Origin of the sequence: Novosphingobium sp. (assembly GCF_036820275.1) — a bacterium.
Taxonomy (GTDB): Bacteria; Pseudomonadota; Alphaproteobacteria; order Sphingomonadales; family Sphingomonadaceae; genus Novosphingobium.
Map to the genome: position 1 here is coordinate 1 of NZ_DAISLT010000051.1, position 41,376 is coordinate 41,376.

The following is a 41,376-nucleotide window of genomic DNA, read 5'->3' on the forward strand; positions in this document are numbered from 1 at the left end:
CATCTCGCGATGTCGGTGCGCGACTTGCTGGCGCCGTCGATCGTTGCCGATCCCCACACCGGCCGCTCGATACCGCACCCGATCCGCACCTCGTCCGCTGCGGTGGTGGGGCCGACGCGCGAATCCCTGCCGCTCCAGGCGATCATGCGCCGCCTTGCGGCAGCTACCGGAACGCGGGTGGAACAGGGCGAGCCGCTCAACGTGCTGCACTATGCGCCGGGGCAGGAATATCGCGAACACATGGACACTTTGCCCCACGTCACCAACCAGCGCGCGGTGACGGCGATAATCTATCTCAACACCGGATACGTCGGCGGCGAGACTCGCTTTCCAGCGCAGAACCTGTCGGTGGCGGGCGGCGGCGGCGACATGGTGGCCTTCGACAATACCCTGCCCGACGGTTCACCCGACCCACGCAGCCGCCATGCCGGTGCCCCCGTTCGCCAAGGCGCCAAGTGGGCCGCAACGCGGTGGATTCGCGCAAAGCCGTTCGATGTCTGGAATCAAGGCTAGGACAACAAAAAAGGGCCTCGGCGAAACCGAGGCCCTTTCCTGTTCGTGGCGGTGAAGATCACTCCACCGCAATCGCCAGCGCACCGTCGCCGTCGTCGATGTGCAGGTGCGAGCCATCGGGCACTTCGCCCGCCAGCAGCTTCTCGGCGAGCGGGTCCTGCAAGTAGCGCTGGACCGCGCGCTTCAGCGGACGCGCGCCGTAGACCGGATCGTAACCCACCCGGCCGAGCCAGCGCTTGGCCGCGTCGGTGAGGTCGAGCACGATCTTGCGGTCCTTGAGCAGCTTCTGCACGCGCGCCACCTGGATATCGACGATCGGGCCCATGTGCTCCTGGCCGAGGCGGTGGAACAGCACGATCTCGTCGAGGCGATTGAGGAACTCGGGCCGGAAATGCCCGCGCACCACTTCCATCACCTGCGGCTCAACGGTGTCCACGTCCTGCCCTTCGTCGAGCTGGGTCAGGTACTGACTGCCGAGGTTGCTGGTCAGGATGATGAGGGTGTTGGTGAAGTCCACCACCCTGCCCTGCCCGTCGGTCAGGCGGCCGTCGTCGAGTACTTGCAGCAGCACGTTGAACACGTCGGGATGCGCCTTCTCCACCTCGTCGAACAGCACGACCTGATAGGGCCGCCGCCGCACGGCTTCGGTCAGCACACCACCCTCGTCATAGCCGACATAGCCCGGAGGCGCGCCGATCAGGCGGGAGACCGCATGCTTTTCCATGAACTCCGACATGTCGATGCGGACCATCGCGTTGTCGTCGTCGAACAGGAAGCCGGCGAGCGCCTTGGTCAGTTCGGTCTTGCCGACGCCCGTGGGGCCGAGGAACAGGAACGAGCCGAGCGGCCGGTTCGGGTCCTGAAGACCTGCACGGGCACGGCGCACTGCTTTGGACACGGCGGACACCGCATCCTTCTGGCCAATCACACGCGCACCGATCACCTCCTCCATCTTGAGGAGCTTCTCGCGCTCGCCTTCCAGCATCTTGTCGACCGGCACGCCCGTCCAGCGGCTGACCACACCGGCGATATCGTCCTCGGTCACTTCCTCGCGCAGCAGCGCGTTTCCAGCCTGGGCCTGCGCTTCGGAAAGCTTGCGCTCCAGCGAGGGGATCGTGCCGTAAGCCAGTTCGCCCGCCTTGGCGAGGTCGCCAAGGCGCTGGGCCTGGTCGAGTTCGACGCGCGCGGCATCGAGCTGCTCCTTGATCTTGCCTTCGGCGGCGATCTTGTCGCGCTCGTTCTGCCAGCGGGTGGTCAGTTCGCTCGACTGCTGCTCCAGATTGGCGAGTTCCTCGCGCAGATTGACGAGGCGGTCCTTGGAGGCTTCGTCGGTCTCCTTGGCGAGCGCCATTTCCTCGATCTTGAGCTGGATGATCCGGCGGTCGAGCTTCTCGATCTCCTCGGGCTTGCTCTCCACTTCCATGCGGATGCGGCTGGCGGCCTCGTCCATGAGGTCGATCGCCTTGTCCGGCAGGAAACGGTTGGTGATGTAGCGGTTGGAGAGCGTCGCCGCCGCCACCAGCGCCGCATCGGTGATGCGCACACCGTGGTGCAGCTCATACTTTTCCTTCAGCCCGCGCAGGATCGAGATCGTGTCCTCCACGGTCGGCTCGCCCACGAAGACCGGCTGGAAGCGGCGCTGGAGGGCAGCGTCCTTCTCGACGTACTTCTGGTACTCGTCGAGCGTGGTCGCGCCGATGCAGTGCAGCTCACCGCGTGCGAGCGCAGGCTTCAGCAGGTTGCCCGCGTCCATCGAGCCTTCCGAAGCGCCCGCGCCGATCAGCGTGTGCATCTCGTCGATGAACAGGATGATCTGGCCGTCCGCACCCTTCACTTCGTCGAGCACGGCCTTGAGGCGTTCCTCGAACTCGCCGCGATACTTGGCGCCCGCGATCAAGGACCCCATGTCGAGCGCCATCAACTGGCGGTCCTTGAGGCTGTCGGGGACGTCGCCGTTGGCGATACGCAGCGCAAGGCCTTCGGCGATGGCGGTCTTGCCGACGCCGGGATCGCCGATGAGGACGGGGTTGTTCTTGGTGCGGCGGGCGAGGATCTGCACCGTGCGGCGGATTTCCTCGTCGCGGCCGATGACCGGATCGAGCTTGCCGTCGCGCGCGGCCTGGGTGAGGTCGCGGGCGTACTTCTTCATCGCGTCATAGGCGTTTTCCGCGCCCGCGCTGTCGGCGGTGCGACCGCCGCGCAAGTCGGTAATGGCAGCTTCCAGCGCCTGCGGCGTCAGGTTGGCGGCCTTGAGCGCCTGCCCCGCCGATGTCGTGGTGGCGAGCGCCAGTGCGAGCAGCATGCGCTCCACGGTGACGAAGCTGTCGCCGGACTTGGCGGCAAGCTGCTCGGCCTGGTCGAGCACGCGCACGGCATCGTTGTCGAGACCGGGCGTGCCCTGCGCACCGCTGCCCGAGACGGTCGGGACCTTGCCCAGCGCCTTGTCGACTTCCTGCTGCGCGAAAGCCGGATTGCCGCCCGCGCGCTGGATCAGACCGGACGCCATGCCCTCGCCGTCCTCAAGCAGAGCCTTGAGAATGTGGTCGGGGCTGATGCGCTGGTGGTTCATGCGGATCGCAACGGTCTGCGCCGCCTGAAGGAAACCCTTGGCCCGGTCGGTGAACTTTTCGAGATTCATGGTATGAATTGCCTCCTGATCTCGACCATATAGTGTTGCATATTTACAACACAAGGCATGCCGTGACGTTTTTCGTGTGCCGCCTGTTTCGGACGGAAAAATGGTGAGAAAGCGTGGATTCTCAAGAACCGGGAATCCGTTTGCCCTAGATGGGAGGTAGCGCGCCGAATGCTACCCCTTCGAAAACGTCGCCGTGGCGTTAACGCGCAGGGCAGCAAGCATTTGCTTGGCGCAAGCGATGCGCTTGCCTAGCCTCTCGCCGACAAGACCGGAAAAACAACGGGAAGAGGCATCAGGTGGCGAAATTCACTCCCCAGCAGGCAGCCGACGTGCTCGCGATCAAGCAGGTCGTTTACGAATGGGGGGACGAACTCGACATCCACAACGGCCTTCAGATGCGGCAGACGGACGTTCTGGCCGAGGACGTGTCCTACAATGTCGGCGGGACGTGGCGCGAAGGGCTGGCGGAAGTGGAAGCCTTCTACAACGGCCGCGCCGAAGCCATGCGCGCCGGCGCCGGTCTCATGACCATGCGCCACATCATCACTTCGCTTCGCGTCTCCTTCGACGATGCCGATCATGCGAAAGTGGGCTACCTGCTGGTGTTCTTCGCTGCACTGGGCGACGGTCCTTTCGACAAATATTGCGATCCGTTGGCGGTGGCCGACGTGAAGATGGAATGTCGCCGCGACGGTGACGGCGAATGGCGAATAACGCGGTTCGATTCCGGGCAGATCTTCAAGCGGGGGTGAAAGAAACCCGTCTTCCGGGACGACGCCATTTCCATCTTTTCCTCCCTCACCTTTGCCGCTGGCCCTTGCCGAACAACGTGCTAGACCTTCGGCCATGCGACTTGCTCCTCGTTCCAGCGCCATCGCGCTCGCCGCCGCCCTACTCCTCTCCGCCTGTGCGAGCGCCCCGACGGCGACCGTCGCCTCGGCCCCGCCTGCACCTGCCGGAAAGGACGCTCCGGCCCCCGCCTCCCCGGCCGACCTCGTCGCCAAGGTGGACATTCCCTACGAGAAGTTCGTGCTGGCCAACGGCCTCACCACGATCGTCCATACCGACCGCAAGGCCCCGATCGTCGGCGTAACCGCCTACTACAAGGTCGGCTCGAAGAACGAGCCGCGCGGCAAGACCGGCTTCGCGCACCTCTATGAACACCTTTTCTTCGGCGGCTCGGCCAACGTGCCGGACTTCGACATTCCGCTGGAAGCGGCAGGCTCCACGCCCACCAACGGCTCCACCTGGTACGACCGCACCAACTACGTCGAGACGGTGCCGACCGGCGCACTCGACGTGGCGCTGTTCATGGAGAGCGACCGCATGGGCCACCTGCTGCCCGCGGTGACGCAGGACAAGCTCGACAAGCAGCGGGGCGTCGTCCAGAACGAAAAGCGTCAGGGCGACAACCAGCCCTACGGCCTCTTCGAATATGCCCAGAGCGAAGGCCTGCTGCCGGTCGGCCACCCTTATCGCCACTCGACGATCGGCTCGATGGCCGACCTCGACGCCGCCACCCTCACCGACGTGCGCAAGTGGTTCACCGACCATTACGGCCCCAACAACGTCGTGCTGGTGCTCTCGGGCGACATCGACGCCGCCACCGCCCGCCCCAAGGTGGAAAAGTGGTTCGGCGACATTCCGCGCGGGCCTGACATCAAGCCGGTGGCCGCCGATCCGGTCACGCTCGGCGCGCCTGTCACCCGCGAGATCGCCGATCAGGTGCCGGTGCTGCGCCTCACCCGCAACTGGACCGCGCCGGGCCTCAACGATGCCGATACGCCCGCGCTCCAGATCGGCATGCATATCCTTGGCGGCCTCGCCAGCTCGCGGCTCGACAACGAACTGGTGCGCGGCCAGCAGCTCGCCGTCGCGGTGACCGCCTCGGCGCAAGTGTTCCAGCAGCTCAGCCTGCTGACCATGGCGATGGACGTGAAGCCGGGCGTGGACCGCGCCAAGGCCAATGCCGCTTTCGACAAGGTGCTGGCGGACTACTTGCGCGACGGGCCGACCGAAGACGAAGTGCGCCGCGCCGTCGTCAGCACCCTGTCCGGCGAGATCGGCGGGCTTGAGCGCGTCGGCGGCTTCAGCGGCAAGGGCGCGACGCTCGCCGAAGGTCAGGTCTATTCGGACGATCCGGCCAAGTACAAGCAGGACCTCGCCCACATGGCCGCGCTGACGCCCGCCGAGATCAAGGCGGCGCTGAACAAGTGGTTATCCCGTCCGGTCTATGCGCTCGACGTCGTGCCCGGCGAACGCAAGGAAAGCGGCGACGCCATGGGCGGCTGGGGCGACGAAGCCCAGCAACCTGCACCCCGCCCCGATCCAAAGACCAAAGTCGCCGCCGTCGCCGCCGGACCGAAGCGCGACATGCCGCCGCTCGGCCAGATCGGCGCGCTGACCTTCCCGGCGATCGAACACGCGACGCTCTCGAACGGCATCGAGGTCGCCCTCGCCCGCCGCAGCGCGGTGCCGAAGCTGGTGCTCTCGCTCGACTTCGACGCCGGTTACGCTGCCGACGCGCTGGATACCCCGGGCACCCAGGGCCTGATGCTGGCCATGCTCGACCAGGGCACCTCGAAGCTCGACGCCACGCAGATCGCCGAGGCGCAGGAACGTCTGGGCGCGAGCATCTCGGTCGACGGCTCGCTCGACACCAGCAGCGTGACGCTCTCGGCGCTCTCGGCCAACCTCGCGCCTTCGCTCGACCTCATGACGCAGATCGTCCGCGATCCCGCCTTCGCGCCTTCGGAAGTGGCCCGCGTCAAGGCACAGGCCGAAGCCGAACTGGCGCAGACGCTCTCCACCCCCAGTGCGCTGGCCGCCCGCTCGCTCGGCGCGGAACTCTTCGGCGCGCATCCTTATGCGCAGCCGGGCGACGGCCTCGGCAATGCGGCCTCGCTCGCCGCGCTGACGCCGGACCAGCTCAAGGCCGCGCACGACAAGTGGCTGCGCCCCGACCTCGCGCGCATCACCGTCGTCGGTGACGTGACCATGGACGAGCTGAAGCCCATGCTGGAGCGCGCCTTCGGCCAGTGGCAGGCACCGACCGCACCCAAGCCGATCAAGCCGATCGACGCCGCCGTGCCCAGCGTCGGCGCCAACCGCATCGTCCTGATCGACCGCCCGAACTCGCCGCAATCGGTCATCATGGCCGGGCGCGTCCTGCCGATGACCGGCAAGACTCCCGACACCGAAGCGCTGCAACTGGCCAACGACATCGTGGGCGGCGGCTTCCTCTCGCGCCTCAACAAGGACCTGCGCGAGGAAAAGGGCTGGAGCTACGGCGTGCGCAGCGGCGTGGCGCAGCCGGTCGGCCCGCGTTCGGTGCAGGTCGCGGCGCCGGTCCAGTCGGACAAGACGGGCGCGGCGATCCAGGCGATCATCGCCGACATGAGCGCCTTCCCGGCGAAGAACCCGGTGACGGCGGAGGAACTCCAGCGCGTGACCGAAGGCGCGATCCGCCAACTGCCGAACCAGTTCGAGACGGGCGCCGCCGTGCAGGCCGCGATCCGCAAGAACGAGCGCCTCGGCCGCCCGGAAGACTATTACGTCACGCTCGCCGCCAAGTACCGCACGATCGACGCCAAGGCGATCGGCGCCGCCGCCACGCAGTACCTTCAGCCCAGGGGCCTGACTTTCGTGGTGGTGGGCGACCGCAAGGTGGTGGAAGCGCAGCTCAAGGGCCTGGGCATCCCGGTCGAAGTGCGCGAGGCACCGGCGGCGCCCGAAGGCCAGGAATAATCCCCCGAGAATAAAAGGAGAGAACGATGTCGCTGCTCGGCGGAACCTACGAATGTTCGACCAAGACCCCGATGGGGCACCAGAAGGGCACGCTGACCATCGTGCCCGAAGGTGACACGTTCACCGGCCAGATCACCGGCGATCTCGGCACCATGGAACTGCGCGAGGGCCGGATCGACGGCAACCGGCTGAGCTGGAAGATGAAGATGACCTCGCCGATGGCCATCGACCTCGACTGCAAGGCCGAGGTGGAGGGCACCGACCTCACCGGCACGATCAAGGCCGGGTTCTTCGGCTCGATGACGCTGACGGGCACCAAGACTTCGTGACCTGAGCGTTTGGCGCAAAGAAAAGGCCCCGGAAAGCGTGCTGCTTTCCGGGGCCTTTTCTGTTCAGTCGTGCGACGGGATCAGCCCAGCTTGGCCTTCAGGATCTCGTTCACCACCTGCGGGTTGCCCTTGCCGGCCATGGCCTTCATCGTCTGACCGACGAAGAAGCCGAACAGCGCGACCTTGCCTTCGCGGTACTGGGCGACCTTGTCGGCATTGGCGGCGAGGATCTCGTCCACCTTGGCCTCGATGGCGCCGGTGTCCGATTCCTGCTTCAGGCCTTCGCGCTCGACGATGACACCGGCATTGTCGCCGGTCTCGAACATCGTTTCGAGAACCTGCTTGGCGATCGAGCCCGAGATCGTGCCCTTGCCCACCAGTGCCAGCAGTTCCGCCGCCTGCTCGTGGCTGATCGGCGAGTCTTCCAGCGACTTGCCCTGCTTGTTGAGCGCGCCGAAGAATTCGGAGATCAGCCAGTTGGCCGCCTGCTTGGCGACTTCGGCGGGCGCCTTGCCCTGCGCCGAGGCGGTTTCGGCCAGCAGCGCCTCGAACCACGCGAAGGTATCGACGTCGGCGGTCAGCACGGCGGCGTTATAGGCCGAAAGGCCCAGTTCGCCTTCGTAGCGGGCGCGCTTGGCGTCCGGCAGCTCGGGCAGGCTCGCGCGGCATTCCTCAAGGAAGGCGTCGTCGAGTTCGAGCGGCAGCAGATCCGGATCGGGGAAGTAGCGATAGTCGTGCGCGTCTTCCTTCGAGCGCATTGAGCGCGTGGAGCCGGTGGTGGGATCGAACAGGCGGGTTTCCTGCACGATCTTGCCGCCCGCTTCCAGCACGTCGACCTGACGGCTCGCCTCGTGCTCGATCGCCTGCATGACGAAGCGCACGGAGTTGACGTTCTTGGTCTCGGTACGGGTGCCGAGTTCGTCGCCGGGCTTGCGCACCGAGACGTTGACGTCGGCACGCATCGAGCCCTGGTCCATGTTGCCGTCGCACGAGCCGACATAGCGCAGGATCGTGCGCAGCTTGGACAGGTAGGCACCGGCCTCGGCGGGCGAAGCCATGTCCGGGCGGCTGACGATTTCCATCAGCGCCACGCCCGAACGGTTGAGGTCGACATAGGACATCGTCGGATGCTGGTCGTGCATCAGCTTGCCCGCGTCCTGCTCGACGTGGATGCGCTCGATGCCGATCACCTTGTCGGCCGGGATGCCCGCCTTCTCGTCCGCCTCGATGGTCAGCGAACCCTCGCCCACGATCGGGTGGTAGAGCTGGCTGATCTGGTAGCCCTGCGGAAGATCGGCGTAGAAGTAGTTCTTGCGGTCGAAGCGCGACCACTTGTTGATCTGCGCCTCGATCGCCATGCCGGTGCGCACGGCCTGACGGATGCATTCGCGGTTCGGAACCGGCAGCATGCCCGGCATCGCCGCGTCGATCAGCGAGACCTGGCTGTTCGGCTCCGCGCCGAATGCCGTTGCCGAGCCGGAGAACAGCTTGGAGTTCGAGGTGACCTGCGCGTGGACTTCGAGGCCGATCACGACCTCCCAGTCACCGGTGGCGCCCTGGATGCGATAGGTTGATTCAGTCATCGTGTTTCGGTCCACTTCTGGGGCGACGCAGCAGCCGGTGCCGCTGCCTCGCCCCGTCATCTGTTTCCCGCTCCGGCACTTCACGCCGGGCAGCGGGTCGGTCGTCTTTTCTCTTCGGAGCCCGGTCGGTCAGCATCTCTGCGACGCTGTCGACCAGTTCGAAGAGGAACGACCAGCTTACCACCACTTCTCCGGCTTGGCCGCGAACTGCGCGCGCTGTTCAAGCGCGAGACCGGCGTTCAGCACGCCCTGTTCGTCGAAAGCCTTGCCGATGACCTGAAGACCCAGCGGCAGCCCCTCACGGTTGAGGCCGGCCGGGACCGACATCGCCGGAAGACCCGCGAGCGAGGCCGGGACCGCGAAGACGTCGTTGAGGTACATCTTCAGCGGATCGTCGACGTTCTCGCCAAGCCCGAAGGCGGCCGAGGGCGCGGTCGGCGCGAGGATCACGTCGCACTGCTCGAAGGCCTTGGCGAAGTCCTGCGCGATCAGCGCACGGACCTTCTGGGCCTGCGTGTAGTAGGCGTCGTAGAAACCGGCCGAGAGCACATAAGTGCCGATCAGGATGCGGCGCTTCACCTCGGGGCCGAAACCGGCGGCGCGGGTGGCGGCGTACATGTCCTGAAGGTTCGCGCCGTCCGGCAGGTCGCGCAGGCCGTAACGCACGCCGTCATAGCGCGCGAGGTTCGACGAGGCTTCGGCAGGCGCGATGATGTAGTAGGTCGGCAGCGCGTACTTGGTGTGCGGCAGCGAGATCTCGACGATCTCCGCGCCCGCATCCTTCAGCCAGGCGATACCGTCATCCCACGACTTCGACACGTCTTCGTCCAGGCCTTCGACGCGGTATTCCTTCGGAATGCCGACCTTCTTGCCCTTCATGTCGCCGGAAAGAGCGGCTTCCCAGTTCGGCACCGGCAGGTCGAGGCTGGTCGAATCCTTGGCGTCGAAACCGGCCATGGCTTCGAGCATGATCGCGCAGTCCTGCACCGAGCGGGCCATCGGACCGGCCTGGTCGAGCGAGCTGGCGAAGGCAACGAGGCCGTAGCGGGAGACGCCGCCGTAGGTGGGCTTGACCCCCACCGAGCCGGTGAAGGCGGCGGGCTGGCGGATCGAGCCGCCGGTGTCGGTGCCGGTCGCCGCCGGGCAGAGACGCGCGGCGAGTGCCGACGACGAACCACCCGAGGAACCGCCGGGCGCGAGCGCGGCATTGCCGCCGTCGTTGCGCTTCCACGGCGAGATCACGTTGCCAAAGTAGCTGGTCTCGTTCGACGAGCCCATGGCGAACTGGTCGAGGTTGAGCTTGCCCAGCATGCCCGCACCGGCGTCCCACAGCTTCTGCGAGACGGTCGATTCGTACTGCGGCTTGAAGCCTTCCAGCATGTGGCTGGCGGCGGTGGTCTGCACGTCGAAAGTCGCGAACAGGTCCTTCATGCCGATCGGCACGCCGCCCATCTTGCCCAGAGCCTCGCCCTTGGCACGCTTGGCATCGGTGGCCTGCGCGGCTTCGATCGCCTTTTCAGGCGTCGCGATGATGAAGGCGTTCAGCGCTTCCTGTGCGGCAGCGACGTTCGCGTTGAACGCCTGCGCCACTTCGACGGCGGAGAAATCGCCGTTCGCAACGCCGTCGCGGATCTGCGCGACGCCGAGTTCAGTCAATGAGTTTGAAGTATCGGGCATTATTCGATCACCTTGGGCACGCCGAAGAAGCCATGTTCGGCGGCGGGAGCATTGGCCAGAACGGCATCGCGCTTGTCGCCGCCGGTCAGCGGATCGGCATCGATCACGTCGTCACGCAGGCGCAGCGTATTGGGGATGACGGCGGTCATCGGCTCGACTTGCGAAGTATCGACTTCGCCAAGCTGCTCGACCCAGGCGAGAATGCCGTTGAGTTCGGGGACCATCGCCTCGATTTCAGCCTCGCTCACCTTGATGCGGGCGAGGCTGGCGATCTTCGCAACGGTTGCGGTATCGACCGACATGGCTTTCCTTCAGATTGACCGGCAGGGCGCACGCCGCGCCGGAATGTCAGGACCGGGCAGCTAGCACCCGTCCGAAATTGCTTCAAGCAGGGACGCCGCCATAGGGGAGCGTCCGGCAAGCGCCTTACTGGCCCGATTGGGCCGGTTGCGCCTGTTGTTGCGCCCCTTGCTGCTCCGCGACCATCGCATCGAGTTCGGCCTGGGTCTTGAAGTCCAGCAGGGTCACTTCGAAAACGAGATCCGAATTCGGCGGAATCGGCCCGCCGCCTTCGGCGCCGTAAGCCAGCTCCGAGGGGATTTCGAGGCGATAGGTGCCGCCCCGCTGCATCTGCACGAGGCCGTCCGCAAAACCGGGGACCACGCTACCGACCGCCATCGGCATCTGCTCGTTCTGGTCGAACACGGTGCCGTCCTTGAGCATGCCCTTGTAGTTCACCAGCACGTAGTCCTCGCGGGTGGGCTTGGCGCCCTGCCCTGCGGTCAGTGTGGTGACGGCCACCTTGCGGGCCGGTGCCGGAGCAATGCCGCCGGTGGTGGCGGCCGGTGCGGCAGCCCCATTGGCAGGCTTGTCCTGCGCCGCCAGCGGAGCGGCGACGGGCAGGACGAAAGCGAGTGCGAGGAGCGAGGAACGGAGGGTGACGATCATCCGAAGCGCCGCGATCAGTTCGTCGCGCCGCCCGGAGCGGCACCACCGGGGGCCACGCCACCAGGAACCGCTCCGCCCGGAATACCGCCCGGAACGCCACCGGGCGCGCCGCCCTGCATCTGCTGGAGCTGCTGCATCAGGCGCTGCTGCTGCTCGATCTCGGCGCGGCTCTTGAAGTCGAGCAGCTCGATCTGGAAGTTCAGGTCGGTGTTCGCAGGGATCTGGCCGACGGCCTTGTCGCCGTAAGCGAGCTTGGCCGGGATCTCGACTTCGTACTTGCCGCCGCGCTGCATCTTCACGAGCGCCTTGGTGAAGCCGGGGATCACCTCGTTGAGGGCCATCGGCACCTGCTGGGCCTGGTCGAAGACCTTACCGTCGGGCAGCGTGCCCTTGTAGTTGATGAGCACCACGTCCGCGATCGTCGGCGATTCGCCGGTGCCGGCGGTCAGCGTCTTGACGTGGACCTGCGGCGGGAGAGCGGCATAAGCGACACCGCCGGCGGCCAGGGCGACTGCGGCAACGCCGAGCCAGATCTTGCCCAGCGAGCCCTTGGCAATCGGCTGCAACGGAACGCGAGTGATCTCAGTCATGGTCTAGGGCCTCGTTCGGGTTCGCCCGGCGTCGGCAACTGCACGGCAGATGCACAAAGGGCGCGGATGGAATTTCCGCGCCCTCATGGCTCAAGCCGGAGCGGCATTCAAGCCGCAAGCCGAGCAATTTAAGATGTGCCAATCGCAATCGCGGGAAGGCGATCCGATTGAATGCGGCGCGGATTCGCTTCTCATGAAGCGAAAGCCCGTGCCGCAACCCCGCACTTCATGAGCGCGGGGCCGACCCCAATCTTACTTGGAGCCGTCACGCTCCATGCGCTTGCGCTCCAGCTTGCGGGCGCGGCGCACAGCGGCAGCCTTTTCGCGAGCGCGCTTTTCCGAGGGCTTCTCGAAGTGGCGACGCAGCTTCATTTCGCGGTACACGCCTTCACGCTGCAGCTTCTTCTTGAGAGCCCGAAGAGCCTGATCGACGTTGTTGTCGCGAACGAGAATCTGCATAAACCGACACACCTCACAAATCGAAGGTACGAATTCCGCATTCCGACGCGGAAGGCACCTTGAAAGAAAAAACGTAATGGTACCGAATCCCCGTGGGGTTCGGCTCGAAGTTGGGGGCCGCTAGCACTGCCAGCACCGGAAGGCAAGCAATCTTGGCCATCAATTGGCCGAAAAGCGCCCTCCACCGGGCGTGGAATGCCCCGGTGGAGGACCTTATACACCGATCCGGCGCGTCAGGCCAGTTGATCGACGATCAGACCGGCTGCCGAAACGGTCGCCGAAGTCGCAGCCGAAGCCGTATAGGTAGCGCCTTCGGCCTGCTGGGCCTTCAGGTTATCCAGGAAAGCCTGCATCGCGGCCAACGCCGCATCGGCATCGTCGGACTCTTCCGTTTCATCGGTCTCATCGGTCGAATCGGTTTCGTCCGTATCGTCCGTTTCCTCGGTTTCATCCGTCTCGTCGGTTTTCCCGACCGGGGCGCCGCCCGGAGGCGGACCGCCTGCACCCTTCGGGCCGCCCGGACCGCCCATGCCGCCACCGGGACCGCCAGGTCCACCGGCACCGTCCGCTTCTCCGCCGCCCTGCGACGGGCCCTGCGCGAAGAGCGCCTGCAAGGTGCTCGCCTGGTCCTCGGTCAAAGTGCCGTTTTCGACCTGGTCGGAGATCAGCGAATCGATCCGATCCTTCATCTGCGAAGGATCGAGACGACTCCCCGAAGAGTCCGTTTCCAGCGCGTCATCGATCGAATCGAGTGCCGATTCGAGCACGGAGGCGTCGCTGTCGCTAATCGACCCGTTGCCGATCGCGGTCGAGAGCTTGTCGTCCATGTCCTGACGCGGGTTGATGAGAGCGCTCAGCGCGCTCGTCGACGATGATATCTGCATCATTATGTCTCCTTGCGGAGTGGGGTCGCACCCAAGGACCTTTATAGAAGCCTCCGCAGCGATCCGGTCGGATGGAACGATTGGAAATCCGAGCATTCGCGGCTAAGGCGGCGCAATGCCCCAACCTTCCTTTCTAGCTGCCTCGCTCTTCGTGGCGTTCGGCGGCGGCCTCGGCTCCTGGCTTCGGTATCTTACCGGAGTGGCCTGGACCGCCGCGATCGGCCCGACCCGCGCCGGTGCGTTTCCCTACGGCACGCTGACCGTCAACATTGTCGGCAGCCTGCTCATGGGGCTGCTCGCCGGCTGGCTGCTACGTCAGGGCGCAGCGGGTGAGAGCACCCGCCTGCTCCTCGGCGTCGGCGTGCTCGGCGGCTACACAACCTTTTCCTCGTTCAGCCTCGATACCATTGCCCTCGCCTCGCGCGGGCAATTCGGTCTCGCGGCTATTTATGTCGCGATCTCTCTGATCGCGGGCTTCGCCGCGCTGTTTGCCGGCCTTTCCATCACGAAGGGAGTCGCCGCATGAGCCGCGACAATTCAGATACCGTTCGCCAGTTCACCGTCGGCCGCGACGATGCCGACATCCGCCTCGACCGCTGGTTCAAGCGCCACCTCCCCGAAGTGGGCTTCGCGATGGTCTCGCGCTGGGCTCGTACCGGCCAGATCCGCGTCGACGGCAAGCGTGCCGACGTGGACACCCGCCTCGCCGCCGGACAGATCCTGCGCGTGCCGCCGGGCGGGGAAGCAAAACCCGGCCTTGGCGGTTCGCGCCCGCGCCGCGAGCTGACCGAAGCCGAGATCGAACTCGCCGATTCGATGGTCCTGACGCAGGACCGTTCCGCGATCGTGCTCAACAAGCCCCCGGGCCTCGCCACCCAGGGCGGTTCGGGCATGAAGGAGCACGTCGACGGCCTGCTCGACGCCTATGCCGAAAAGGGCCCGCGCCCGCGCCTCGTGCACCGGCTCGACAAGGACACTTCGGGCGTCCTGCTGATCGCCCGTACGCCGGGCAGCGCCGCGTTCTTCTCCAAGCGCTTTTCCGGGCGCACCGCCAAGAAGATCTACTGGGCACTGGTGGTCGGCGTGCCGAGCATCAATGACGGCATGATCGAACTGCCGCTCGCCAAGCAACCGGGCACCGGCGGCGAGAAGATGCATGTCGACGAGGAAGGCGGCCAGTCGGCCCGCACCCGCTACCGCGTGCTCGACCGCGCCGGAAACCGCGCCGCCTGGGTCGAACTGCACCCGCTGACCGGCCGCACCCACCAGCTGCGCGTCCACATGGCGGCGATCGGCCACCCGATCGTCGGCGACGGCAAGTACGGCGGACAGGAAGCCTTCCTTTCCGGCACGATCAGCCGCAAGATGCACCTCCACGCCCGCCGCCTGATCATCGAGCATCCGGACGGCACCCCGCTGGACGTGACCGCTCCCCTGCCCGAGCACTTCGCCAATTCGATGGCCTCGCTCGGCTTCGAGGAATCGGACGGCGCCGAACTGCCCGAATCCGCACCGGAGTTCACCAAGGACGACGAGAAGCGCGCCGCCAAGGCCCACGCCAAGCAGTACCGCAAGGAACGTCGCGGTGAACGCCGCTCGCGCCGCGACGGCGCTTCGGAGCGTCCCGGCTCGCGTGGGAAGCCTTCGGGCAAGGGTTCCGGCAAGCCCGGTGCCAAGCCGGTTCGTGCGGGCGCCAAGCCCGGCGTGAAGGCAGGGCCGCGCAAGCCCGGCGGCGCACGTCCCGGCCCCGGCAAGCCCGCGGGTAGCCGTCCCCCGGCACCGCGAGGGAAGCGGTGAAGCTCGCCGTCTTCGATTGCGACGGCACCCTCGTAGACGGACAGGCACCGATCTGCGAGGCGATGGAAGCCAGCTTCGCGGCCTTCGGGCTGGTCGCGCCGTCGCGCGGGCTGATCCGGCGCGCCGTGGGGCTTTCGCTGCCCCAGGCGATCCGGCAGCTCCTGCCCGAAAGCGACGAAGCCCAGCAGGACGCCATGGCCGAGGCTTACAAGGTCGCGTTCCGCCAGGCCCGCGCAGAAGGCCGCGTCTCGCAGCCGCTGTTTCCCGGCATCGAGGACTGCCTGCGCACCCTTCACGCGCGCGGCTGGACGCTTGGCGTCGCCACCGGGATGTCCGATCGCGGACTCGCCCTCTGCCTCGAGGCGAACGGCATTGCCGACCTCTTCGTCACGCTCCAGACCGCCGACCGTCACCCCTCCAAGCCGCATCCGGCCATGCTGGAGGAGGCCCTGATCGAGGCCGGCGCCATGCCCGAGGAAGCGGTCATGATCGGCGACACCGTCTATGACATGAAGATGGCCAAGGCCGCCGGAACCCGCGCCGTCGGCGTCGACTGGGGCTACCACCACCCGCGCGAGCTGATCGAGGCAGGCGCGGAAAAGGTTGCCGAAGCCCCGAACGAACTCATGGAGTACCTGCTGACGTGAGCGAACAGGATTCTGCCCAAGACCCGGCCAAGACCCGCTTCGCGATCATCCAGCTCGTACGCATCTTCGGCGTCGCCTGCGTGATCGCGGGCATGGCGATCGGCGCGAACAAGTTCGACCTGCCGCTCTGGGTCGGCTACCTGCTGATCATCAACGGCCTGATCGATGTCTTCGTCGTGCCCAAGGTCCTCGCCCGCAAGTGGCGGACCCCGAAATGAAGCGCTTCTACAAGGAGGCCACGTTCGGCGCGACCGAAGGCGGTTGGCGCGTCCTGCTGGACGGCCGCCCGATCAAGACCGCCGGCGGCCGCCCGCAAGTCGTTCCCACGTCGGTGCTCGCCGAAGCGCTGGCCGCCGAATGGGCCGCGCAAGGCGAGCAGATCGACGCCCAGTCGTTCCATTTGCGCGACCTTGCCGACTTCGCGATCGATGCCGTTGCCGCAGACCGCGCGCAGACCGTCCGCGATGTCCTGCCCTACGCCGAGACGGACACGCTCTGCTATCGCGGCGACCCCGAGGACGCGCTCTACCAACGCCAGCTCGCCGTCTGGGAACCGCTGCTGGCCGAAGCCGAGACACGCTACGACGTCCACTTCACGCGCATCTCCGGCATCCTCCACAAGCCGCAGCCCGCCGAGACCCTGGCCCGCCTCGAAACCGCACTCGCCGCCGAGAACGACTTCGCGCTGGCCGCGCTCAAGATACTCTCCAGCCTCGCCGCCTCGCTGACGATCGCCCTCGCCGCGATCCGGCCGGGTGCCGACGCGGAGGCGCTGTGGAACGCCGCCAACCTCGAAGAGGACTGGCAGGTCGAACTCTGGGGCGAAGACTGGGAAGCCGCGGAACGACGCGCAGCGCGGTTCGAGGCGTTCACGCTGGCGATCCGGCTGGCGGAACTCGCTCGCGGTTAAGAACGAAGGGGAAAAGCAGGGGCCATCGCCCCTGCACCCCATTACTGTCTAGGTTACGCGGACCAACCCCGTTCGGCGCCCATGGCTGCGTCGGGAGACTTAATTGGCTGCGCCGCAGGGAGCGCACTACGGATAGGCGGCGCGCGGCGCTGACATTCCGAGGGTCTGGGGGATCATCCCCCAGGACTTCCCCTCTTCCAGCTCAATCCCCGCCCTTCACCCAGGCCGCGACGTCCTTGGCGACCTTGTTCGCCGCCTCGTTCACCGCCGGACCGACTGCTGCCGCTTCCGGCTTCACGCCCGGCACGACCGCTTCGAACCGCTTGGTGACGATCGGCCCGCCACGTTCGGTGCGGACCGCATCGAAGCGCACCACGACCGAGGACGTGGGGACATCATAACCCATGTCGAGCAGTCGCCCGCCGACCAGCGTCTTGCCGGTCACTTCGAATTCCACGCCCTCGACCACGAGCTGTCCGGTATCCGCCCGCAGCGTTTCGGCGAGCAGCGAGCGGAACTGGCGGCTCGGCTTCTCGATCCAGAACGCATCCTTGAGGTAGGACATCGTCGCGGCATCGATCCGCACCGGCATGCGCAGCGCATCGAGGCTGCGGTCCGCTTCGGGATCGAGCACGACGATCGCCTGCGCAATCTCACCGCTGCGCTGCGAGCCGACCGGCGCGCGGTCCTCGGGCGAGAGGCGGAACAGCACTTCGGGCGGCTTGGGCGCGAGGCTGATGCAGCCCGAGAGCGCGAGGGCCGCCACGGCCGCGAGCGCGCCGCCGAGAATCGGGGTCTTGTGCCGAAGCTTCATCGCGGTTCCCATCGTCGTTCTCGTCATCATGGCCAGTTCAATCATGGCTTATAGGTGGGCAGCTTCTGCCCCTTGATGAGCGCACCGGCGCCCTGTTCGTCGATCTTCTCGGTCACGCTGCGCAGCGCCTTGCTGGTCGCGCGCAGATCGCGGATCGCGGCTTCGGCGGCCGGCAGGGTCTGGTTCGAGACCTTGTCGAAGGCGGGCTGCGCATGCTGGAGCGTCTGGTCGAGCGTTTCCATCGACTTCTGCGCGGCGCCGAGCGTCTCGCGCAGCTGCGCGGCCAGCGAATTGCCCTGATCGCCCAGCAGGCTGTCGGCCTTGCCGGCCACGCCCTCGAAGGCGACCAGCGTCTTGGTGGCCTGGTTCAGCGTGCCCTGGAGTTCGGCCAGGGTCTGCTTCATCTGCGGCGTCGCGGCGGAGAGGTCCTTCGTCATCTTGTCGGTATTCTTGAGGATACCGGTGATCGAACGGCGGTTCTCTTCGGACATCAGCAGATTGAGATTCTCGGTCAGCGTCGCCAGGCGTTCCAGCAGCAGCGGCGCGTTGGACAGGATTTCACCGAGACCGCCACGCTTGGTCGGGATCACCGGCACGCCTTCCGGGCCGGGCTCGGTCAGCAGCGGGGCATCCTTCACGGCGCCCTCAAGCTGGATGTCGGCGACGCCGGTAAAGCTGCCCTGGATGGTCGCGGTGGTGCCGACGGTGACGGGCACCTTCTTGTCCACCTTGATGCGTACGCGGATGAAGCTGGGGTCCTTCGGCCACAGCTCGATCTCCTTGATCTGCCCGACCGGCACGCCCGCGTAATCGACGCCCGATCCTTTGGCGAGACCGTCGACCGATTGCTTGAAGAAGATGTCATACTCGTTGCGCGCGGTGTCGTTGATCCGCGCGATCCAGATGATGAACGCCGCCAGCGTCGCCAGCAGCACCAGCGTGACGGCTCCGACCCATACGTGATTGGCCCGTGTTTCCATGCTGTGTGCCCTATGCCCCGCTTTCAGTGGTAGTGTTCAGGGCAGGCGCCGCGGGGGCGGAACCGTCCTGCGCGACAGGCGCGTCATGCTTCATCGCAATATCTTCCTTCGCGCAGAGCGCGGCACGGCCGCGGGGGCCGTTGAAATATTCCTGGATCCACGGGTGATCGAGCGCCAGCAGCTCCGGGATCGTGCCCACGGCGATGACCTGCTTGTCCGCCAGCACCGCCACCCGGTCGCAGATGGCGTGCAGGGTATCGAGATCGTGGGTAATCAGGAACACCGTCAGCCCCAGCGTATCCGCGAGTTCGCGCGTCAGGGCGTCGAAGGCGGCCGCGCCGATCGGGTCGAGACCTGCGGTCGGCTCGTCGAGGAACAGCAGTTCCGGATCGAGCGCCAGCGCGCGGGCGAGACCTGCGCGCTTCTTCATGCCGCCCGAAAGCTCGTTCGGATACTTGTAGGCCGACTCTTCGGAAAGCCCGGCAAGACGCACCTTGAAGCGGGCGATCTCGCTGCGCAGGGTATCGTCGATCTCGGGATAGAACTGCTTGAGCGGCACTTCCACGTTCTCACCCACGGTCAGCGTCGAGAACAGCGCGCCGCCCTGGAACAACACACCCCAGCGCGAGCGCAGGTCGATGTCTTCCTCGTCGGTGGAATCGCCCATGCGGTGGCCGAGCACGGTGATCTCGCCCGATGCGGGCTGCTGGAGGCCGATGATCGAGCGCATCAGCACCGACTTGCCGGTGCCGGACCCGCCGACGACGCCCAGAATCTCGCCCTTTCGGACCTTGAGCGAGAGATTGTCGTGAATGACGTGCTCGCCGAAGACGTTGCTCAGCCCCTCGACGACGATGGGAAATTCGTCCGACGGGCGCTCGGCTTCCAGCGTTTCGCTTTCGAGATGCGCGGTTTCGGTCATTGCCAGCCGATCTTGGTGAAGAAGATCGCGAAGAAGGCGTCGAGCACGATCACGGTGAAGATCGCGGTGACCACCGCCTGGGTGGTGCGCGCGCCGACTTCCTCGGCGTTCGACGTCACCTGCATGCCCTGGTAGCAGCCCGCCAGCGCCACGATCAGCGCGAAGACCGGGGCCTTGAGCAGGCCGACCCAGACGTCGGTGATCGGCACGACTTCCTGCGTGCGCTGGAGGAAGGTCCAGAACGGGATATCGAGCGCGAAGTTGGCGATGAAGGCGCCGCCGATGATCGCCAGAACCGTGGAGTAGAAGCCCAGGAGCGGCATCATCAGCATCGCCGCCAGCACGCGCGGCACCACCAGTGCCTGCATCGGCGAGACGCCGATGGTGCGCATGGCGTCGACTTCCTCGGTCAGCTTCATCGTGCCGATCTGCGCGGCGAAGGCCGATCCCGAGCGGCCCGCGACCATGATCGCGGTCATCAGGATGCCCAGTTCGCGCATCGCGAGGCGGCCGGTGAGGTTGATCGTGTAGATCTCCGCCCCGAACTGCGCGAGCTGCACCGCGCCCTGCTGGGCAATGACGATGCCGATCAGGAAGCTCATCAGGCCGATGATCCACAGCGAGTTGATGCCCACATGCTGCATGTGGTGCACCAGCGCCGTGCCGCGCAGCCGCGAGGGATGGCGGATGGCAGTGCCGAGCGCCGAGATCAGTTCGCCCAGGAAGCCGACCGAACGGACGAAGCCATGCCCCCAGGCGACCACGAGATCGCCCAGTTCGCCTACGGTGCGCAGCAGCAGCGGCTGCACCGGTTCGATTTCAGGCTCTTCCTCGGGCACCTTGCCGATGGCGGCGAAGAGGCGCTTGGCCTGTTCGCTCTGGCCGACGACTTCGAGATTGTGCTCGCTGGCATAGCGGCAGACGAGCCAGGCGCCGGTCGTGTCGATATCGGTGACGCCCGACATGTCGACCCGCGCGAACGGGCCGTGGAGCGCCGCCAGCTTGACATCGAGATTGCCCAGCGAATGGACGCGCAACGGCCCCTTCAGCGCCACCGTCTGGACGCCGTCCTGGTCGTTTTCCGACAGAGTGAATTCAGCCCATTCCCGCATGTGCGCTCGTATTGGGGGAAAATGCCTGTACCGGCAAGGGGTTCCCCTGCCGCGACAGATTGTTGATTTCGCAAGGGTCGGTCTGGAAACATACCGTGGCAATTTGATGGCAGCCAGCCGCCCGGCCCTTACGCGTACTTGCGCGCGCGGGGCTCTGCTGGCAAAGCGCCGCGCCATGACCGATACTCCAGAAGCCGCGCTCGACAAGACCTTCGACCCCGCCCAGATCGAGGCGAAGTGGTTCCAGCATTGGGAAAGCGAAGGGCTGTTCCGCCCCGAGCGTGCCGATGCGCAGCCGTTCACCATCGTGAACCCGCCGCCGAACGTCACCGGCTCGCTCCACATCGGCCACGCGCTCGACAACACGCTGCAGGACATCGTGATCCGTCACGAGCGCCTGAAGGGCAAGGACGCGCTCTGGGTGGTCGGCACCGATCACGCCGGCATCGCCACCCAGATGGTGGTCGAGCGGCAGATGGAAGCCAAGCAGGACAAGCGCGCCAACTACACGCGCGAGCAGTTCATCGAGAAGGTCTGGGAATGGAAGGCCGAATCCGGCGGCACCATCACCGGCCAGCTGCGCCGCCTCGGCTGCTCGATGGACTGGAGCCGCGAGCAGTTCACGATGGACCCGCACTTCACCAAGGCCGTGGTCAAGGTCTTCGTGGACCTGCACAAGCAGGGCCTGATCTACCGCGACAAGCGGCTGGTGAACTGGGACCCGAAGTTCCGCACCGCCATTTCCGACCTTGAGGTCGAAACGCGCGAGACCAACGGCCACTTCTGGCACATCAAGTATCCGCTTTCGGACGGTTCGGGCCACATCCACGTCGCCACCACCCGTCCCGAGACGATGCTGGCCGACATGGCCGTCGCGGTTAATCCCGAGGACGAGCGCTACAAGGAGCTGCTGGCGCGCGGCGCCACCGTCACCCTGCCCCTCACCGGCCGCGAGATCCCGATCGTCGCGGACGAGCACGCCGATCCCGAACTGGGTTCGGGCGCAGTGAAGATCACCCCCGGCCATGACTTCAACGACTTCGAAGTGGGCAAGCGCGCTGGCTTCAAGGCCGGCGACATGCTCAACATGCTCGATGCCGATGCCAAGGTCTGCCAGACGCAGGACGGCCTCGTCCCCGCGCAGTTCATCGGCATGGACCGGTTCGAGGCGCGCAAGGCGATCGTCGAGTGGCTCGAAAATGACGGGCTGCTCGAAAAGGTCGAGGACCGCGTGATCCAGACCCCCTACGGTGACCGCAGCGGCGTCGTCATCGAACCCTGGCTGACCGATCAGTGGTACGTCGATGCGCAGACCCTTGCGGGCCCGCCGATGGAAGCCGTTCGCTCGGGCGCGATCGAAATCGTCCCGAAGAGCTGGGAAAAGACTTTCTTCAACTGGATGGAAAACATCCAGCCCTGGTGCGTCTCGCGCCAGCTCTGGTGGGGCCACCGCATCCCGGCGTGGTTCAGCGAGGACGGCGAGATCTTCGTCGCCGAAACCGAGGAAGAAGCGCAGGCGCAGGCAGGCAACAAGAAGCTGACCCGCGACGAGGACGTCCTCGACACCTGGTTCTCCTCCGCGCTCTGGCCTTTCGCCACGCTCGGCTGGCCCGATGAAGACGCGCCGCTGCTGAAGAAGCACTACCCGAACGACCTGCTCGTCTCCGGCTTCGACATCCTGTTCTTCTGGGATGCGCGCATGGCGATGCAGGGCATTCATTTCATGAAGGAAGTGCCGTGGAAGCGGCTCTACCTCCACGGCCTCGTCCGCGCCGCGGACGGCCAGAAGATGTCGAAGTCCAAGGGCAACGTGGTCGATCCGCTGGGCCTGATCGACAAGTACGGCGCCGACGCGCTGCGCTTCTTCATGGCCGCCATGGAAAGCCAGGGCCGCGACGTGAAAATGGATGAAAAGCGCGTCGAGGGTTACCGCAACTTCGCCACGAAGCTGTGGAACGCCGCGCGTTTCTGCCAGTCCAACGGCATCGTCGCCAGCACCTCGGTCGCTGCGCCTGCCGCGACGACGGCGGTCAACAAGTGGATCATCGGCGAAGTCGTCGAGACCGTCGCCACGCTCGACAAGGCCATGGCCGACCTGCGCTTCGACGCGGCCGCCAACGCGATCTACCACTTCGTCTGGAACCAGTTCTGCGACTGGTACATCGAACTGATCAAGGGCAGCTTCGATGAGGAAACCAAGGCCGTCGCCGGCTGGGTGCTCGACCAGATCCTCGTCATGCTCCACCCCTTCATGCCCTTCGTCACCGAAGAGCTGTGGAGCAAGATGGGCACGCGCGAGAACGACCTGATCGTCGCCGCATGGCCCGCGCCCGAAGCTTCGGTGGACGCCGAAGCCAAGGCCGAAGTCGAATGGCTGATCGCGCTGATCGGCAACCTTCGCGGCGCCAAGTCCGAACTCGGCATCGCACCGGGCGCGCGCCTGACCGCCTATGTCGCCGATCCCTCGGACGCGACCCGCGCGGTGATCGGCCGCAACGGCACCGCGATCGACCGTCTCGCGCGTCTCGATGCGATCCACTTCGAAGCCGCTCCCGCCGGTGCCGCCATGCAGGTGGGCGCGGGCGACGCCACGCTGGCGATCCCGCTGGAAGGCGTGATCGACATCGCGGCGGAAAAGGCCCGTCTGGAAAAGGCGATGGCCGCTTCGGTCAAGGAACGGGACTCGCTCGACAAGCGTCTGGGCAACCCGGCCTTCGTCGAGAAGGCCAAGCCCGAGGCCATCGACAAGGCGCGTGCCGATCATGCGCACCACTCTGCCGAGGCGGAGCGTCTGGCTGCGGCGCTGGCGCGGTTGGGATAAGAAAAGGGTAAAGCAGGGGGTCATCACCCCCTGCACCCCCAATACCGTCATCGGCGCGCGCGCAGCCACCTTGCGCGCCCCTTGTCGCCGCAGGCTATTTGTCTCCCGGCTCGCAGTGGGCGCAAGACGGTTAGGCCGGGCGCGACGCAGACATTCCGAGGGTCTGGGGGATCATCCCCCAGGACTTCCCTCTTTTCCGTTTTCCTACAATCCCTACATCTGACACGTTCGTGCGCGTGATCATCCCGCTCATCTGCACGAAAACGGCCACAAAATGACACCTTTCGACACGAGGTGACTTTTTCTCCCCAGGACCGTGTAAACTGTGTCAAGCACGCCCCTCCAGACTGCATTCGAGAATACCGTGACGCTTGCCCTTGCCACCACCACTCCCGGCGAACCTGAAGTCTTCGCTTCGCTTCAGGGCGAAGGCGCCAGCATGGGGCGGCCGAGTACGTTCGTGCGGCTCTCGCGCTGCAACCTCGCCTGCGAGTGGTGTGATACCGCCTATACCTGGCGCTTTTCCGGCGATAACCGCTTCCACCGCGACGATCTGGCCTTCGAGCGCAAGGCCAACCAGGTCATGGCCGAGGAAGCCGAGGTGGCCCGCATGGTGGCGGATCTGCCGCCGGACCGTCTGGTCATCACCGGCGGCGAGCCGTTGCTACAGGGCGCGCAGTTGGCGCGGATGCTGGCGGCGCTCGACGAGGCGCGGCCGGGAATGCATGTGGAGATCGAGACCAACGGCTCGGTCGCGCCGCATGCCGGCCTCGATGCGCGGGTGCAGCAGTACAATGTCAGCCCGAAGCTGTCGCACAGCGGCAATCCGGCGGAACTGGCGCTGGTGCCCGAGCGGCTCGATGCCTGGGCCGCCGATCCGCGTGCGTACTTCAAGTTCGTGGTGGCCGAGCCTGCGGATGTGGATGAAGTCCGTGCCCTGAAGGAGCGCCACAATATTCCTGCCGAGCGGATATTCCTGATGCCCGAAGGCCGCTCCAGCGATGTCATCCGGCAGAGGTCCGGTTGGCTATCGGACATCTGCACGCAGGAAGGCTATCGCTTCACCGACCGCCTCCACATACACATCTGGGGCGACACGCGGGGAACTTGAGGGGCACATGAACGAGGCATCGCCGATCCCACACGGGGAAACCGAACCCGAGGAAGCGCCCGCTCCCGCAAAGATGGCGCGGATGAAGGGCGATCTCACGCAAGGTCCGATCCTGAGGACGCTGCTGGTGTTCTCGATCCCGATGCTGATCTCGAACGTGCTCCAGACGCTCAACGGCTCCGTGAATGCGATCTGGGTCGGGCGGCTGCTCGGTGAGAGTGCGCTGGCGGCGACAGCCAATGCCAACATCATCATGTTCCTGCTGATCGCACTGGTCTTCGGCTTCGGCATGGCGACCACGGTGCGCGTCGGCCAGCATTTCGGCGCGCGCGACATCGATGCGGCGCGCAGGACTTTCGGTTCGGGCGTGGGCTTCTGCCTCGTGCTCTCGGTGCTCTGCGGCCTTGCTGGCTGGTTGGGAGCCGATGCGCTGCTCCACGCCCTCGGCACGCCGGGCCAGAGCCGGATCGAAGCGCTGGCCTATCTGCGCGTGATCTTCGTGACCCTGCCGCTGGGTTCGCTCTCGCTGATGGTGTCGATGGGCATGCGCGGCGCGGGCGATTCCAAGACGCCGCTCTATGCGATGATCCTGACCGTGGCGCTGGACGTGATCCTGAACCCGCTGCTGATCATCGGCCCCGGCCCCCTGCCCACGCTGGGTATCGCCGGGTCCGCGGCGGCGACGGCCTTTGCGAACTTCGCGGGCCTCGTGTTCCAGCTCTGGACGATCTACCGCAAGGACCTGCCGATGCGCCTGCGCGGTGCGGAACTGGGCTATCTGATCCCGCGCGGCAGCGAGCTCAACTACGTGATCCTGAAGGGTCTGCCGATGGGCGCGCAAATGCTGCTGGTCTCTTCGGCGGGCCTCATCATGGTCGGCCTCGTCAACCGGGAGGGTCTGGATTCGGCGGCGGCTTACGGTGCCTCGCTGCAACTGTGGAACTATCTCCAGATGCCGGCGATGGCGATCGGCTCGGCGGTCAGCGCGATGGTCGCGCAGTCGCTGGGCGCCCACGATCACAGCCGCGTGGGCAAGGTGACCGAAATCGGCCTCGCCACCAACCTGGCGATCTCGCTGCTGATGGCCACGCTGATCGTAGTGTTCGACCATCCTCTGCTGGCGTTGTTCCTGGGCGGAGACAGCCCGGCCATGCCGATCGCGCGGCACATCCAGTTCGTCTGCACGGCCTCTTTCGTGATCATGTCGATCACGATGATCCTCACCGGAACCTTGCGCGCCTACGGAGCCGTGGTGATGCCCTTGGTCATCATGTTCCTGGGTCTCTATCCGGGACGCCTAGGCTTCTACTACCTTGCCTATCCGGTGATCGGCAGCGAGGCGCTGTGGTGGGCCTATCCGGTCGGATCGGTGCTGACCGTGGCGCTGACCCTTATCTATTACCGCTGGGGCAAGTGGCGCGCCGCGTTCGATCTCTGAGGCTTATCTTCCTTGCGCACGCCAACGCTGGACCGTGCGCAGGACCATCTCCTCCTCGCCGCCCGATGTGCTCCACAGTTCGGTGAAGGAGGGATCGGCGGAAGCCGGGCGCTTGAACTCCTCCAGATCGTCGAACGCGGCGCGGATCGGGATCGCCACGCCCTCGCCGCAGATCACGCACTCGCGGTTGCGCAGCGCCGGGATGGAATCGAGGAAACCGCGCGCGCCTTCCGGCATCGCGGCGCGGACGAAGGCCTGATCGCGCTCGTTGTTGAGGCGCATCGCGATGATCGTCCCGCATTGCGAGAGCACGCCTTCGGCTAGGTCGGAGGGACGCTGCGTGATCAGCCCCAGCGAGATGCCGTACTTGCGCCCTTCCTTGGCGATGCGCGAAAGGATGCGGCCTACCGAGGAGCCGTCTGCGTTCTTTTCGCTGGGAACATAGCGGTGGGCTTCCTCGCAGACGAGCAGGATCGGCCGCGTCCTTTCCTCGCGCGCCCAGACTGCGAAGTCGAACACCATGCGGCTGAGCACCGCCACCACGGTGCTGGTAATGTCGGAGGGCACCCCGGACACGTCGATGATCGAGATCGGCCGCCCGCCCGAGGGCAGGCGAAACAGCTTGGAGATGAACTCCGCCATCGTGTCGCCCACCAGCATGCCCGAGAACAGGAACTGGTAGCGCGGATCGCCCTTGAGTTCGTCGAGCTTGTTCTTGATCCGCATGTAGGGCGCGCTGGAATGGCCCTTGTCGAGCTTGCCCATGTGGTTGTTCAGGATCACCGACAGGTCGGAGAGCAGATAGGGGATCGGCGAATCCACGGTGATCCTGCCGATCTGCTCGGCCAGCCGGTTTCGCGAACGCGCCTCCAGCAGGCACTTGCCGAGGATCTCGCAATCAAGTTGCCGCTCGTCGCCCTGCGTGGTGACGAGGATCTCGCAGTGCTCCTCGAAGTTCATCAGCCAGTAGGGCATCTGCAGGTTCGAGACGTCGAGGATCACGCCGCTATTGCGGAAAGCGGCGGCATATTCCCCGTGCGGATCGACCATGATGACATGGCCTTCGGGCGCCTGCTCGCAGATCCGGTGGAGGATCAACGCGGCGCTGGTCGACTTGCCGGTGCCGGTCGAACCGAGCAACGCGAAATGCTTGCCCAGCAGAGCGTCGATGTAGAGTCCGGCGCGGATATCCTTGGTGGGGTAGACGGTGCCGATCTGGATCGCCTGCCGCCCGTCGCTGGCATAGACCTGCCGCAAGTCGTCGGTGCTGGCCGGATAGACGAGTGCCCCCGGCGTCGGATAGCGCGTCACCCCGCGGCGGAAGCCGTGGATGCGGGCGGTCAGGCGCTCCTCCAGGCCTTCGCCGAGAAAGTCCGCCTCGGCGACGATGCCGCCGGGCACAGTGGCGTCGCTCTTCTGGTTGCGGATGCTGGCAAGCAGCCAGCCCCGGCCGACGCGGACCTTCACCTGACTGCCGACCTGTCCCGACATCGCGACCGAGGGATCGCCGTCCTGCCCGGACTGGTTCAGCCGATCGAGGTCGAAGGCGATGCGCGCGCCTGCGCCGGAAATTTCGAGGATGACGCCGATCGGCTCGCGACCAATCTCGCGTTCCGCCTCGCCGCCCACCATTCGCATTTCGTTCATTGCGCCCCCGCGGCAAGCCATTACCCCGAGGGAGCTAGGCACCCACGGTTAATTTCCGGCTAAAACCGCGATTAGCGCATCGCGAAAAGGCGGCCCGCAAGCCAGCCCATGCCGACCGAGACCATGACCGCGAGCAGACCGTAAGCGAAGCCGTAGTTTTCGGAGAAATTGGCAATGGCCCGCTCGAACCCAAGCTTGCGCACTTCCACCTGGCTGCTCGCCGAGGCCACCACCCGCCCGCGCGAAACCGCGTAAGTCTCGGCAGTGTACGTGCCGATCGGCACTTGCGAAGGCAGCCAGATGCGGGCCTGATAGAGCACCTGCTCGCTCACTTTCACGCCGCCCTCTTCCTCGCGGTAGAGGCCGCTGCGGCGGTTGAGATCGACGAGACCGTCGGAAAAGCGCGTCTGCTCGGCCGGGTCGATGGCGCCGATCGGCGAGAGCTGCAGCCACTTGAGGCCGAGTTCGTAGATCGCCGCAGTCTTGTCGTCGACGATGTCCTTGATCGGCCGGGTGGAGGCGAGGCCGTAATAAGAGGGTGCCGAGCGCAGTTCCGTGCTGTCGGCATTGATCCAGACGCCCGCCACCTTCTGCTTTTCGCGCAGGACGATGGACTGGGTGGGTCCTTTCAGCACGACGACGATGTCGTAGTCCTGCGCGGCGCGGGAACCCTCCGGCGTCAGGATCGCCCCGAAAAGCAGCAGTTCGGTGCCGGTGAAGCCCTGCCGCAGATCGACTTCGTGCTGCGAGATTTCCGGCACCAGAATCGGATCGCGCGCGCCGCCAAGCAGAACCGCCGCGACGAGCGCGAGAGCCGGGGCCAGAGCGGGTGCAAGCGCGCGCCTCACAGGGGAGAGACCGTATAGATCTCGTCGGGCCGGTAGCCGAGGCCGATCGCCATGCGCCCGGCCACCAGCAGGACGATGATCGCCAGCACCAGACGCAGCTTCACCGGGCTGGCCTTCTGGGCGAACTGTGCGCCGAGCTGCGCACCGGTCACGGAACCCAGCAGCAGCAGCGAGGCCAGCACGATGTCCACGGCATGGGTGGTCATCGAATGCATCATCGTCGTCGCCATGGTGACGAACAGGATCTGGTAGAGCGAGGTCCCGACCACGACATTGGCGCTCATGCCAAGGATGTAGAGCATCGCGGGCACGAGGATGAAGCCGCCGCCCACCCCCATCAGCATCGTCAGGATGCCCGTGCCGATGCCGAGCAACATCGGGGCCAGCGGGGAGATATAGAGTCCGGAGCGATAGAAGCGCCAGCGCAGCGGCAGACTGGCCACCATCGGATGGTGCCGCCGCTTGCGCGCGGCGATGGGAATGCCGGAACGCTCGGCGCGGATCGTCTGGATGCTCTCCTTGGCCATCAACCCGCCGATGCCGCCGAGCATCAGCACGTAGAGGATGTTGATGACCGTATCGATCTGCCCGAGCCGTTGCAGCAGGCTGAACAGCGCCGCGCCGATTCCAGTGCCAATGATCCCGCCGACGACCATGACCGTGCCCATATGATAGTCCACGCCGCCGCGCCGGGTATGGGCGAAGACGCCGGACACGCTGGCGCCGGTCACCTGGCTTGCCGCCGAAGCTGCGGCCACCGTTGGCGGGATGCCGTAGAAGATCATCAGCGGGGTCGTCAGGAAGCCGCCACCCACGCCGAACATGCCCGAAAGCAGGCCGGTGAGCGCCCCCAGGCCAACGATGATGAGACCGTTGACGGAGAGATTGGCTATGGGGAGGTAGACATCCATTCCACCCCTCTCGCTACCGCAGCACCGGCAGCGAGGAAAGCGGCGAATCAGAAACCTGCGGATAGAGTGAGCGCCGGTCCCGAACCGGGATCGGCATCACCGGCAACCCGGAACCGCCAGTCCACCGCGGCCCGCCCGAACAGGCCTTTCCCCAGCGGCAGGGCCAGGCTTGCGGATGGCCCCGCGTCCAGCCTTCCCGCCCCTTTCTGCGCGCCGCCCCAAAGTCCTCCGCCAAGCCGCGCTTCGGCTTTGCCCAAAGAGAACAGCGCGCGGTCGACGCGGAACTGACCGTCCGCGAACGGCGTCGCGAACCGGCCTGCCACATAGCCGGCCTGCACATAAGCTTCGCCCCGCAGACCGCCCGGCAAGGCGAAGTACGGAAGCTGGGTAACGGCCATGGCGACCGGCTGGATTCGCCTCGCCCCGCCCTGTTCGGTCAGCCTTCCTTCCAGCGCGGCAATGACCGGCAGACCCGGAAGCGGGCGTGCCGACACGCCCAGTGCGGCTGCCGTTTCGCGCATGACGGTGCCGAGTGTCGCGGTCGTCCGCATGTAGCCCGTCCATTGCCGCGCGTCGCCCGGCGAGAGGCGATAGCGCAGGACCGCACCGGCCTGGCTCGCCCCGTAAGTCGCGGGAAGCGCGCCATTGGCAAGCGGTCCCGTGCCATCCTGCCGAAGCAGTGCCCAGCTATCGACGGACCAACGCCGGGACCGGGTCATCGGGGCGATCACCGGGACCGGCGAGGCGCTCGACGATGGATAGGGCTGCGCGGCGAATTGCGAGAACGGCGGCAGTCCCGCCGGTAGCCGCGTGTCATCCGGGATTCCCGCAAGGAACCGGGTCGGACCGGTTGCGAAGGGAAGTTCGCCGGTCGCGCCATAGGCCGCACCCGAAGGCGCTTCCGGCAAGGCCCGCTCTTGCCCGGAATACCATCGGCGCGGACTTTCCACCCTGACCGGCACTTTCACGAACACCGGATACGGCACGTTCTGCCCCGGCATCGGGCCATAGGCGGAAGCCGGATAAAAACCCGCACCGGGCGGCGATTGCGGCCCCGGCGCCATGTCTGTCTCCCGCAATCCGGCGCTCTCGGTGCCGTCTGCCGAAGACAACCGCATGGCCTGCACGCCCGTGCCCGCCATCGGCAGCGGATTGTCCCAGGCCGAAATGCGCCCGCCCATCCAACCCGCGAGCACGGCCAGCAACGCCACCAGCGGCTGCCCGCGAAGCCGCTGCACCATGCTCATGCTGCCACTCCGCCGGCGGCGGGATGTGCATCGTGCCGGGTCTTGTCCCAGGTCACCTGCCCGCCCCTCAGCGTCCGGATGTAGGATACCAGGGCATCGCGTCCGGCCATGATCGCGATATAGTTGGCCACGGGGATCCGCAGGACGGCCCACACGCCTTCCAGGACGCCATACTCCCGCGTCGTCAGCGCCGCTCTCAGGAAACTGCGCCAGAGCAGACTGAACAGACCCGCGGCGATCATCCACTTCAGCAGAGGCGGTCCCGGCATCGCCGGGACGTCCCACCCCAAGGCGCGCGGAATGCCGAGCACGCCCTCGACGACGACAAGCGCATAGCTGCTCGCGAGCACGATGGCGGTCAGCGGGCCGCGCCGGTCGCGCAGCGCCATCCAGGTGTCCGCCATGCTGCCACCCCACCCGAGCCGCTCCCAGCCCTGAAATGCGATGCCATGAATCCAGCGCGTCTTCTGGCGCACCGACTCCTTCAGTCGCGCCGGGAAATAGGCCCGCGTGGCCACGAGTTCGCCGGTCTCGTCCCGCACCCTCAGAAAGCGGGAACGCCCACCCTCGCGCGAGACAAGCACGCCCAGCTCATAGTCCTCGGTCAGGCATTCCGCCGCGAAAGGCCCCGGACTGCCTTCGAGGCGGCGGCCGACAGCAATACGTTCGAGCATGTCACGGGAAAACCCGCATCCCACACCCGCCGCCGGAATGGCCGCGCCCAACGCATCGCGCACGACGAGCGACTTGGTATGGGCCTCGGTGAATTCGTCGACATAGTGGCCGCCCACCCAGCGCGAAGCCGGTTGCGGCTCGGGTCGTACCGGAAGCTGCACGAAATCGGCAGTGGCCAGCGCCGCGTCGATCACCGCCAGTTCCGCCGCGTGCACCATGTCTTCCGAATCATGGAGAATCACGCAGCGGAAGCGGCTGCCGGACCGAAGCTCGTCCTCGTTCAAGGCACGATAGAGTCGGTTCAGACAGTCCGCCTTGGTCGTCGGCCCCGCCCGTTCGTGGATGACGATGCGCACCCTGGGGTCCAGCCCCGCGCCCTCCATCGCCGCGCAGACAGTCGCCGCGTCGTTGCCGTAGCAACCGATGTAGAGAGTGAAATCGTCCTGGCGCCAGGCTGCGAGAGCGTGGCGGATCGTATGGCCGATCACCTGCTCTTCCTGCCAGGCGGCGATGAACACGGCCGCTTTTCCCCGAAGCGGTGCCGCCACGGCGTCGCTAGAGATGCGGGTGGTCCTGGCCCGTCCGGAGAGCCGGAACCACAGCCAGCAACAGTCCATCGCCAGTTCGTCGGCCGTGCCGACCAGTACCCAGAACCCTGCAAAGAGCAGAAGTTCCTGCTCGGCCATAAGCAGTACGCCGAGCGCCTGCTGAATTAACTCCGCCAATCCCATCTTAGCCCCCGCCCTGGACCGGATCGATTCCAACCCGAAGTTACCGGCAGTCGCCCGAACCGACGATTCCCGGGAATTTCATCGCGAGAGGCGGGGTATGGTCATCGGCAGGGACGCACCAATGAACATGCGTCTATTTCACAAAGTTAACTAACTACCGCTTTACTTTGGCAAGCCACCGACCTCCGGAAAGAGGCCGGTGGCAGAACGATCACCAGGCGCCGATGTTCGGCATCGAGGCCCAGGGTTCGGCAGGATCGAGGCGACCGTCCTGGAGCAGTTCCACCGAAATCCCATCCGGTGTGCGGATGAAGGCCATGTGTCCGTCGCGCGGCGGACGGTTGATCGTCACACCCGCATCGGCCAGCGTCTGGCAGGTCGCGTAGATATCATCGACCTGGAACGCGAGATGACCGAAATTGCGGCCGCCGGTATATTCCTCGAAGGAGCCGTCCTCGGCGGGCCAGTTATAGGTCAGTTCGACTTCCGACTCCTCGCCCGGCACGGCAAGGTAGATGAGCGTGAAACGGCCCTGCTCGCTCGAAAAGCGGCGCGTTTCCTTGAGGCCGATCAGTTCGAAGAAGCGGATCGTCGCGTCCGGATCGGTCACGCGGATCATCGTGTGGAGGTACTTCGTCACGGGATTTCCTTCAATTCATCGCACGTATATAACGGTTCATCACGGATACAGCCGAGAAACGGCATGATCCGCGGGACTTCAGGGAGAAGCCGCGATGACCCACGATAGCCCGGAAAGCCCCCGTCACTCCACCTCCTTCTTGCGCGACTCCACGAACCGGCGCTGGCTCGCGGCTTCCACGATCCTGGCCGTCGGCCTCGTCGGCGGCGGCTATCTGCTGGGCGACGGGATGCGGCGCGCGCACCGCGCCGACCGCTCGGTCACCGTGCGCGGCCTTGCCGAGCGGGACGTGACCGCCGACCTTGCGACATGGACGATCGCCTATTCCTCCACCGCTGGCGACCTCGCAACGGCACAGTCGGGGGTGGAGAACGACACCCGCCGGATCGAGGCTTTCTTCCGCGAACTCGGCTTTCCGGCCGACGCCCTGCAACCGACCGGCGCGAACGTCCAGCAGAGCAAGGACAACAGCGGCACCACCAGCTTTACCGTCCGCCAGCGCGTGACTCTGCGCAGCCAGGACGTCAAGCGGGCGCAGGATGCGGTGAAGCGCCAGTTCGAGCTGGTCCGGCGCGGCGTCATCCTGGAGGAAGGCTCGGGCATGGCCTTCACCTTCACCAAACTCAACGCCATCAAACCGCCGATGGTCGCCGCCGCCACCAAGGATGCACGCGCGGCCGCCGAGCAGTTCGCGCAGGACAGCGGCGCCGAGGTCGGCGCCATCAAGAGCGCGACCCAGGGCTACTTCACGATCGAGGCGCGGGACGGCGATTCGGGTGGCGGCTGGGGCGTCTCCGATACGCCCTACAAGAAAGTCCGCGTCGTAACGACGGTCGATTTCTACCTGAAATAGAAGGATAAAATATCCCGCCGCAGTGCCGGAACGGCTCGGCTCAGGAACCGTGAAGACCGACGGCGGCCGCTTGTCGGCGGGACCGGGGCCTTCTATAATCGGCGCGACGCATGCTAGCGAAGATCAGAAACCTGCTCGGCCGCGCCCCCAGCGCCCGCCTTCCCGAACTGCCCGCCGGACAGCGCGTCTATGCAATAGGCGACATCCACGGGCGGCTGGACCTGTTCGAGCGCCTGATCGAGGCGATCGAACGCGACGACAGCCAACGAAGCGGCAGCCGCAGCCTTATTATCCTCCTCGGCGACCTGATCGATCGCGGACCGGACAGTGCCGGGGTGCTGGCCGCCGCCCGCGAGCTAGCGCGTCGGCGCGATGTCGAATTCATCCAGGGCAATCACGAGGAAATGCTGCTGGTCTCGCGCGACAAGCTGGACGGGTTCCGCAGCTTCCTGAAATTCGGCGGCCGCGAGACAATCCTGTCCTACGGATTGGATCCGGACTTCGTGCGGGAAGCCGAACTCGAAGACCTGCACCGCGCGGCGATGGACGCCATCCCGCAGCAGGATTTCGATTTCATCGACAGCTTCCGGAAGATGATCCGTCTCGGCGACTATATCTTCGTCCATGCCGGCGTGCGTCCGGGTACACCGCTGGAAAACCAGCTCGGCCACGACTGCCGCTGGATTCGCGAGCCGTTCCTCAGCCACAATGGTGAGTTCGGGGGCTTCGTCGTCCATGGACATACGATCACCGAGGAACCGGCGCTGCGCACCAACCGCGTCGGCATCGACACCGGCGCCTACATGCACGGCCGCCTCACCGCGATCGGTCTGGAAGGCAGCGAGCGCTGGTTCATCCAGGCCTGCGAAAGCGCAGACGGCATTTCCGTGCAGGTCGCGGCCGAGGCCTGAATTCATCCAGGTTCAGCCCCATGTGGCTTCGTCATTGCGAGGAGGCGAAGCCGACGCGGCAATCCAGCGGCGCCTGGGCGCCACCCCTGTCATCCTGTCATGAAAACGCACCGGGGAGCCTGTAAGCCGGGTTCTGTACCTGGCGTGGTCTCCCCACGGGGGGACCTTACGCCGCGGTGGCAGCCATTCCTCTAGGCGACGCATTGCTGCGCCGCTCAAGCGACCAACCCGGGCTGCCTGGGTCCGAAACAGACCCGCCGTTCAAAGACGGCGCGCAGCCCCTATTCGGTCTTGCTCCGGATGGGGTTTGCCATGCCGCTTTCCGTTACCGGAAGCGCGGTGCGCTCTTACCGCACCCTTTCACCCTTACCTGCCGCGAGGGACGAACCCTGTTGGCGAGGCGGTCTGCTCTCTGTGGCACTTTCCCTAAGCTTCGTCGGGCCTGAAAACCCGACTCGCCCGGCGGGCGTTACCCGCCATCCTTGTTTCGTGGAGCCCGGACTTTCCTCGCGCATCCAGAAGATGCCCGCGGCTGCCCGGCTCCCCGGTGCGGGCGGTCACCTAGCACGACCGTTGTCCCGCTCCAACAGCAGTTCCAACAGAATTGCGCCGATTTCTCCATCGATCTCGCCATCGATCAGATCGGGCCGCCAGCGGCGCTGGAACGCGGCCACCGCCGCCCGCCCGTCGGAGATATCGTAGCCGAAGCGTTCAAGCGCGAGATAGAAGGCACCCGGGTTGTCGTAGAAGAGGTTCATCTTCGCCGCCGGGATTTTCAGCGCCAGCCCCAGTTCGCCCAGCCGCGCCCAGTCGAAATACTCGCCGGGGTCCTGCTTGCGGGCAGGCGCGATGTCGGAGTGGCCGACCACATTGCCGCGCGGGATGTGGTTGCGCTTGACGATATCGGCGAGGAGCGGGAGCAGCGCTTCCATCTGCGCCTCCGGGAACGGACGATAGCCCCATTCATGCCCCGGATTGACCAGCTCGATCCCGATCGAGGCGGAGTTCACATCGGTCACCCCGCGCCAGTACGAGCGCCCGGCATGCCAGGCCCGCTTGCTTTCCGGCACGAGCGAGGTGACGATCCCCGCCTCGTCGATCATGTAATGCGCCGAGACTTCCGCCGCCGGATCGCACATCCGCTCCAGCGCTTCGGCGGCCGACTTCATGCCGGTGTAGTGCAGCACGACCATCGAGATCGGCAGCTTGCGCTCGTTACAGTTGGGCGAGGCGACGGTGCGATTGACCAGCCAGCGGTTCATCGTCCTCTCCCGCCCCTTTCCGTCAGGATCCCGGCAGAACCGCGCCGAGGACCAGCGCGTCGTCCGCCAGGGCATATTGCAGCTTGCCGCCCTGACCGTGCGCGAGCTGCTGGATCATGGCCGCCGGAGCCGTGCGGCTGGAAAGATCTCCCTCCGGCAGCGCCCCTTCGAGCGCGCGGCCGATGTCGCGGTCGAAGGCGATGCGCGGACCGGCGGCGCGCACGACGATCTCGGTCACGCCGTCGCGGAATTCCGCCGCCAGTTCCAGCGTGCCGCCGCGCGGCAGGGCCTCGATGCCGATCAGGCCGAAGTTAAGCAGCGTCTTCACCGCGGGCTTGGGCAGCATCTCGCTGGCAAGCGCCCAGTTGAGCACGATGCGGGCATTGTTGGCCACCAGCGCATCGATCAGGGCGCGGGCCTCGCTGACCGGCACCATGTCTCCGAAGCCCCCCGCCGCACCGAAGGCGAGGCGGAAGAACTTCAGCTTGTCGGCCGAGATCCGCGCGCTCTGGTCCAGCAGCTCGAAGCAGCGCTGGCGCATGTCGGGGTCCTTCTCGTCCGCGAGCAGTTCCAGCCCGTTGGTCAGCGCGCCGACCGGGCTGAGCATGTCATGGCACAGGCGCGAACATAGCAGGCTGGCAAGTTCGAGCGAACTGGTCGTCATGGATCGGGGACTTCCGTTTTCAGTAATCATTCGGGCGAGGCATTCGATTCCAGGCCATTAGCAGCCGTTGGTTCAACGATATGGCATGTGATCGGCGAAAATCCATTCCCGGTATCGCGCCAGAAAGCAACCTGCCCGTCCGCGATGATCGCCCAAATGCGCGAATCCCCGGTGGAATGTTCGCAATCCGTGGCGGACGGCACCGGATGGCCGACCGGATGGGAGTGATAGTAACCCAGCACGTTCGGCCCGCCCATCCGCGCCGCACGGTGGGCGGCGAGCAGCGTGGCCGGGTCGATCTCGAAATGGTGGGTGGGCTGCGCCGCGACATTGGCAGCGGGTATCGCGGCCTCTATCCGCTCGCCCTCTCCTGTCAGGATGCCGCAGCACTCCTCCGGATGGGCGCTTAAGGATTCTTCATGCAATCTTGCGATCACGTCACTTGTCACTTCGACATTCATCCCCAAATCCTACAGACAATGGGGGCTCACGAAAACATCATCCAGGGTTTCATCGGCAGCGAGGGCGGCCGCCTGGACAAGGCACTGGCCGAAGCCAGCGGACTGTCGCGCGAACGCATCAAGGCGCTGATGGGCGAAGGCCGGATATCGCTGGCCGGAAAGCCCGTCTCGCAGGCCTCGCTCAAGGTGGCGGGCGGCACTGCTTTCGCGATCGACGTGCCCGCAGCCATACCGGCCGAAGCGGTGGCGCAGGACATTCCGCTGAACGTCGTGTTCGAGGACGAATACCTGATCATCGTCGACAAGCCCGCGGGCCTCGTCGTCCATCCGGCGGCAGGCAATCTCGACGGCACGCTGGTCAATGCCCTGCTCCACCACTGCCGCGGCCAGCTTTCCGGCATCGGCGGCGTGGCGCGGCCGGGGATCGTCCACCGCATCGACAAGGACACCTCGGGACTTCTCGTGGTCGCCAAGACCGACAAGGCGCACGAAGGTCTGGCCGTGCAGTTCGCCGACCATTCGATCGCACGCGCCTACCGGGCCATCGTGTCCGGACGGCCGATCCCGGTTGCCGGGACGGTGCGCGGCGCGATCGCGCGTTCGAGCGTCAACCGCAAGAAGATGGCGCTGGTGGAGGATGGGCGCGGCAAGCACGCAGTAACCCATTACCGGACGCTGGAACCGCTCAAGAACGCGAGTCTTGTGGAGTGCCGCCTGGAAACGGGACGCACCCATCAGGTGCGCGTTCACATGTCGTCAATCGGACATTCGCTACTGGGGGACCCTGTATATGGTCGTACACCTTCAGCGATTCGCCCGATTCTTCAGCGACTCGGTTTCACCCGACAAGCTCTTCATGCCGCGGAACTTGGCTTCGTCCATCCCGTTACAGGAGAGAACGTCCATTTCGTCAGTCCGCTACCCGACGACATGCGGACACTGATCGATGAACTGCGACACTGAAATCGGATTAATGTGCTATCTTTAAAAGGTGGCCCCAAGCTAAGACGCCTCGCAAGGGTCTTCGACCGCGGGCCGACCGGAAAGGACGGATATTGTGAGCAAGGAACGTAATCTCCCGGCGGTGCCGGCACTGGGCGGCGAGCAGAGCCTCAACCGCTACCTGTCCGAGATCCGCAAGTTCCCGCTTCTTGCGCCCGAGCAGGAATATATGCTCGCCAAGCGTTACAAGGAGCATGAGGATCCGGCGGCAGCCGGCCAGCTGGTAACCAGCCACCTTCGCCTCGTCGCGAAGATCGCGATGGGTTATCGCGGCTATGGCCTGCCGGTGTCGGAACTCATCTCCGAAGGCAACATCGGCCTGATGCAGGGCGTGAAGAAGTTCGAACCCGATCGGGGCTTCCGCCTCGCCACTTATGCAATGTGGTGGATCAAGGCTTCGATTCAAGAGTACATCCTGCGTTCGTGGTCGCTCGTGAAGATGGGCACCACCGCCGCGCAGAAGAAGCTGTTCTTCAACCTGCGCCGGATGAAGAAGAACCTCGACGCCTACGAGGATTCCGACCTGCATCCGGACGACGTCGCCAAGATCGCGACCACGCTCGGCGTTTCTGAGCAGGAAGTGGTCAACATGAACCGGCGCATGATGATGGGCGGCGATGCCTCGCTGAACGTCTCCCTGCGCGAGGAAGGCGAAGGCCAGTGGCAGGACGTTCTCGCGGACGATCGCCCGCTTCAGGACGAGACGGTCGCGGACGCCGAGGAAGCAACCGTGCGCCACGCCATGCTGGTGGAAGCCATGGATGGCCTCAACGAGCGTGAGCGCGACATCCTGATGGAACGCCGCCTGACCGAAGACCCGAAGACGCTCGAAGAGCTGAGCCAGGTCTATCACGTCAGCCGCGAGCGCGTCCGCCAGATCGAGGTGCGCGCGTTCGAGAAGCTGCAGAAGGCGATGAACCGCATCGCCAGCGACCGCAAGCTCCTGCCCGCGGGCTGAGCTTCGGCTTCAGGAAAACAGAAACGGGCCGCCCGAAAGGGCGGCCCGTTTTCTTATGGGCGATTTTTAGACCCGGCGCTCAATCGCCGGCGACCTTCCCCTAAACCCGCCGTCATTGTCCGTGTCGCGACGCTATCCAGGCAACGCGCTCCGCTTCGGTGAGCGACAGTTCCACGCCGCGCCCTTCGGCAGCGGAGCGCTCGGCCGCCTCGATCACCGCCATCACGGCCAGCGACTGGATCGGCGGGACCGGATTGGCCGCCCTGCCCCGCACAGCGTCACCGACAAGGCGATAGAATTCCCGCTGGTCGCCAGGTTCGGCAGGCAAACGGCTGGCATGACCCTCGGAATCGTGGAGCACGAGTGGGTCGATATCCTCACCCCAGCCCGGCGCGCCTGGCGTCATACCCGCGAGAAGCTGCCGTTCCTGCACGTCCATCCCATACTTGACCGCGCTGCCGCCCGTGCCGTGAACGACAAAGCGAGGTACGCCGCCCGCCACCAGCATCGAGGCATGGAGAATCGCCCGCCGATCGCCGAATTCCAGTATGACATGCGCCCAGTCGGTGCTGCGCGCGCCTTCACGCTGAAGCGCGAGCGAGGCCGTGACCCGGTCCGGCAGACCCATCAGCAGCAGCGCGTGGTCCACCAGATGCGGACCGAGGTCAAACCAGATGCCCGCCCCCGGTCCGTCATTCTCGCGCCAACGATCGCGGACTTCCGGGCGAAAGCGGTCGAAGTGGATTTCGAGATGGGCAGGATCGCCGACCAGACCGGCATCGATCGCCTTGCGCACGGAGCGGAAATCGCTGTCCCACCGGCGGTTGTGGAAGACCGTGAGCTGGCACCCCACGTCCTCGGCCAGCGCGATCAGCGTGCGGGCTTCCTCAAGATCGAGCGTGAAAGGCTTGTCGACAACGACGTTCTTGCCCGCCCTCAGCGCCGCTTGCGCCAGCGGAAAGTGCGTGTCGTTGGGCGTCGCGATAACGACGAGGTCGACCTCGGCATTGCCGAGCAGAGCCTGGTGATCGTCGACAATCACCGCTTCCGGAAAGCGCGCGAGGATTTTCTCCGCGCTGCGGCTCGCGAAGTGGCCCAGCGCAAACCCGTCGACGGCTGCGATCAGCGGTGCATGGAACGTCGCCCCGGCATAGCCGTAGCCAAGTAGGCCAACCTTGAGAGTCTCGCTTGCCGGGGCCATGTCGCGCTCCATGTGTTCAGGTGTATCGGGCCTGCCACATGCTTGCGGCGATGCTTGCGCGCGTCAATGCTTCGGGCCCGGCGGTGGCAAGCCCCTCGACTTGAGCCTGCGCGGCAACGGCAACGGCGATCTCCAGCGCCACGTCCCGCAGTTCGGTCACGGCGGGGAGCAGCCCGCCCTTGCTTTCACCTTCACCACAGCCCAGTTCGCCGAGACGGCGCGCGGCGGCCATGAACATGCCGTCGCTGATCGCCGTCGCTCCGCTGGCCAGCGCGCCGAGGCCGACGCCGGGGAAGATGTAGACGTTGTTGACCTGCGTGACTCCCGGCGTGCCGAACGGGCTGCCGGTGCCGACGATGGCCTTGTCCTCAGTCCATTCGAGAATATCCGCGGGATGCGCTTCGGCCCGCGAGATCGGGTTGGAGAGCGGGAAGACCACCGGCCGCGCGACCTTTTCTGCCATCGTGCGGATGGTACGCTCGTCGAAGGCCGCCTTCTGGCCCGAGGTGCCGATCAGCACGGTCGGGTGGACATTGGCGACCACTTCCTGAAGCGAGATCATGTTCTGGCCGCTGACGTTCCAGCCTTCGATCTCGGCCGGGTCGCGCGCGAGTTTCAGCTGCTGCTGCGGCAAGCGCGGAATGTCGGAAAGAATCAGGCCGTCGCGGTCCACCGCCCAGATCTTCGCACGGGCTGCCTGCTCGTCCAGGCCATCCGCGACCATCGCCTGCACCAGCATTTCCGCCACGCCGCTGCCCGCCGCGCCCGCGCCGAACAGCACGACGCGCTGCTCGGTGAGCGGCACGCCGGTCCGGCCGATCGCTGCCAGCAGCGTGCCGACCGCGGTGGCGGCCGTGCCCTGGATATCGTCGTTGAAGCTCAGCAGGCGATCACGGTAGCGAACCAGCAGGTCGTAGGCGTTCTTGCCCGCGAAATCCTCCCACTGGAGCAGGACGCCGGGGAAGCGGTCGTCCACCGCGCTGACGAAGGCCTCGACGAAATCGTCGTAATCCTGTCCTCGCACGCGCGGCGCGCGCCAGCCCACATAGAGCGGGTCCTCACGGCGGGCGTGGTTATCGGTGCCGAGATCGAGCAGGATCGGCAGGACTTCGGAAGGATGGATACCGGCGCAGGCGGTGTAGAGCGCCAGCTTGCCGATCGGAATGCCCATGCCGCCCGCGCCCTGGTCGCCGAGGCCGAGGATACGCTCGCCGTCGCTGACGACGATCACTTTCACCCGGTCGTAGGCCGGATCGGCGAGGATGTCGGAAATGCGGTCGCGGTTGGGATAGCTCAGGAACAACCCGCGCGGACGGCGCCAGATCTCGCTGAATCGCTCGCAGCCCTCGCCCACGGTCGGCGTGTAGACCAACGGCAGCATGCGCGGCAGGTCGCTCTGGACCAGAGCATGGAACAGCACCTCGTTGGAGTCCTGAAGCTCACGC

39 protein-coding genes and 1 other RNA gene are annotated in these 41,376 nt (G+C 65.9%); 16 read left to right on the forward strand and 24 right to left on the reverse strand.

All coding sequences use genetic code 11. From position 1 onward, the window contains the following. A partial coding sequence (locus V7066_RS25490) for a 2OG-Fe(II) oxygenase (RefSeq protein WP_334185737.1) occupies positions 1-513 on the forward strand: 513 nt, incomplete at its 5' end. A 58-nt stretch (positions 514-571) separates the two neighbouring features. Here the strand turns inward: V7066_RS25490 and clpB are convergent. After that, positions 572-3,151, reverse strand: coding sequence for an ATP-dependent chaperone ClpB (gene clpB / locus V7066_RS25495; RefSeq protein WP_334185738.1), 2,580 nt, complete (start codon positions 3,149-3,151; stop codon positions 572-574). A 296-nt stretch (positions 3,152-3,447) separates the two neighbouring features. On the opposite strand from clpB, the gene V7066_RS25500 reads away from it, so the two are divergent. From V7066_RS25500 to V7066_RS25510, 3 genes are all read left to right on the forward strand, one after another. Continuing rightward, complete coding sequence (locus V7066_RS25500; protein ID WP_334185739.1) at positions 3,448-3,903, forward strand: nuclear transport factor 2 family protein; 456 nt, start codon at positions 3,448-3,450, stop codon at positions 3,901-3,903. Positions 3,904-3,997: 94 nt separating this feature from the next. Then, positions 3,998-6,898, forward strand: coding sequence for a M16 family metallopeptidase (locus V7066_RS25505; RefSeq protein ID WP_334185740.1), 2,901 nt, complete (start codon positions 3,998-4,000; stop codon positions 6,896-6,898). Positions 6,899-6,924: 26 nt separating this feature from the next. Next, positions 6,925-7,227 carry a hypothetical protein gene (locus tag V7066_RS25510; RefSeq protein WP_147220046.1) on the forward strand — a complete coding sequence of 101 codons (303 nt, stop codon included), beginning with the start codon at positions 6,925-6,927 and terminating at the stop codon, positions 7,225-7,227. Between the two features lie 80 nt (positions 7,228-7,307). On the opposite strand, the gene gatB is transcribed toward V7066_RS25510, so the two are convergent. The 7 genes from gatB to V7066_RS25545 form a co-directional block, all read right to left on the reverse strand. Further along, positions 7,308-8,810: an Asp-tRNA(Asn)/Glu-tRNA(Gln) amidotransferase subunit GatB gene (gatB, locus tag V7066_RS25515; RefSeq protein ID WP_334185741.1), complete on the reverse strand. Its 1,503-nt coding sequence runs from the start codon at positions 8,808-8,810 to the stop codon at positions 7,308-7,310. A 177-nt stretch (positions 8,811-8,987) separates the two neighbouring features. After that, positions 8,988-10,487 (reverse strand): Asp-tRNA(Asn)/Glu-tRNA(Gln) amidotransferase subunit GatA, encoded by a 1,500-nt coding sequence (gatA, locus tag V7066_RS25520; protein WP_334185742.1) that lies wholly within the window; start codon positions 10,485-10,487, stop codon positions 8,988-8,990. Then, positions 10,487-10,789: an Asp-tRNA(Asn)/Glu-tRNA(Gln) amidotransferase subunit GatC gene (gene gatC, locus V7066_RS25525; protein WP_021234714.1), complete on the reverse strand. Its 303-nt coding sequence runs from the start codon at positions 10,787-10,789 to the stop codon at positions 10,487-10,489. The genes gatA and gatC overlap by 1 nt, the downstream gene beginning before the upstream one ends. A gap of 124 nt (positions 10,790-10,913) precedes the next feature. Next, complete coding sequence (locus tag V7066_RS25530) at positions 10,914-11,435, reverse strand: FKBP-type peptidyl-prolyl cis-trans isomerase (protein ID WP_334185743.1); 522 nt, start codon at positions 11,433-11,435, stop codon at positions 10,914-10,916. A 14-nt stretch (positions 11,436-11,449) separates the two neighbouring features. Next, on the reverse strand, positions 11,450-12,025 hold the full coding sequence (locus V7066_RS25535) for an FKBP-type peptidyl-prolyl cis-trans isomerase (RefSeq protein ID WP_334185744.1): 576 nt from the start codon (positions 12,023-12,025) through the stop codon (positions 11,450-11,452). A 252-nt stretch (positions 12,026-12,277) separates the two neighbouring features. Beyond that, positions 12,278-12,484 carry a 30S ribosomal protein S21 gene (gene rpsU, locus V7066_RS25540; protein WP_021234711.1) on the reverse strand — a complete coding sequence of 69 codons (207 nt, stop codon included), beginning with the start codon at positions 12,482-12,484 and terminating at the stop codon, positions 12,278-12,280. A 233-nt stretch (positions 12,485-12,717) separates the two neighbouring features. After that, complete coding sequence (locus V7066_RS25545; protein ID WP_334185745.1) at positions 12,718-13,371, reverse strand: hypothetical protein; 654 nt, start codon at positions 13,369-13,371, stop codon at positions 12,718-12,720. 112 nt (positions 13,372-13,483) lie between these two features. Here V7066_RS25545 and crcB point away from each other — a divergent pair, with 112 nt between their 5' ends. Genes crcB through V7066_RS25570 form a run of 5 tightly spaced genes read left to right on the forward strand, consistent with a single transcriptional unit; the run spans position 13,484 to position 16,722 of the window. Continuing rightward, a complete protein-coding gene (crcB, locus tag V7066_RS25550; RefSeq protein ID WP_334185746.1) occupies positions 13,484-13,894 on the forward strand; it encodes a fluoride efflux transporter CrcB in 411 nt (136 codons plus the stop codon). Continuing rightward, a complete protein-coding gene (locus V7066_RS25555) occupies positions 13,891-15,165 on the forward strand; it encodes an RluA family pseudouridine synthase (protein WP_334185747.1) in 1,275 nt (424 codons plus the stop codon). The genes crcB and V7066_RS25555 overlap by 4 nt, the downstream gene beginning before the upstream one ends. After that, positions 15,162-15,812 (forward strand): HAD-IA family hydrolase, encoded by a 651-nt coding sequence (locus V7066_RS25560; protein ID WP_334185748.1) that lies wholly within the window; start codon positions 15,162-15,164, stop codon positions 15,810-15,812. The genes V7066_RS25555 and V7066_RS25560 overlap by 4 nt, the downstream gene beginning before the upstream one ends. Further along, a complete protein-coding gene (locus tag V7066_RS25565; protein WP_334185749.1) occupies positions 15,809-16,030 on the forward strand; it encodes a hypothetical protein in 222 nt (73 codons plus the stop codon). Before V7066_RS25560 ends, V7066_RS25565 begins: the two co-directional genes overlap by 4 nt. Beyond that, on the forward strand, positions 16,027-16,722 hold the full coding sequence (locus tag V7066_RS25570; RefSeq protein WP_334185750.1) for an ATP12 family chaperone protein: 696 nt from the start codon (positions 16,027-16,029) through the stop codon (positions 16,720-16,722). The genes V7066_RS25565 and V7066_RS25570 overlap by 4 nt, the downstream gene beginning before the upstream one ends. A 202-nt stretch (positions 16,723-16,924) precedes the next feature. Here the strand turns inward: V7066_RS25570 and V7066_RS25575 are convergent, their stop codons facing one another. From V7066_RS25575 to V7066_RS25590, 4 genes are read right to left on the reverse strand one after another with little or no spacing between them, the layout of a single operon-like run. Further along, the gene (locus tag V7066_RS25575; RefSeq protein WP_334185751.1) at positions 16,925-17,566 is read right to left on the reverse strand and encodes an ABC-type transport auxiliary lipoprotein family protein; all 642 of its coding nucleotides are present in this window, start codon (positions 17,564-17,566) and stop codon (positions 16,925-16,927) included. Between the two features lie 11 nt (positions 17,567-17,577). Further along, the gene (locus V7066_RS25580) at positions 17,578-18,516 is read right to left on the reverse strand and encodes an MlaD family protein (protein ID WP_334185752.1); all 939 of its coding nucleotides are present in this window, start codon (positions 18,514-18,516) and stop codon (positions 17,578-17,580) included. 10 nt (positions 18,517-18,526) lie between these two features. Beyond that, entirely contained in the window at positions 18,527-19,438 is a 912-nt protein-coding gene (locus V7066_RS25585; RefSeq protein ID WP_334185753.1) for an ABC transporter ATP-binding protein, read from the reverse strand. After that, positions 19,435-20,550: an ABC transporter permease gene (locus tag V7066_RS25590; RefSeq protein WP_334185754.1), complete on the reverse strand. Its 1,116-nt coding sequence runs from the start codon at positions 20,548-20,550 to the stop codon at positions 19,435-19,437. Before V7066_RS25590 ends, V7066_RS25585 begins: the two co-directional genes overlap by 4 nt. A gap of 175 nt (positions 20,551-20,725) precedes the next feature. Between V7066_RS25590 and V7066_RS25595 the strand changes: the two genes are divergently transcribed. From V7066_RS25595 to V7066_RS25605, 3 genes are all read left to right on the forward strand, one after another. Further along, entirely contained in the window at positions 20,726-23,371 is a 2,646-nt protein-coding gene (locus tag V7066_RS25595; RefSeq protein WP_334185755.1) for a valine--tRNA ligase, read from the forward strand. A 364-nt stretch (positions 23,372-23,735) separates the two neighbouring features. Next, entirely contained in the window at positions 23,736-24,482 is a 747-nt protein-coding gene (locus V7066_RS25600; RefSeq protein ID WP_334185771.1) for a 7-carboxy-7-deazaguanine synthase QueE, read from the forward strand. A 7-nt stretch (positions 24,483-24,489) separates the two neighbouring features. Next, a complete protein-coding gene (locus V7066_RS25605; protein WP_334185756.1) occupies positions 24,490-25,920 on the forward strand; it encodes an MATE family efflux transporter in 1,431 nt (476 codons plus the stop codon). 3 nt (positions 25,921-25,923) lie between these two features. Here V7066_RS25605 and V7066_RS25610 read toward each other — a convergent pair whose 3' ends face one another. The 6 genes from V7066_RS25610 to V7066_RS25635 all read right to left on the reverse strand — a co-directional run bounded on the left by V7066_RS25610 (position 25,924) and on the right by V7066_RS25635 (position 32,619). Next, complete coding sequence (locus tag V7066_RS25610; protein ID WP_334185757.1) at positions 25,924-27,567, reverse strand: ATP-binding protein; 1,644 nt, start codon at positions 27,565-27,567, stop codon at positions 25,924-25,926. Between the two features lie 71 nt (positions 27,568-27,638). Then, entirely contained in the window at positions 27,639-28,415 is a 777-nt protein-coding gene (locus V7066_RS25615) for a TIGR02186 family protein (RefSeq protein WP_442947379.1), read from the reverse strand. Further along, the gene (locus V7066_RS25620) at positions 28,412-29,326 is read right to left on the reverse strand and encodes a sulfite exporter TauE/SafE family protein (protein ID WP_334185758.1); all 915 of its coding nucleotides are present in this window, start codon (positions 29,324-29,326) and stop codon (positions 28,412-28,414) included. The genes V7066_RS25615 and V7066_RS25620 overlap by 4 nt, the downstream gene beginning before the upstream one ends. Before the next feature lie 47 nt (positions 29,327-29,373). Then, positions 29,374-30,573, reverse strand: coding sequence for a hypothetical protein (locus tag V7066_RS25625; RefSeq protein WP_334185759.1), 1,200 nt, complete (start codon positions 30,571-30,573; stop codon positions 29,374-29,376). Beyond that, positions 30,570-31,979 carry a glycosyl transferase family protein gene (locus V7066_RS25630; protein WP_442947380.1) on the reverse strand — a complete coding sequence of 470 codons (1,410 nt, stop codon included), beginning with the start codon at positions 31,977-31,979 and terminating at the stop codon, positions 30,570-30,572. Before V7066_RS25630 ends, V7066_RS25625 begins: the two co-directional genes overlap by 4 nt. Positions 31,980-32,190: 211 nt before the next feature. Then, positions 32,191-32,619 (reverse strand): VOC family protein, encoded by a 429-nt coding sequence (locus V7066_RS25635; RefSeq protein ID WP_334185761.1) that lies wholly within the window; start codon positions 32,617-32,619, stop codon positions 32,191-32,193. A gap of 94 nt (positions 32,620-32,713) precedes the next feature. Between V7066_RS25635 and V7066_RS25640 the strand changes: the two genes are divergently transcribed. Both V7066_RS25640 and V7066_RS25645 read left to right on the forward strand, forming a co-directional pair. Then, a complete protein-coding gene (locus tag V7066_RS25640) occupies positions 32,714-33,472 on the forward strand; it encodes an SIMPL domain-containing protein (protein WP_334185762.1) in 759 nt (252 codons plus the stop codon). A gap of 110 nt (positions 33,473-33,582) precedes the next feature. After that, positions 33,583-34,383: a metallophosphoesterase gene (locus tag V7066_RS25645; protein WP_334185763.1), complete on the forward strand. Its 801-nt coding sequence runs from the start codon at positions 33,583-33,585 to the stop codon at positions 34,381-34,383. A 106-nt stretch (positions 34,384-34,489) separates the two neighbouring features. On the opposite strand, the gene rnpB is transcribed toward V7066_RS25645, so the two are convergent. The 4 genes from rnpB to V7066_RS25665 form a co-directional block, all read right to left on the reverse strand. Beyond that, positions 34,490-34,931, reverse strand: an RNA gene (gene rnpB, locus V7066_RS25650) — RNase P RNA component class A. Between the two features lie 9 nt (positions 34,932-34,940). Continuing rightward, positions 34,941-35,645, reverse strand: coding sequence for an N-acetylmuramoyl-L-alanine amidase (locus V7066_RS25655; protein WP_334185764.1), 705 nt, complete (start codon positions 35,643-35,645; stop codon positions 34,941-34,943). 22 nt (positions 35,646-35,667) lie between these two features. Continuing rightward, a complete protein-coding gene (locus tag V7066_RS25660) occupies positions 35,668-36,309 on the reverse strand; it encodes a histidine phosphotransferase family protein (RefSeq protein WP_334185765.1) in 642 nt (213 codons plus the stop codon). A gap of 26 nt (positions 36,310-36,335) precedes the next feature. Further along, positions 36,336-36,770 carry a M67 family metallopeptidase gene (locus tag V7066_RS25665; protein WP_334185766.1) on the reverse strand — a complete coding sequence of 145 codons (435 nt, stop codon included), beginning with the start codon at positions 36,768-36,770 and terminating at the stop codon, positions 36,336-36,338. Between the two features lie 18 nt (positions 36,771-36,788). On the opposite strand from V7066_RS25665, the gene V7066_RS25670 reads away from it, so the two are divergent. Beyond that, complete coding sequence (locus tag V7066_RS25670) at positions 36,789-37,733, forward strand: RluA family pseudouridine synthase (protein WP_334185767.1); 945 nt, start codon at positions 36,789-36,791, stop codon at positions 37,731-37,733. Positions 37,734-37,827: 94 nt separating this feature from the next. Then, positions 37,828-38,730, forward strand: coding sequence for an RNA polymerase sigma factor RpoH (rpoH, locus tag V7066_RS25675; RefSeq protein WP_334185768.1), 903 nt, complete (start codon positions 37,828-37,830; stop codon positions 38,728-38,730). Between the two features lie 112 nt (positions 38,731-38,842). Here rpoH and V7066_RS25680 read toward each other — a convergent pair whose 3' ends face one another. Then, positions 38,843-39,931 carry an oxidoreductase gene (locus V7066_RS25680; protein ID WP_334185769.1) on the reverse strand — a complete coding sequence of 363 codons (1,089 nt, stop codon included), beginning with the start codon at positions 39,929-39,931 and terminating at the stop codon, positions 38,843-38,845. Positions 39,932-39,947: 16 nt separating this feature from the next. Then, positions 39,948-41,376, reverse strand: a 1,429-nt coding sequence (locus V7066_RS25685) for an NAD-dependent malic enzyme (RefSeq protein WP_334185770.1), incomplete at its 5' end; no start/stop codon positions are given.

Coding starts and splice junctions, on each gene's coding strand:
- V7066_RS25510 (WP_147220046.1), top strand. CDS start 6,925: ATGTCGCTGCTCGGCGGAACCTACGAATGTTCGACCAAGACCCCGATG.
- V7066_RS25505 (WP_334185740.1), top strand. CDS start 3,998: ATGCGACTTGCTCCTCGTTCCAGCGCCATCGCGCTCGCCGCCGCCCTA.
- crcB (WP_334185746.1), top strand. CDS start 13,484: ATGCCCCAACCTTCCTTTCTAGCTGCCTCGCTCTTCGTGGCGTTCGGC.
- V7066_RS25630 (WP_442947380.1), bottom strand. CDS start 31,979: ATGGGATTGGCGGAGTTAATTCAGCAGGCGCTCGGCGTACTGCTTATG.
- V7066_RS25530 (WP_334185743.1), bottom strand. CDS start 11,435: ATGATCGTCACCCTCCGTTCCTCGCTCCTCGCACTCGCTTTCGTCCTG.
- V7066_RS25620 (WP_334185758.1), bottom strand. CDS start 29,326: ATGGATGTCTACCTCCCCATAGCCAATCTCTCCGTCAACGGTCTCATC.
- V7066_RS25660 (WP_334185765.1), bottom strand. CDS start 36,309: ATGACGACCAGTTCGCTCGAACTTGCCAGCCTGCTATGTTCGCGCCTG.
- V7066_RS25655 (WP_334185764.1), bottom strand. CDS start 35,645: ATGAACCGCTGGCTGGTCAATCGCACCGTCGCCTCGCCCAACTGTAAC.
- V7066_RS25625 (WP_334185759.1), bottom strand. CDS start 30,573: ATGAGCATGGTGCAGCGGCTTCGCGGGCAGCCGCTGGTGGCGTTGCTG.
- clpB (WP_334185738.1), bottom strand. CDS start 3,151: ATGAATCTCGAAAAGTTCACCGACCGGGCCAAGGGTTTCCTTCAGGCG.
- V7066_RS25665 (WP_334185766.1), bottom strand. CDS start 36,770: ATGAATGTCGAAGTGACAAGTGACGTGATCGCAAGATTGCATGAAGAA.
- V7066_RS25645 (WP_334185763.1), top strand. CDS start 33,583: ATGCTAGCGAAGATCAGAAACCTGCTCGGCCGCGCCCCCAGCGCCCGC.
- V7066_RS25575 (WP_334185751.1), bottom strand. CDS start 17,566: ATGATGACGAGAACGACGATGGGAACCGCGATGAAGCTTCGGCACAAG.
- gatA (WP_334185742.1), bottom strand. CDS start 10,487: ATGCCCGATACTTCAAACTCATTGACTGAACTCGGCGTCGCGCAGATC.
- V7066_RS25670 (WP_334185767.1), top strand. CDS start 36,789: ATGGGGGCTCACGAAAACATCATCCAGGGTTTCATCGGCAGCGAGGGC.
- V7066_RS25580 (WP_334185752.1), bottom strand. CDS start 18,516: ATGGAAACACGGGCCAATCACGTATGGGTCGGAGCCGTCACGCTGGTG.
- V7066_RS25610 (WP_334185757.1), bottom strand. CDS start 27,567: ATGAACGAAATGCGAATGGTGGGCGGCGAGGCGGAACGCGAGATTGGT.
- V7066_RS25595 (WP_334185755.1), top strand. CDS start 20,726: ATGACCGATACTCCAGAAGCCGCGCTCGACAAGACCTTCGACCCCGCC.
- V7066_RS25605 (WP_334185756.1), top strand. CDS start 24,490: ATGAACGAGGCATCGCCGATCCCACACGGGGAAACCGAACCCGAGGAA.
- V7066_RS25545 (WP_334185745.1), bottom strand. CDS start 13,371: ATGATGCAGATATCATCGTCGACGAGCGCGCTGAGCGCTCTCATCAAC.
- V7066_RS25640 (WP_334185762.1), top strand. CDS start 32,714: ATGACCCACGATAGCCCGGAAAGCCCCCGTCACTCCACCTCCTTCTTG.
- V7066_RS25680 (WP_334185769.1), bottom strand. CDS start 39,931: ATGGCCCCGGCAAGCGAGACTCTCAAGGTTGGCCTACTTGGCTACGGC.
- rpsU (WP_021234711.1), bottom strand. CDS start 12,484: ATGCAGATTCTCGTTCGCGACAACAACGTCGATCAGGCTCTTCGGGCT.
- V7066_RS25555 (WP_334185747.1), top strand. CDS start 13,891: ATGAGCCGCGACAATTCAGATACCGTTCGCCAGTTCACCGTCGGCCGC.
- V7066_RS25570 (WP_334185750.1), top strand. CDS start 16,027: ATGAAGCGCTTCTACAAGGAGGCCACGTTCGGCGCGACCGAAGGCGGT.
- V7066_RS25590 (WP_334185754.1), bottom strand. CDS start 20,550: ATGCGGGAATGGGCTGAATTCACTCTGTCGGAAAACGACCAGGACGGC.
- V7066_RS25535 (WP_334185744.1), bottom strand. CDS start 12,025: ATGACTGAGATCACTCGCGTTCCGTTGCAGCCGATTGCCAAGGGCTCG.
- gatB (WP_334185741.1), bottom strand. CDS start 8,810: ATGACTGAATCAACCTATCGCATCCAGGGCGCCACCGGTGACTGGGAG.
- V7066_RS25585 (WP_334185753.1), bottom strand. CDS start 19,438: ATGACCGAAACCGCGCATCTCGAAAGCGAAACGCTGGAAGCCGAGCGC.
- gatC (WP_021234714.1), bottom strand. CDS start 10,789: ATGTCGGTCGATACCGCAACCGTTGCGAAGATCGCCAGCCTCGCCCGC.